Origin of the sequence: Pseudomonas sp. NPDC087804, from assembly GCF_044742965.1 — a bacterium.
Taxonomy (GTDB): domain Bacteria; phylum Pseudomonadota; class Gammaproteobacteria; order Pseudomonadales; family Pseudomonadaceae; genus Aquipseudomonas; species Aquipseudomonas rustica.
Genome location: NZ_JBIUVN010000010.1, coordinates 55,976 through 113,646 on the forward strand (window position 1 = coordinate 55,976; position 57,671 = coordinate 113,646).

Annotated in this window: 40 protein-coding genes (1 of these 40 cut by a window edge); 22 read left to right on the plus strand and 18 right to left on the minus strand. The window is 59.6% G+C overall.

All coding sequences use genetic code 11. From position 1 onward, the window contains the following. Positions 1 to 212: 212 nt before the first annotated feature. Positions 213 to 1,976, plus strand: a complete 1,764-nt coding sequence (locus tag ACIOMO_RS15475) for a cation:proton antiporter (protein WP_053125192.1) — start codon at positions 213 to 215, stop codon at positions 1,974 to 1,976. A gap of 21 nt (positions 1,977 to 1,997) precedes the next feature. Here the strand turns inward: ACIOMO_RS15475 and ACIOMO_RS15480 are convergent, their stop codons facing one another. The 3 genes from ACIOMO_RS15480 to uvrD form a co-directional block, all read right to left on the minus strand. Then, positions 1,998 to 2,405 carry an SMI1/KNR4 family protein gene (locus ACIOMO_RS15480; RefSeq protein ID WP_008078852.1) on the minus strand — a complete coding sequence of 136 codons (408 nt, stop codon included), beginning with the start codon at positions 2,403 to 2,405 and terminating at the stop codon, positions 1,998 to 2,000. A 139-nt stretch (positions 2,406 to 2,544) separates the two neighbouring features. After that, positions 2,545 to 3,420 (minus strand): Tim44 domain-containing protein, encoded by an 876-nt coding sequence (locus ACIOMO_RS15485; protein ID WP_401241813.1) that lies wholly within the window; start codon positions 3,418 to 3,420, stop codon positions 2,545 to 2,547. Positions 3,421 to 3,720: 300 nt separating this feature from the next. Next, positions 3,721 to 5,904, minus strand: coding sequence for a DNA helicase II (gene uvrD / locus ACIOMO_RS15490; RefSeq protein WP_401241816.1), 2,184 nt, complete (start codon positions 5,902 to 5,904; stop codon positions 3,721 to 3,723). A 257-nt stretch (positions 5,905 to 6,161) separates the two neighbouring features. Between uvrD and ACIOMO_RS15495 the strand changes: the two genes are divergently transcribed. The 3 genes from ACIOMO_RS15495 to ACIOMO_RS15505 all read left to right on the plus strand — a co-directional run bounded on the left by ACIOMO_RS15495 (position 6,162) and on the right by ACIOMO_RS15505 (position 10,383). After that, on the plus strand, positions 6,162 to 9,032 hold the full coding sequence (locus tag ACIOMO_RS15495; protein ID WP_401241819.1) for a putative bifunctional diguanylate cyclase/phosphodiesterase: 2,871 nt from the start codon (positions 6,162 to 6,164) through the stop codon (positions 9,030 to 9,032). 127 nt (positions 9,033 to 9,159) lie between these two features. Next, complete coding sequence (gene hexR / locus ACIOMO_RS15500; RefSeq protein WP_053125183.1) at positions 9,160 to 10,026, plus strand: transcriptional regulator HexR; 867 nt, start codon at positions 9,160 to 9,162, stop codon at positions 10,024 to 10,026. Between the two features lie 153 nt (positions 10,027 to 10,179). Beyond that, positions 10,180 to 10,383: a PA3496 family putative envelope integrity protein gene (locus tag ACIOMO_RS15505; RefSeq protein ID WP_077575111.1), complete on the plus strand. Its 204-nt coding sequence runs from the start codon at positions 10,180 to 10,182 to the stop codon at positions 10,381 to 10,383. Here ACIOMO_RS15505 and ACIOMO_RS15510 read toward each other — a convergent pair. Beyond that, positions 10,325 to 11,287, minus strand: coding sequence for a LysR family transcriptional regulator (locus tag ACIOMO_RS15510; protein ID WP_159813193.1), 963 nt, complete (start codon positions 11,285 to 11,287; stop codon positions 10,325 to 10,327). The genes ACIOMO_RS15505 and ACIOMO_RS15510 overlap by 59 nt on opposite strands. A 190-nt stretch (positions 11,288 to 11,477) precedes the next feature. Here ACIOMO_RS15510 and ACIOMO_RS15515 point away from each other — a divergent pair, with 190 nt between their 5' ends. Together ACIOMO_RS15515 and oadA are read left to right on the plus strand one after the other, a co-directional pair. Beyond that, entirely contained in the window at positions 11,478 to 12,893 is a 1,416-nt protein-coding gene (locus ACIOMO_RS15515; protein WP_053125176.1) for an acetyl-CoA carboxylase biotin carboxylase subunit, read from the plus strand. Between the two features lie 101 nt (positions 12,894 to 12,994). After that, positions 12,995 to 14,803: a sodium-extruding oxaloacetate decarboxylase subunit alpha gene (oadA, locus tag ACIOMO_RS15520; RefSeq protein ID WP_159813191.1), complete on the plus strand. Its 1,809-nt coding sequence runs from the start codon at positions 12,995 to 12,997 to the stop codon at positions 14,801 to 14,803. Between the two features lie 430 nt (positions 14,804 to 15,233). Here oadA and ACIOMO_RS15525 read toward each other — a convergent pair whose 3' ends face one another. Next, entirely contained in the window at positions 15,234 to 17,690 is a 2,457-nt protein-coding gene (locus ACIOMO_RS15525; protein WP_401241824.1) for an autotransporter domain-containing protein, read from the minus strand. A gap of 198 nt (positions 17,691 to 17,888) precedes the next feature. Then, positions 17,889 to 20,846 (minus strand): autotransporter domain-containing protein, encoded by a 2,958-nt coding sequence (locus ACIOMO_RS15530; protein WP_401241827.1) that lies wholly within the window; start codon positions 20,844 to 20,846, stop codon positions 17,889 to 17,891. Positions 20,847 to 21,101: 255 nt separating this feature from the next. Here ACIOMO_RS15530 and ACIOMO_RS15535 point away from each other — a divergent pair, with 255 nt between their 5' ends. Continuing rightward, positions 21,102 to 21,380, plus strand: coding sequence for a helix-turn-helix domain-containing protein (locus tag ACIOMO_RS15535; protein WP_401241830.1), 279 nt, complete (start codon positions 21,102 to 21,104; stop codon positions 21,378 to 21,380). A 97-nt stretch (positions 21,381 to 21,477) separates the two neighbouring features. Here the strand turns inward: ACIOMO_RS15535 and ACIOMO_RS15540 are convergent, their stop codons facing one another. Genes ACIOMO_RS15540 through ACIOMO_RS15550 form a run of 3 tightly spaced genes read right to left on the minus strand, consistent with a single transcriptional unit; the run spans position 21,478 to position 23,242 of the window. After that, positions 21,478 to 22,149 (minus strand): GNAT family N-acetyltransferase, encoded by a 672-nt coding sequence (locus tag ACIOMO_RS15540; RefSeq protein ID WP_053125167.1) that lies wholly within the window; start codon positions 22,147 to 22,149, stop codon positions 21,478 to 21,480. Between the two features lie 12 nt (positions 22,150 to 22,161). After that, the gene (locus ACIOMO_RS15545) at positions 22,162 to 22,608 is read right to left on the minus strand and encodes a GNAT family N-acetyltransferase (protein WP_401241834.1); all 447 of its coding nucleotides are present in this window, start codon (positions 22,606 to 22,608) and stop codon (positions 22,162 to 22,164) included. A 10-nt stretch (positions 22,609 to 22,618) separates the two neighbouring features. Beyond that, positions 22,619 to 23,242, minus strand: coding sequence for an FMN-binding negative transcriptional regulator (locus ACIOMO_RS15550; RefSeq protein WP_212550321.1), 624 nt, complete (start codon positions 23,240 to 23,242; stop codon positions 22,619 to 22,621). Between the two features lie 92 nt (positions 23,243 to 23,334). Here ACIOMO_RS15550 and ACIOMO_RS15555 point away from each other — a divergent pair, with 92 nt between their 5' ends. Next, positions 23,335 to 24,888, plus strand: coding sequence for a PLP-dependent aminotransferase family protein (locus tag ACIOMO_RS15555; protein ID WP_401241837.1), 1,554 nt, complete (start codon positions 23,335 to 23,337; stop codon positions 24,886 to 24,888). Between the two features lie 2 nt (positions 24,889 to 24,890). On the opposite strand, the gene ACIOMO_RS15560 is transcribed toward ACIOMO_RS15555, so the two are convergent. The 7 genes from ACIOMO_RS15560 to ACIOMO_RS15590 all read right to left on the minus strand — a co-directional run bounded on the left by ACIOMO_RS15560 (position 24,891) and on the right by ACIOMO_RS15590 (position 41,265). After that, positions 24,891 to 29,450, minus strand: a complete 4,560-nt coding sequence (locus ACIOMO_RS15560; RefSeq protein ID WP_401241840.1) for a dermonecrotic toxin domain-containing protein — start codon at positions 29,448 to 29,450, stop codon at positions 24,891 to 24,893. Positions 29,451 to 29,616: 166 nt separating this feature from the next. Further along, entirely contained in the window at positions 29,617 to 34,203 is a 4,587-nt protein-coding gene (locus tag ACIOMO_RS15565; RefSeq protein ID WP_401241843.1) for a hypothetical protein, read from the minus strand. A gap of 141 nt (positions 34,204 to 34,344) precedes the next feature. Next, entirely contained in the window at positions 34,345 to 35,370 is a 1,026-nt protein-coding gene (locus tag ACIOMO_RS15570) for a histone deacetylase family protein (RefSeq protein WP_400648138.1), read from the minus strand. Between the two features lie 205 nt (positions 35,371 to 35,575). Then, the gene (locus tag ACIOMO_RS15575; protein WP_401241846.1) at positions 35,576 to 36,568 is read right to left on the minus strand and encodes an AraC family transcriptional regulator; all 993 of its coding nucleotides are present in this window, start codon (positions 36,566 to 36,568) and stop codon (positions 35,576 to 35,578) included. Positions 36,569 to 36,731: 163 nt separating this feature from the next. Further along, positions 36,732 to 37,736, minus strand: a complete 1,005-nt coding sequence (locus ACIOMO_RS15580; RefSeq protein WP_401241849.1) for an asparaginase — start codon at positions 37,734 to 37,736, stop codon at positions 36,732 to 36,734. 170 nt (positions 37,737 to 37,906) lie between these two features. After that, a complete protein-coding gene (locus tag ACIOMO_RS15585; protein WP_053125151.1) occupies positions 37,907 to 39,355 on the minus strand; it encodes a sodium:alanine symporter family protein in 1,449 nt (482 codons plus the stop codon). A 485-nt stretch (positions 39,356 to 39,840) separates the two neighbouring features. Further along, complete coding sequence (locus ACIOMO_RS15590) at positions 39,841 to 41,265, minus strand: aspartate ammonia-lyase (protein WP_159814480.1); 1,425 nt, start codon at positions 41,263 to 41,265, stop codon at positions 39,841 to 39,843. Positions 41,266 to 41,445: 180 nt separating this feature from the next. On the opposite strand from ACIOMO_RS15590, the gene ACIOMO_RS15595 reads away from it, so the two are divergent. The 6 genes from ACIOMO_RS15595 to ACIOMO_RS15620 all read left to right on the plus strand — a co-directional run bounded on the left by ACIOMO_RS15595 (position 41,446) and on the right by ACIOMO_RS15620 (position 45,214). Further along, positions 41,446 to 42,354: a LysR substrate-binding domain-containing protein gene (locus tag ACIOMO_RS15595; RefSeq protein ID WP_400755812.1), complete on the plus strand. Its 909-nt coding sequence runs from the start codon at positions 41,446 to 41,448 to the stop codon at positions 42,352 to 42,354. Further along, positions 42,326 to 42,607 carry a hypothetical protein gene (locus ACIOMO_RS15600; RefSeq protein WP_401241853.1) on the plus strand — a complete coding sequence of 94 codons (282 nt, stop codon included), beginning with the start codon at positions 42,326 to 42,328 and terminating at the stop codon, positions 42,605 to 42,607. Before ACIOMO_RS15595 ends, ACIOMO_RS15600 begins: the two co-directional genes overlap by 29 nt. Positions 42,608 to 42,644: 37 nt before the next feature. Continuing rightward, entirely contained in the window at positions 42,645 to 43,136 is a 492-nt protein-coding gene (gene purE / locus ACIOMO_RS15605; RefSeq protein ID WP_007920220.1) for a 5-(carboxyamino)imidazole ribonucleotide mutase, read from the plus strand. 49 nt (positions 43,137 to 43,185) lie between these two features. Then, complete coding sequence (locus ACIOMO_RS15610; RefSeq protein WP_401241856.1) at positions 43,186 to 44,229, plus strand: 5-(carboxyamino)imidazole ribonucleotide synthase; 1,044 nt, start codon at positions 43,186 to 43,188, stop codon at positions 44,227 to 44,229. Positions 44,230 to 44,338: 109 nt separating this feature from the next. Then, positions 44,339 to 44,584, plus strand: a complete 246-nt coding sequence (locus tag ACIOMO_RS15615; RefSeq protein ID WP_016772475.1) for a GlsB/YeaQ/YmgE family stress response membrane protein — start codon at positions 44,339 to 44,341, stop codon at positions 44,582 to 44,584. A gap of 93 nt (positions 44,585 to 44,677) precedes the next feature. Continuing rightward, complete coding sequence (locus ACIOMO_RS15620; RefSeq protein WP_007920225.1) at positions 44,678 to 45,214, plus strand: DUF3299 domain-containing protein; 537 nt, start codon at positions 44,678 to 44,680, stop codon at positions 45,212 to 45,214. An 83-nt stretch (positions 45,215 to 45,297) separates the two neighbouring features. Here ACIOMO_RS15620 and ACIOMO_RS15625 read toward each other — a convergent pair whose 3' ends face one another. Together ACIOMO_RS15625 and ACIOMO_RS15630 are read right to left on the minus strand one after the other, a co-directional pair. Next, entirely contained in the window at positions 45,298 to 46,197 is a 900-nt protein-coding gene (locus tag ACIOMO_RS15625) for a D-hexose-6-phosphate mutarotase (protein ID WP_401241859.1), read from the minus strand. A gap of 57 nt (positions 46,198 to 46,254) precedes the next feature. Further along, positions 46,255 to 46,659, minus strand: coding sequence for an acyl-CoA thioesterase (locus ACIOMO_RS15630; protein WP_003229628.1), 405 nt, complete (start codon positions 46,657 to 46,659; stop codon positions 46,255 to 46,257). A 376-nt stretch (positions 46,660 to 47,035) separates the two neighbouring features. Between ACIOMO_RS15630 and ACIOMO_RS15635 the strand changes: the two genes are divergently transcribed. The 8 genes from ACIOMO_RS15635 to ACIOMO_RS15670 form a co-directional block, all read left to right on the plus strand. Further along, the gene (locus tag ACIOMO_RS15635) at positions 47,036 to 48,334 is read left to right on the plus strand and encodes an MFS transporter (RefSeq protein WP_053125141.1); all 1,299 of its coding nucleotides are present in this window, start codon (positions 47,036 to 47,038) and stop codon (positions 48,332 to 48,334) included. A gap of 240 nt (positions 48,335 to 48,574) precedes the next feature. Beyond that, positions 48,575 to 49,576, plus strand: a complete 1,002-nt coding sequence (locus ACIOMO_RS15640; protein ID WP_008078772.1) for a phosphate ABC transporter substrate-binding protein PstS — start codon at positions 48,575 to 48,577, stop codon at positions 49,574 to 49,576. Positions 49,577 to 50,128: 552 nt separating this feature from the next. Continuing rightward, positions 50,129 to 52,162 carry an ABC transporter permease subunit gene (locus tag ACIOMO_RS15645; protein WP_401241917.1) on the plus strand — a complete coding sequence of 678 codons (2,034 nt, stop codon included), beginning with the start codon at positions 50,129 to 50,131 and terminating at the stop codon, positions 52,160 to 52,162. Between the two features lie 16 nt (positions 52,163 to 52,178). Further along, a complete protein-coding gene (gene pstA, locus ACIOMO_RS15650; protein ID WP_401241862.1) occupies positions 52,179 to 53,849 on the plus strand; it encodes a phosphate ABC transporter permease PstA in 1,671 nt (556 codons plus the stop codon). Between the two features lie 160 nt (positions 53,850 to 54,009). Continuing rightward, positions 54,010 to 54,843: a phosphate ABC transporter ATP-binding protein PstB gene (pstB, locus tag ACIOMO_RS15655; RefSeq protein WP_008078766.1), complete on the plus strand. Its 834-nt coding sequence runs from the start codon at positions 54,010 to 54,012 to the stop codon at positions 54,841 to 54,843. 121 nt (positions 54,844 to 54,964) lie between these two features. After that, positions 54,965 to 55,726, plus strand: coding sequence for a phosphate signaling complex protein PhoU (phoU, locus tag ACIOMO_RS15660; protein WP_053125136.1), 762 nt, complete (start codon positions 54,965 to 54,967; stop codon positions 55,724 to 55,726). 164 nt (positions 55,727 to 55,890) lie between these two features. Further along, positions 55,891 to 56,796, plus strand: a complete 906-nt coding sequence (locus tag ACIOMO_RS15665; protein WP_212545374.1) for a response regulator — start codon at positions 55,891 to 55,893, stop codon at positions 56,794 to 56,796. Positions 56,797 to 56,980: 184 nt separating this feature from the next. Beyond that, on the plus strand, positions 56,981 to 57,671 hold the 5' portion of the coding sequence (locus tag ACIOMO_RS15670; RefSeq protein WP_401241866.1) for a peptidoglycan DD-metalloendopeptidase family protein. The gene runs 206 nt beyond the window's last position; the window shows 691 of its 897 coding nt (coding positions 1-691); it begins with the start codon at positions 56,981 to 56,983; its stop codon lies beyond the right edge, outside the window.

Consider the following 57,671-nt stretch of genomic DNA (forward strand, 5'->3'; position numbering starts at 1 on the left):
CACCGTTATCGGGACGCCGGGCGACGGGCCGCCGTCACGCCGGGATCGATCTGTTTCCATATATTGCACCGCCTTCCAGCCGCAAGTCGCGGTGTTAACCTGCAAAAGCCCCTCTCAAGGGCAATTCCCACACGAAAAGCGGATTTTTACTTCGCTCGCTCAGACTTTTCTGACGTCTGACTGCGAGCCTCGTCCTTCAAGGAGCCCACGCCATGCATGCCATCAGTTTTATTCAAGATCTGGCAGTGATCATGTTGGTCGCGGGTGTGGTGACCGTGTTGTTCCACCGCTTCAAGCAACCGGTGGTGCTCGGCTACATCGTCGCCGGTTTCATCATTGGCCCGCACACGCCGCCGTTCGGCCTGATCCACGACGAAGAAACCATCAAGACTCTCGCCGAGCTTGGGGTGATTTTCCTGATGTTCTGCCTCGGGCTGGAGTTCAGCCTGCGCAAGTTGTTCAAGGTCGGCGCGACGGCGTTTATTGCGGCGTTCCTCGAAATCGTCCTGATGATCTGGATCGGCTACGAAATCGGCCGCTGGTTCGACTGGAACACCATGGATTCGCTATTCCTCGGCGCGATTCTGGCGATCTCCTCGACCACCATCATCGTCAAGGCGCTCAACGATCTGAAGATGAAGAACGAGCGCTTTGCGCAGCTGATCTTCGGCGTGCTGATCGTCGAAGACATCCTCGGCATTGGCATCATTGCGCTGCTATCCAGTATCGCCGTCAGCGGCACGGTCAGCTCCGGCGAAGTGTTCTCCACGGTCGGCAAGCTCTCGCTGTTCATGATCGTCGCGCTGGTCATCGGCATTCTGTTGGTGCCGCGCCTGCTGGCTTATGTGGCCAAATTCGAAAGCAACGAAATGCTGCTTATCACCGTGCTAGGCCTGTGTTTCGGCTTCTGCCTGCTGGTGGTCAAACTTGAATACAGCATGGTGCTCGGCGCATTCCTGATCGGCGCGATCATGGCTGAATCGCGGCAATTGCTGAAGATCGAGCGGCTGATCGAGCCGGTTCGCGACCTGTTCAGCGCAATCTTCTTCGTCGCCATCGGCCTGATGCTCGATCCGATGATCCTGCTGCAATACGCGTGGCCGATTGCGGTCATTACCGTCGCCGTGGTGCTCGGCAAGATGTTGTCCTGCGGCCTTGGCGCTTTTATCGCTGGCAATGACGGACGCACCTCACTGCGTGTGGGCATGGGACTGTCACAGATTGGCGAATTTTCCTTCATCATCGCCGCGCTGGGCATGACCTTGCAGGTCACCAGCAACTTCCTCTATCCAGTGGCCGTGGCCGTTTCGGTGATCACCACGTTGCTGACCCCGTACCTGATTCGCGCGGCGGATCCGCTGTCGATCAAGCTGTCGAGCGCGATGCCCAAGCGTCTTGGGCGCGTACTGGGGATGTATGGCGAATGGCTGCGCAGCATTCAGCCGCAAGGCGAGGGCGCGATGCTGGCGTCGATTATTCGCAAGATCCTGCTGCAAGTCGGGGTCAATCTGGCTCTGGTGATCGCGATCTTCTTTACCGGCGCATTCTTTGCTGAACGTCTTTCGACCTGGCTGCAGGACTGGATCGCCGATCCTAGCTGGCAGAAGGCGTTGATCTGGGGCGGGGCATTGCTGGTGTCGTTGCCGTTCTTGATCGCCGCGTATCGCAAGCTCAAGGCGCTGTCGATGCTGCTGGCGGAGATGGGCGTGAAACCCGAGATGGCCGGGCGTCACACGCAGCGAGTGCGCCGGGTGATCGCCGAAGTGATCCCGATTCTCTCGCTGCTGGTGATTTTCCTGCTGTTGTCAGCCTTGTCGGCCAGTATTTTGCCGACCAACAAGTTGCTGATGCTCATCGCCGTGGTCGCGGCCGCCGTGGCGGCGCTGCTCTGGCGCTGGTTCATCCGCGTGCACACGCGGATGCAGGTGGCGCTGCTGGAAACCCTCGACAACCACAAAGAGTCGTCGGGGCATTGACCGGCCGGGGCGGCTGGCCGATCAGCTTTCCAGCCAGACGTCCCGCGCCCAGTGCCATACCGACTCCCAGGACTCTTCGGTGATCAACTCTTCTTCGCCCGACCACAGCACCACAGTGCCGTCTTCTTCGACGCAGTAGTAGTTCTCACCGTCCTGGCAGATCGGGATGAGGTCACGCGGTACGCCGATGTCCCACGCATTGGCCGCGACATCCGGCAAATAGGTGTGCGACTGCGGGTCGGTGACGGTTACCGGTTCCAGGCTGCCGTAGACCACATCGCTGACGGTCAGCAAAAATTCTTTGAAAACAAACGGGATGTTGATGAAGAGTTCTTCTTCGACTTCCACCAGTTGGTCTTCGTCAGGCAACTCCAATGGAACCGGTACGGGTTCGTTGGCTTCGCGCAGTTGTTCGATAATTTCTTCCACGTCCGGGATCCTCTTGCTTGAATGGCGCGGTTTATATGGGCCGGTTTATACAGTAGCTCGCTATAGATGCAACCGCGAAATAGAAAACCCCAGCCGAGGCTGGGGTTTTTTATTACAGCAAGTGAACCGCGCGAGGGGATCAGCCGTTCTGGCGGATACCGGCGACCAGCCAAGGCTGGTTCTCGCCCTGCGGACGTTCCATGTTCCAGCTTTCGCTGAACACTTCGCCCTGATCGAAGCGCGAGGACTTCGACACACCGTTGAAGGTCAGGGTGGCGATGGTCTTGTCGGCACGGTCATCCACGCCATCCAGTTGAACCTGGAGGTTGTCGATGTAGGTCGACTGGAACGCGTCGCCCAGATCCGCACGCTCACGCTTGAGGAACTCAAGCATTTGCGGGGTTACGAACTCGGCGATCTTGTCCATTTCGTTGGCGTCCCAGTGCTGCTGCAGCGACTGGAAGTGGCTGCGTGCAGCTTCAAGGAAGTTCTGCTCGTTGAACCAGGCTGGCGCGTTGATCACCGGACGGACGGCAGCAGGTGCAGCCGAACCACCGAAGATCGAACCCATGCCGGCAGGCTTCTGCTCGAACACTTCACGCTGCATTGGCGCGCCGGCCGGAGCCAAGTGCTCCTGCTGCTTGCGTCGACGTGCGGCGATGAAGCGGAAGATCACGAACGCGATCACGGCCATGATCAGGATGTCGAAGATCTGCATGCCCTGGAAGCCGCCGCCCATGAACATGGAAGCGAGCAGGCCACCGGCAGCGATACCGGCCAGTGGGCCGAGCCATTTCGAAGCACCGCCGGCCTTGGCCGCAGCGCCTGCGGCACCGGCAGCACCAGCGGTCGCCGCAGCGCCGCCCATGCCTGGAGAAGAAGGAGCCATCTGGCTGGTCTGGTGCGACGGCGCAGCGCCGGCGCTTTTGCCACCACCAAAGCGCTTGGCGTTGGCGTCGAGGCTCATCGTCAGGCCGATGCACAACGCCATGGCGATGCTAAGAAAACGTTTCATAAAAGGGATTTCCCGTTTGTGGAGACACGCGCGCCATGTTGCACAGCTGAAGTGTTACTGGCTAGCGAGAGAGTGTTTCGGGCTTTTGCCTGACAGGTTGCGTTCAGCTTCGCGAGGCAATCAGCGGATGTACTTTTGGCTGTAGGAAAAGGGGATTGGTTCAGAGTGATTTGTAGCGCAGAGCCACGAACCCTGTAGGAGTGAGCCTGCTCGCGATGACGGAGTGTCAGTCAACAAATCTATTGAATGACCAACCGATATCGCGAGCAGGCTCACTCCTACAAAAAAGCGAAATGGGGCTTAGATCGCTTCCAGCTTGGCGTAACCCAGCATCAGCCACTTGCTGCCTTCGCTGAAGTTCACCTGCACCCGTGCCTGCGCACCCGCGCCTTCGAAGTTAAGGATCACGCCCTCACCAAAGATCGAATGGCGTACCGCCTGGCCCAGACTCAACCCGGTTTCCGGAATTTCACTGCCGGCGAACAGGTTGCTACCACTCATCGACTGATTGCCGCCGAACGGTCGGCTGACGCTGTTCGACAAACGGACTTCCTGAATCAGACCCTTCGGCACTTCGCGTACGAAACGCGAGACCTTGTTGTAGGTTTCGCTGCCGTACAGGCGTCGGGTTTCCGCGTAGGTCATCACCAGATTCTGCATCGCCCGGGTGATGCCGACGTAAGCCAGACGGCGTTCTTCCTCAAGACGCCCTGGTTCTTCCAGGCTCATCTTGTGCGGGAACAGGCCTTCTTCCATGCCCACGAGGAACACGTAAGGAAATTCCAGGCCTTTGGCGCTGTGCAGTGTCATCAGCTGAATGCTGTCTTCGTGCTCGTCGGCCTGGGTGTCGCCGGCCTCCAGCGAAGCGTGGCCGAGGAATGCCGCCAGTGGCGTCAGCTCTTCGTCTTCTTCGTTGTTTTCGAAGTTGCGCGCGGCGCTGACCAATTCCTCAAGGTTTTCTACCCGAGCCTGGCCTTTCTCGCCTTTTTCCGCTTCGTGATAAGCGATCAGGCCGGATTGCTCGATGACGGTTTGCGTCATCAAGTGCAGCGGCATCTCGGCGCACTTGGCGGCGAGGTTCTCGATCAGCTCGATAAACGCGCCCAAAGCTCCCGCCGCACGACCGGTCAGGCCTTTATTAGCGACCAGCAGGCGCATGGCTTCCCACATCGACACATCGCTGTGGCGCGCGTGCTCGCGGATGGCTTCGACGGTTTTCTCGCCGATGCCACGGGCCGGAACGTTGATCACCCGTTCCAGCGCCGCGTCGTTACCGCGACCTTCGAGCAAACGCAGGTACGCCATGGCGTTCTTGATTTCCGCACGCTCGAAGAAGCGCTGACCGCCATAGATGCGATACGGAATACGCTCGCGCAGCAAGGCTTCTTCCAAAACGCGCGATTGGGCGTTGGAGCGATAGAGAATCGCGATATCGCTGCGGGCCAAGCCGGTTTTCAGCGCGCTTTCGATGGTTTCGACAACATAGCGTGCTTCGTCGTGTTCGTTGAACGCGGCGTACAGATTGATCGCCTCGCCATCGCCGCCGTCCGTCCACAGCTCTTTGCCGAGGCGCCCGGTGTTGTTGGCAATCAAGGCGTTGGCAGCCTTGAGGATGCCGGCGGTGGAGCGGTAGTTTTGCTCAAGACGAATGGTCACCGAATCGGCGAAGTCGGACGAGTACTGATGAATGTTCTCGATCTTCGCGCCGCGCCAGCCGTAAATCGACTGGTCGTCGTCGCCGACCACCATCAGGCTGTCGCCGCCCTTGCCGAGCAGGCGCAACCAGGCGTACTGCACGGCGTTGGTGTCCTGGAACTCGTCCACCAGAATATGGCGGAAGCGCTTTTGGTAGTGCGCCAACAGGCCCGGGTGATCGCGCCACAAATCGAGGGCGCGCAGCAGCAGTTCGGAGAAATCGATAACACCCGCGCGCAGGCACGCCGCCTCGTAGGCTTCGTAAATGCTGCGCATGGTCGCCAGGTACAAATCGCCGCTGGCCTGAATATGTTGCGGCCGCAGACCTTCGTCTTTCTGGCCGTTGATGAACCACTGCGCCTGACGGGCCGGCCAGCGTTGCTCGTCGAGACCCAGCTCGCGGATCACCCGCTTGACCAGCCGTTGCTGGTCGTCGCTGTCGAGAATCTGAAACGTCTGGCTCAAGCCCGCTTCCTGCCAGTGCGCCCGCAACAAGCGGTGCGCGAGGCCGTGGAAGGTGCCGACCCACATGCCGGCCGGGTTGATCCCCAGCAACTGCTCGATGCGGTGACGCATCTCGGCAGCGGCCTTGTTGGTGAAGGTCACCGACAGGATGGAGTGGGGCGAGGCGTTTTCGACCTGGATCAACCAGGCGATACGGTGCACCAGCACTCGGGTTTTACCGGAGCCAGCACCGGCCAGGACCAACTGACGGCCAACGGGGGCTGCTACGGCCTGGCGTTGGGCATCGTTGAGGGAGTTCAGCAGAAGGGAGAGATCATCGCGCATCGGGGCATTCTAGGGTGCGCCGCAGGCCCGGGCAAACCGAGCTTTGCATTAGCCGATGAAAGTGCTGCCAATGACGACCGGTCGGTCACCGGCGACAGCCGTTGGCCCGCTTGGCTCTGCGGGTTTCAACGGTGCCTGAGGGGGGAAAAGTTTTGCGCAAATTATGATCTGGCGTGGTTTGGCAAGTTGATCGGCTTGTGTATGCTCCGTCCACGTTTCGGGCGCACGCCCTCCTTATAAGAACAAGAACGTTGCCCATGACCCTCAGCTCCGAACTGTCGGGCCCCTCTGTGGAACCCCGGGTTATCCGCAAGCACTACGCCACCGAGATGGCGGTCGAGCGCACGCGCCTGCTGTATCAGGGTTCTTTATTGCCCACGCTGTTCATGTTGATCAATGGTCTGGTCTGCGCCGGTTTGCTCTGGAGCCCGCAGCGCTACTTCGTGGTCAGTATTTGGCTGGTGTGGTTGCTGTCGCTGGTCGCGCTGCGGGTGATTCAAGTGGCCGCGTTCGATTCCGCCATTCCCAATCGACAGGCGCAGCCGATCTGGCGGCGAATGTTCCTGCTCGGCTCAACGATGACCGGCCTGACACTGGCCGGCGCCGGCATCGCTCTGGTGCCCGCCGATAACTTCATGCAGCAAGCCTGGGTGTTCGGCCTGATTGGCGCCGCGACGTTGTCGGCCAGTGTTGCGTATGCGGTGAGTCTGCCCGCATTTTTGTCCTTCACCTTGCCGTGTCTGTTGCCAGCGATCGGCTATCTGTTTTGGGGCGGCGACGAGCAGGCGCGCGGTTGGGGCTGGCTCGGGTTGATCTTGCTCGGCTCGCTGAGTGTGGTGGCGTGGCAGGTCAATCGGCTGATCGATCGCGGCTTGCTGCGGCGCTTTCAGAATCAGCACCTCATTGAACACCTGCAACAGACCCAATCCCGTAGCGAGCAACTCAATCAGGAACTGGCCAAGGAGATCGACCACCGGCGTTGTGCCGAGGGCAAGTTGCGCGAAGCCCAGGTTGCCCTTGAAGATCGTGTTGCCCAACGCAGCCGCGAACTGGACGCCGCCAATCAGGCCCTCAGCAAAAGCGAAGCGCGGCTGGCGCTGGCGTTGAAAGCCAGTGAGCTGGGATTGTGGGACTGGAACCTGCAAACCGACGAAGTCCATCACACGCAGATTCAGGAACTGTTCGGCCTCGCCCCGGAATACGTCACGGCTTTGCTGCGCGATCTCAAACCGCGATTGCACCCCGAAGACGTGCCCAACCTCAAACTCGCGCTGACCGAGCATTTAAAGGGCCGCACCGAGGATTATCAGATTGAGTACCGCGTGCGTCATGGCGACGGTCATTGGGTGTGGATCGAAGACCGTGGCCGCGCGGTGGAGCGCAGTGACAGCGGACGCGTAATCCGCATGGTCGGCACCCGCCGCGACATCAGCGTCAGCAAAAGCCTCGAAGAACAGCAACGCCTGGCGGCGACGGTTTTTGAAGCGGCCAGCGAAGGCATCGTCATTCTCGATCCGAACTACGCGCTGATCGCGATCAATCAGGCGTTCAGTCGCGTCACCGGTTACGACATCGACGACATGCTCGGGCGCAACGTCGTCGAGCTGCCGTGCAGCCGCGATGCGCGCCGTCATTACGTGGCGATCCGTCATGCACTGGAGCAGCACGGCAGTTGGCAGGGTGAGTTGGTCGAAACGCGCAAGAACGGCGAGCTGTATCCGCAGTGGCTGCAATTGAATTCTGTGCGCGACAGTCGCGGTAATGTCAGCCATATCGTCGGCTTCTTCGCCGATCTCTCTGCGCGACGCGAATCCGAAGAGCGCATGCGTTACCTGACCCATTACGACGAACTCACCGGGCTCGCCAATCGCTCGCTGTTCCGTGAACGTCTGCACGAAGCGCATCAGCGTTCACGTCAGGGTCGACGCAGTCTGGCGTTGCTGCACATCAATCTGGATCGCTTCAAATTGCTCAACGACAGTCTCGGCCATGAAGTCGCTGACCAGTTGTTGCAGAAGATGGCGCGGCGGCTGGTCAACGCGTTGCCGGAGGCCGACACCATTGCGCGTTTGTCCGGCGATGAATTTGCGGTGCTGTTCGATGCTTACGGCAACCTGTCGAGTCTGGCGCGGGTCGCTACGCGATTGTCGGCCAAGCTGCGTTTGCCGCTGACGGTTGAAGGGCATGAACTGGTGGTCAGCGCCTCGATGGGCATCAGTATGTTGCCGGACAATGCGCGGGAAATTTCCGCGCTGGTCAGTCAATCGAATATGGCCATGCAACACGCCAAACACCTCGGCGGCAACAACTTCCAGTTCTACACCGAGAGCCTGCAAGCCAGCACCCTCGAGCGTTTGCAGCTGGAAAACCAGCTGCGCAAAGCCATCGAGGACAAGCAGCTCAAAGTGTTTTACCAGCCGAAGCTGTGCCTCGAATCGGGGCGCTTGAACGCGGCGGAAGCACTGGTGCGCTGGGATCACCCGACCATGGGCCGGGTGCCGCCGGGGGATTTTATAGGGCTGGCCGAGGAAACCGGATTGATCGGCCCGATCGGCGAATTCGTCCTGCGTCAGGCTTGCTGGCAGGCGTGCGAATGGCAGCGACAAGGGCTGGAGCCGATCCGCGTTTCGGTGAACCTCTCGGTGCATCAATTGCGTCAGGGCAAACTGGTCAGTCTGGTGCGTCAGGTGCTGGAGGAAACCGGTCTGGCGCCGCACTACCTCGAACTGGAACTGACCGAAAGCCAGTTGCTCGACAGCGTCGAACACATCATCGCGACCTTCCAGCAACTGCGCGATCTGGGCGTGAAACTGGCGATCGACGACTTCGGCACCGGCTATTCGTCACTGAGTTATCTCAAGCGTATTCCGGTGGATTACGTGAAGATCGATCAGGCGTTCATACGCGGATTGGGCGAGGGCAGTGAGGATGCGGCGATTACCCGCGCGATCATCGCCATGGCTCACGGGCTGTCGCTTAAAGTGGTCGCGGAGGGCGTTGAACGGCAGGATCAGCTGGAATTTTTACGCGCCGAACGTTGCGATGAGGTGCAGGGCTATCTGATCAGTCGTCCGGTGGAGGCTGCCGGTCTGGCCGGGCTTTTGCGCAATCAGGAAAAACCGCTTTAAGGGCTACATGCACCCCATCGCGCCTGATATGGGGACATGGAGTTACGCATTGAGCAGGCAAAAAGCCAATTCATGTAGTATAACTACAAGCGTGCTACATCCTTGCCCATAAGAAGAGTCCAGCCCCTTGAATCTGCTGCAACACATCGCCCAGTCACGTCACCTGTTACGCAAGTCGGAGCTCAAGGTCGCCGACCACGTGCTGCTTGACCCTGCGGCCGTGATGCACAGTTCCATGGCCGACCTGGCCCACAACGTCGGCATCAGTGAACCGACCATCGTGCGCTTCTGTCGCGCCATTGGCTGCTCCGGTTTTCAGGATCTCAAACTGAAGTTAGCGCAGAGCCTTGCGGCCGGTGCCAGCTTCGGTCAGTTCGCGATCCATGAAGACGACTCGGTCGCCGATTACAGCCTGAAGATTTTCGACACCACGTTGCACACGTTGATGGAGGTTCGCGAGAAGCTCGATCCGATTGAGTTGCAGCGCGCGGTGACGCTGATGTCGCAGGCGCAGCGCGTCGAGTTCTATGGTTTTGGCGCGTCGGGCGCGGTCGCGGCGGATGCGCAGCACAAGTTCTTCCGTTTATTGCTGACCGCAGCGGCGTACTCCGATCCGCACATGCAGGCGATGTCGGCGGTGACGTTGAAGCCGACCGATGTGGCGATCTGTATTTCCCAGTCCGGGCGCTCCAAGGATTTGCTGATCACCGCTAATCTGGTGCGTGAGAGCGGCGCTTCGTTGATTACCTTGTGCCCGAGCCAGACGCCGTTGGCCGAGTTGTCGACGGTGAATCTGGCGATCGATGTGCATGAAGACACTGAGATCTATACGCCGCTGACCTCGCGTATCGCGCACCTGGTGGTGATTGATGTGTTGGCGATGGGCGTGGCCATGGCGCGTGGGCCGAGCCTGGTTAACCACCTCAAGAGCGTGAAGCGCAGTCTGCGTAGTTTGCGCCTCTCTCCGAAAGCCGCCAAAGCTCTGGATGATTAAGATCAAAAGATCGCAGCCTTCGGCAGCCCCTACACGGTCAATGTAGGAGCTGCCGAAGGCTGCGATCTTTTGCTTTGTAGTCGGCAACTTTCATCAAACCGTCATCCCCGCCGCCTATCGTGAAACTCCCGTCATCGCCTTGGGAGACTCGAAATGGCTCAGCCCTACGAAGAACGCAACAGCGCCGCGAAAACCCGTCGTCAGCAGGAAGACCAGCGCCGCATGGAATTTCGCCGCGCTATCGAGGATCGCTTCGAACTCCGTCAGCTTCAAGCCGAAATCGGCGACTTTCCCGATATCACTCACTGGCAGGCGGCACCCGCAGCTTCCCGTCGAAGCGCTCAACCAGCGCGCTGATCTGCACGCGTTCGCTGCGGATAAACGCCAGGAAGGCGTGCGCCACCGGTGACAAGCGTTTGGCTTTCGCTTGCACCAGGCACCAGCTACGGAACAGCGGCAATTCCTCGACCGGCAGCTCGACGAGCCCGCCGGTCGCCAGCTCCAGGTTCAGGGCATGGCGCGTCAACAGCGCCAGGCCCAGACCCGCTTGCACACATTCACGCTGTGCTTCGGCCGACGCCACTTCCTGAGTCTGAGTGAAGTGCACGCGTTTCTCTTTGAAATACTCTTCGCACGCCAGTCGCGTACCCGAGCCGGGCTCGCGGATCAGCAGCGTGTAGGGTTCCAGATCCTGTAACCGCAACGGGCCCATGTGCGCCAACGGGTGATCCGGGCGCGCCACGGCAACAATCGGGTTGTTGAGGAATGGCAAAAATTCCAGGCCCATGTCCTGCGGCACCATCGACATGATCACCAGATCGTCACGGTTGTCCGACAGCCTGCGAATGACCTGGCCACGGTTGACCACGGTCAGTTGCAGATTCACTTCCGGGTGCTGGCGTTTGAACGCGGCAAACAGGTGCGGGACGAAATATTTGGCGCTGGATTCCACCGCCAGTTTCAGCTGACCCTGCAGCGAACCCTGCATGTCCGACAGCTGCATATCGAGGTTTTCCAGACGCCCGAAAATATCCCGGCTGGCGCGCTGAAGGGCTTCAGCGGCTTCGGTCATGTAGAGTTTTTTGCCGACATAATCGAATAATGGCTGGCCGATCAGCTCTTCCAGCTGCTTTATTTGCAGGCTGACCGCCGGTTGGGTGAGCGACATTTCATCCGCGGCGCGGCTGTAAGAGCGTAAATCACACACCTCGTTGAAGATCTGCAGCTGACGCAATGTCATACGCATCAAGGACTTACGCATTTTATTCGGGCTCGGCGCGCGGGTAGATGTTTTAACTATAAGTCTTTACTTATGGCTAACCCAATTATTATTCATTTTTGTTAATCCCTTATGAGCGCTAGTGTGGATCTGCGACTAAATTGAAACATTTGGTCACGCGTCGACCTGGGTCTAGCAGGTCGTGGTGCCACCGGCTCAAGGGAACCTCCAAGTGATAACAAAGATCCTGATCGCCAACCGTGGTGAGATTGCCGTACGAATCGTGCGAGCCTGCGCCGAAATGGGCATTCGCTCGGTAGCGATTTTTTCCGACGCCGACCGCCATGCGCTGCATGTGAAGCGTGCGGACGAGGCCCACAGCATCGGTGCCGAGCCACTGGCCGGTTACCTGAACCCGCGCAAACTGGTGAACCTCGCCGTGGAAACTGGTTGCGATGCCCTGCATCCCGGCTACGGTTTCCTTTCGGAAAACGCCGAACTGGCTGATATCTGCGCCGAACGCGGGATCAAGTTCATTGGCCCGTCGGCAGAGGTCATTCGCCGCATGGGCGACAAGACCGAAGCGCGCCGCAGCATGATCAAGGCCGGCGTACCGGTGACGCCGGGCACTGAAGGCAACGTCGCCGACATCGAAGAAGCTTTGGTCGAAGGTGACCGCATCGGTTACCCGGTGATGCTCAAGGCCACCTCCGGTGGTGGCGGCCGTGGTATCCGCCGCTGCAACAGCCGCGAAGAACTCGAACAGAATTTCCCTCGGGTGATTTCTGAAGCGACCAAGGCGTTCGGTTCTGCCGAAGTGTTCCTGGAAAAATGCATCGTCAATCCCAAGCACATCGAAGCGCAGATCCTCGGCGACAGCTTCGGCAACGTCGTGCACCTGTTCGAGCGTGACTGCTCGATCCAGCGTCGCAACCAGAAGCTCATCGAAATCGCCCCGAGCCCGCAACTGACCCCGGAACAGCGCGCCTACATCGGCGACCTGTCGGTGCGTGCGGCCAAGGCAGTGGGTTACGAGAACGCCGGCACCGTAGAGTTCCTGCTCGCCGAGGGCGAGGTGTACTTCATGGAGATGAACACCCGGGTGCAGGTGGAACACACCATCACCGAAGAAATCACCGGGATCGACATCGTCCGCGAACAGATTCGCATCGCTTCCGGCCTGCCGCTGTCGGTGAAGCAGGAAGACATTCAGCACCGTGGTTTCGCGTTGCAGTTCCGTATCAACGCCGAAGACCCGAAGAACAACTTTCTGCCGAGCTTCGGCAAGATCACCCGTTACTACGCCCCCGGTGGCCCGGGCGTGCGCACCGACACAGCGATCTACACCGGCTACACCATTCCGCCGTTCTACGACTCGATGTGCCTGAAACTGGTGGTCTGGGCACTGACCTGGGAAGAGGCGATGGATCGTGGCCTGCGTGCGCTGGACGACATGCGTCTGCAAGGCGTGAAGACCACCGCCGCGTACTACCAGGAAATCCTGCGCAACCCGGAATTCCGTAGCGGCCAGTTCAATACCAGCTTCGTTGAAAGCCACCCTGAACTGACCAACTACTCGATCAAGCGCAAACCCGAAGAGCTGGCCCTGGCCATCGCCGCCGCCATCGCCGCCCACGCAGGCCTATGAATGAAACAGCTGCGAGCTTTTAGCTGCAAGCGGCAAGTAAAAGCAGATTGGCTTTTTCTTGCAGCTTTTAGCTTGAAGCTTGCCGCTATGAGGAGATACCAATGACTAAGAAGATCTTCGTTACCGACACCATCCTGCGCGACGCTCACCAATCGCTGCTCGCCACCCGCATGCGCACCGAAGACATGCTGCCGATCTGCGACAAGCTCGACAAAGTCGGCTACTGGTCGCTGGAGTGCTGGGGCGGCGCGACGTTCGACGCCTGCGTACGTTTTCTGAAAGAAGACCCGTGGGAGCGTCTGCGCCAACTGCGCGCGGCGCTGCCTAACACGCGTCTGCAAATGCTCCTGCGTGGCCAGAACCTGCTGGGCTACCGTCACTACAGCGACGACGTGGTCAAAGCCTTCGTCGCCAAAGCTGCCGTCAATGGCATCGACGTGTTCCGCATCTTCGACGCGATGAACGACGTGCGTAACCTGCGCGTGGCCATCGAAGCGGTGAAAGCGGCCGGCAAACATGCCCAAGGCACCATCGCTTACACCACCAGCCCGGTGCACACCATCGACGCGTTCGTCACCCAGGCCAAGCAAATGGAAGCCATGGGTTGCGACTCGGTGGCGATCAAGGACATGGCCGGTCTGCTGACACCGTACGCCACTGGCGAACTGGTTCGCGCACTGAAAGCCGAGCAGTCGCTGCCGGTGTTCATCCACTCGCACGACACGGCCGGTCTGGCGACCATGTGCCAGCTCAAGGCAATCGAAAACGGCGCCGACCACATCGACACCGCGATCTCCAGCTTCGCTTCGGGCACCAGCCACCCGGGCACCGAGTCGATGGTCGCTGCGCTCAAGGGCACCGAATTCGATACCGGTCTGAACCTCGAACTGCTGCAAGAGATCGGTCTGTACTTCTACGCCGTGCGCAAGAAGTACCACCAGTTTGAAAGCGAATTCACCGCCGTCGACACCCGCGTGCAAGTCAACCAGGTGCCGGGCGGGATGATCTCCAACCTCGCCAACCAGTTGAAAGAGCAGGGCGCTCTCAACCGCATGGGCGAAGTGCTCGCGGAAATCCCGCGCGTGCGTGAAGACCTCGGTTTCCCGCCGCTGGTGACGCCGACTTCGCAGATCGTCGGCACCCAAGCGTTCTTCAACGTGCTGGCCGGCGAGCGCTACAAGACCATCACCAACGAAGTGAAGCTCTACTTGCAAGGCGGCTACGGCAAGGCGCCGGGCGTGGTCAACGAGAAGCTGCGTCGTCAGGCGATCGGTAGTGAAGAAGTCATCGACGTGCGTCCGGCCGATCTGCTCAAGCCGGAAATGACCAAGCTGCGTGCCGACATCGGCGCACTGGCCAAGTCGGAAGAAGACGTGCTGACCTTCGCCATGTTCCCGGACATCGGCCGCAAGTTCCTCGAAGAGCGTGCCGCCGGCACCCTCACGCCAGAAGTGCTGCTGCCGATTCCTGAAGCGGGCGGTGTGACCAAGGCGGGCGGCGAAGGCGTACCGACCGAGTTCGTCATCGACGTCCACGGCGAAACCTACCGCGTCGACATCACCGGTGTCGGTGTGAAGGCCGAAGGCAAACGTCACTTCTACCTGTCCATCGACGGCATGCCGGAAGAAGTGGTGTTCGAACCGCTCAACGAATTCGTCGGCGGTGGCAGCAGCAAGCGCAAGCAAGCTTCGGCACCGGGCCACGTCAGCACGACCATGCCGGGCAACATCGTCGATGTGCTGGTCAAGGAAGGCGACACCGTCAAGGCCGGCCAGGCTGTGCTGATCACCGAAGCGATGAAGATGGAAACCGAGGTCCAGGCAGCGATTGCCGGCAAGGTCACCGCGATTCATGTGGCCAAGGGTGATCGGGTCAATCCGGGCGAAATCCTGATCGAGATCGAAGGCTGAGATAACCGCCGCGATCCAACGCTTTAAACCTCGGGGGGGCATGTGCTCCCCTTTTTTTTGCTTTTTTTCTCTGTAGGAGCTGCCGCAGGCTGCGATCTTTTGATGTTGTTGTTTAAGGGCAAGATCAAAAGATCGCAGCCTGCGGCAGCTCCTACAGGGGATTTGCGGGTGGCGCAGAACCGTGTGGGAGCGGGCTTGCTCGCGAAAGCGGTGTGTCAGTCGAAGCAAATACTGGCTGACGTTCCCTTTTCGCGAGCAAGCCAAGATCAAAAGATCGCAGCCTGCGGCAGCTCCTACAGGGGATTTGCGGGTGGCGCAGAACCCTGTGGGAGCGGGCTTGCTCGCGAAAGCGGTGTGTCATTCGAAGCAAATATCGACTGAGACTCCCTCTTCGCGAGCAAGCCCGCTCCCACAACAGCCCATCAGATCGTTAGAACGCCATGCGCCATTGGCCCATCACGCCAGTGTTGCGGCTGTCGGAGGCGATGTCGCCGGTGACGCCCATGCCCAGCGTATGACTGGCGGACAGCGCCAGATCGAGGCCAGCATCCAGCGATAGACTGTTGCGATCCAGTTGCGCCCCAGCGATTTCGAAACCGATGCCACCGTTAAGCAACTCCTGGCGCGTGTGCATGTCGAGTTCGCCGTAGGTATGTTTCCAACCCGCACTCAGACGTGGCGTCAGTTGCATGCCGTTGTCGAGGTTGTTGGTTTTTGCCACGCGAAGGCCAAAGGTGCTGCTCAGGTTTTTCTGCGACTGACCGTGAACCTTCAACGCCGCGTCGCCACCTTTTTCGCTGTAACTGTCACGCTGGTAGCGCTGGTAACCGAGATTGGCGAAGGGCTCGAGTGTGAAATCGCCTTGGCCGAGGTCGTAACCTATTTCGGCAAAGGCTTGCTGGGTGCTCGCGTCGTAGCTGCCTTTGAGGCGATCGCTAAAACCGTTGAACGCCACCCGACGTTTGCTGCTGCCGTCATGACTGGCATAAGTGGCGCCGAGGCGCAGCGCCAGCGGGCCGTCCTGACGCACCGCGTAGGCACCGACATGCCAGCTGTCGAGATCGCCATCGGCATGGCGCGCATCGAGTTTGGTCTGCGAGTTACCACCGATGATCCCGACATGCCATTGCTCATCGAGACGCCAGTCAGCACCTGCAACGAGACCTTGGGTCGAGTGTTTCAGGGTGCTGTCGGCGTCGCGATCGATTTTGCCGCCATTGCCCAAAGCCTGAACCCAGACTCGACCATTGCCGTCACCTGCTTTAGCCGATCTTGCATCTGTGTCGAGCTGACGCATGGCCGACAGCATGCTGTCGCTGACCGGTGACACGGCGCTCAGTGTGGCTTTGGCAAGGTTGGCGTTGCTGCCGGCGGCGAGTTGATCGAGCGCCAAAGCAGCGGTGTTTCTGTTACTGCCGAGCAGGGCGACGAGGGCTTGGTTCGCAGGTGCGATCGGTGCAGAAACACTGGCCGGGACGACGCTTGCAGTTGGTGCAGTCGTTGCAGGCGCCGCAGGAACAGCTTGAGTCGCGGCCGACGCGGACGCCAGGACAGGGGCTGCATTTTCAGCTGGCTCGGTAACCGCAACGGCAACAGGTGTTTCAGCTGTCGGGGAAGTATCAACGGGTTCAGCCGTTACCGCCGAAGTAACTACCTCGGCGGAGACGGCAGTTCCGATTGAAGCGGCAGCCTCAACAGGAACAACCGAAACAGCAGTGTCCGCTGGCTCCGTACTCATTTCGGAAACTGCCGCCACCACCGGAGCAGAAGACTCCGAAGTCGCGATGTCGATCACCGGCGTTTCCACCTGCGCTCCCGTCGTCTCAGCCACCACCGGCACTACTTCTGGCGGCGCGACCGGAGTGGTGGAAGCATCAAGCATCTGATCGATTTGTTTACCAATTTCGCCAGCATTTTCCGATGAGGCGGCGTTTTCAACCTTCTCTGCATTTCGGCTAAACGTCAGCCCGACCTGTTTCTCGTCGTATTTCAGCGTTGGTGTCATGAACGCCAGATCGTTTTCAATACGGCCAAATTCCCCAACGACTTTTCCCGCTGTCAGAACCGTGTGCTGACTGCTTTTCGGGTAGTCGCCCGCCGTTGTGAGTTGCAACGTCGAATTACCCAGATCGGCCGTCCCAGCGACATCGATGGTCTTGCTGTTGCCTTTCGCTTTGACCTCGTAAGCCAGCGTTGCGCTGGAATTCAGGTTCAAATCACCATTCACGGAAGGTGCGCCGAGCGCCTGATTAACCTTCAGCATTCCATGAACATTCAATGTGCCAGTTGCACCTCCACCAGCGAATTGGCCCTTTTCATCAACGTGGACTGCACCGCCAATAATTCCCCGGTTGTTGAGGTTGCCGCCAGCGGAGACAAAAGCGCCTTCCTCGATCCCGCCTTTATTGATCAGCGTGCCTTCGACCACGGCATGTCCAGCAATCGCACCTTCATTGGTGAAGGTAGCTTCAGGACGCACCACAACCCCTGCGGTGAAGTCCGAGGGCGTATTTTTGACTCGAGTCCAGACACCTTGCTTGACCTCAAGGCCATGGAAGTTCCGCGTATCACCCAGCGAGCCCTTGGCCGCATCAAGTTGCAGGACATTCACACCGCCGGCGCCATCCACCGGGCCTGCAAAGCTGCCTTTACCGGTGACGATGAGCAGATCATCGCGCTCACTAAAAGGCTCGGCATAACCCTTCTTGTCGATCGGTGTTTTAAGGGTGTCGGGATCGTTGATGAAGGTGTCGAGTAGCGCCGTCAGCGCGCCAGGGGTTGGCACGTTGGCAGGCACTTCTTCGGCCTGTGTGAATTGAGCGCAGCTCACCGCGAGGGTGATGGCCAGCGCCAGTTTTTTCGGTTGGTAAAAGTGTTGAACGGGCATCAAGTAAGGCCTCTTTTGACTGGAGACCAAACTCTAAGTTGAAGGCCTGTGGGGCCGATGTCAGCTGCTTCCCACAGGCTTGCGGCTTCCTTCAGTTTTCTCTGTGGAAAATCGCCGAGGCTGAGGAAACGGCCGGTTTTACCCAGCCATACCGGCGTGTTTTCCTACAATGTTTACGGATGTAACCCGCTGGCACTCTCAGAAACTCATCTGCCATTGCCCGATCAGCCCGTGATTGCGGCTGTTGCTGCCGATCTCGCCGCTGTAACCGACACCCAGCGTATGCCGCGCCGAGAGGCCGACATCCAGACCCGCTTCCAGCACCAGGCTGTCACGATCCAGCGAGCTGCCATCGACACTGAACGCGGTGCCACCGGTGACGAAGGCCTGACGCGTCGAATTGCTCACATCGCCATAGGTATGTTTCCAACCAGCCGTCATGCGCGGCGTCAGGCTCATACCGTTATCCAACGTATTCAGGTGGGCCAGACGCAAGCCGAAGGTGCTGCTGAAGTTGTCCTGGGTTTCGCTGTCGACTTGCAGCGCGGCGGCACCACCCTTTTCCTGATAGCTATCGCGGTGGTAGCGCTGGTAGCCGAGGCTGGCGAAGGGTTCGGCGCTGAGACGGCCGCTGCCCATCGCATAGCCGAGTTCGGCGAAGGCTTGCTGACTGTCGGCGTCGTAATCGCCTTTCGGGCGATCGCTGAAACCGTTGAAGGCGACGGTGCGTTTGCTGTCCCCCTGATGGCCGCTGTACGCCGCGCCGAGACGCACTGAAATCGGGCCATTCTGATGCAGCGCATAAACGCCGGCGTGCCAGCTCTCGACGTTGCCGTCGACACCGCTGGCGTCGAGATCGGTTTTCGAATAACCGCCGAGCACACCCACGCGCCACGCCGGGGTCATCGACCAGTCGGCGCCGAGCACGCTGCCCTTGGTGCGTTGTTCCAGACCGCTGCTGCCATGTTCGCCGTCGAGCTTGCCGTAGCCGCCGATGCCTTGCAGCCACAGACGGCCACGGGCGTTCGGGTCATTCAGATTGCGCGCCTCGGAAGGCACGCCGTTCGCCGCCAGCACCGGTGTATCGCGCTGATCGAGGCCGACAGCCAGGCCCGGGCTGCCGCCGATTTGTTGCATCGCCGAGAGCATGCTGTTGCCGACCTGATTGCTGGCGGCGAGGGTGGCGCTGGTCAGGTTGGCGTTGCTTGAACCGGCGAGTTGTTCGATTGCGGCGCCCGCCGTGCTTTGCGAGGTGTTGAGCAGCGCGTTGTACAACGCGTTGTTGCTGCCCATCGAAGCGATGCTGTTGGCGGCGTTGCGGCCATTGCCAGTGGTAGCGAACTCGTTGAACGCCACGTCGTTGCGGTTGTAACTCAGATCAACCTGCGTCGGCGTGTAGGCGAGGGTCGGCGTGAGGAACGCGTAGTCGCTGGTGACGCTGCCGAAGGTGCCGTTGATTTTCCCGGCCTGCAACACGGTGTATTGGCTCTGCCAAGGATACGTGCCGGGGCCAGGATTGACCGCCAGCGTCGCGCCGTTAAGGTTGGCGGTGCCGCCGACTTGCACCGCGGCGCTGCTGCCGTCGGCGTTAACGCCGTAGGCGAGGGTCGAGCCGCTGCCCATATTCAAATCATGCACGACGGTTGCACGACCGAGGCTGGTGTCGGTGCGCAAGGTCCCGTTGACGTCGAGACTGCCCACCGAACCGCCGCCGGCATACACGCCGCCCGCATCGACGGTGAGGTCGCCAGCGATGCTGCCCTGGTTGATCAACGTCGCGCCATTGCGCACCGCGCCACCGTCGCTGAAATCGCCGTTGCCGGTCAGCGTCCACGCGCCTTGTTTCACTTCCAGCCATTCGAAGTTGCGACTGTCGCCGAAGCTGCCGCCCGCGGCGTCGTCCATCACCACTTGGTCGTAGCCGCTGCCGCCATCGACCACGCCGACAAAGCGGCTGCCGTTGCGCAAGGTCAGGCTGTCGTTGCCTCCACCGAGATCCAGCGCCAGGCCATTGCTGCCGCTGATGGTGCCGCCGTTGACCACGTTGTCATCGAACTCGCCGACGAACTTCACGCCGAAACCGTTGAGGCCCTGAATGGTGCCGAAGTTCTCCAGCGTGGTCGCTGCCAGCCCCGAATTGCCGCTGCCGTCGTCGACCAGAATCGCGCTGTCGGCGCCGCTGATCAGTGCGTTTTTTGCGTTGAGAATATAGCCGCCGCCCAGCGCGATCCCTTCGCTGCCATTGGCGAAACCACCCTTGTCCACGCCGCCCGCGCCGACGCCTTGAATGGTGCCGTAGTTTTCGATGTGGGCGATGTTGTCGATGTCCACGCCGTCGCCGTCACCGTTCGCTTGCAACCCGGAGTAAGCGCCAGTGATGGTGCCGTGGTTGATCACCGTGCCGTCACCGTCGGAACCGAACCCGGAGCCGTTGCGCCCGGTGATCTGTCCATAGTTAACCAACGTCGCGCCGAGATCGGTGGTGATGCCGTGACGACCACCGGAAATCACCCCGTAGTTGGTCACGCTGACGCCGCCAGCCGAGTCGATATCGATGCCGTCGAACTTCTCGTCGGCGTTGTGCGAGTCGCCGGTAGAAATCTCGCCGTAGTTAGTGATCGTGGCGTTGGCGCCGGTCTTCATGCCGTCGCTGGCGTCGCCACGAATCAGCCCGCCCGCGCGATTGATGATGGTGGTTTTCACCCCGTCGCTGCGCAGCGCATCGAGATCCAGACCTTGGCCGGTGCTGGAGCGAATCACGCCACTGTTGTCGATCAACAGGCTGCCGCTGACGAAGTTGCTGTCGATGCGCACAGCATCGTTGGCACCGAGAATCTGCCCGCCGCTGCGGTTATAGATCGCGTAGTCGCGCGCCTTGCTTTCGTCGCCGCTGCTATCAATCGCGCGGCCACCGGTGGAGATGATTTTGCCGGCGTTATCGATCACCACACCGGTGCCGCTGGTCTTGTCTTTCAGGCTGACGGTCTTGCCGCTATTGGTGATGCTGCCCGGCGCTGAGATCGTCATCGTGTCATTCCCGCCCAAGGTTTGCGCGGCGGTGGTGGCGGTGTCGATCTGAATGGTTTTGCCGTGGGCCGCCGTGGCGGAAATCAGCAGGGTGATGGCGAAAGAGAGACGCTGCGGCGGGAAGGACATGGGCGGAAGGCCTTTTTGTTATAAGCGGGCCGTCCTGTATAGCGAAGGGTTTTTACAGAATGATGTCGGTGGTTGATCTGCATTGTTTTGCAGCTTTACGGAAATAGCTGGGTAATATCTGCATTTTGTTGCAGTTTTCTTAGCGCCTTTGCTCTTTGAATCGCAATACATTGCAGATTGAGCGCTGATTAGTTCATCAGACTCACTCCAATATGGCTATGAAGCCTACTGCGTTAAAAAGGCGGAGGTAATGATGTGGGAATGACAGTTGCTGAGCGGATGGTGCTAATGGAAAGCATCCAAGAGGCAATCGCTGAGGGGACACTGGAAATCGGTGAAGCCGTTCGGCGTTTACGCGTGGAAGTGACTGGGTTGCATCAAAACCAGTTCGCAAGGATGTGCAAAATCTCGGTTCGTACGTTGGTGCATATCGAGCACGGTGAAGGTAATCAGACGATGAAGTCTCTGAATGCCGTGTTCCGTTGTTTCGGGATGAAAATGAGCGTGGTGCGCATCCGTAGGGACGTGGTTTAAAGATCAAAAGATCGCAGCCTGCGGCAGCTCCTACACGGATCAATGTAGGAGCTGCCGCAGGCTCGGGCCGCGTTCGGACGATCTTTTGCTTTGTGCCTTAACTACGGCACTCAACCAAGCCTTTCAGCTGTCCATCCGGCGTCTGGTTTTCATCGCTCAACCAACGCTCGAACCCTGCGCCAATCGCCGGCCATTCCGAATCCACAATCGAGTACCACGCGGTGTCGCGGTTCTGGCCTTTGACCACCATGTGCTGGCGGAACACGCCCTCGAAGCTGAAGCCCAGGCGTTCGGCGGCGTATTTGGAGCGGGCGTTGCCGTTGTTGCATTTCCATTCGAGGCGGCGGTAGCCGAGGTCGAAGGAATGTTTGGCCAGCAGGTATACCGCCTCGGTGCTTTTCGGCGAGCGCTGCATTGGCGCGCCGAAGGTGACGTGGCCGATCTCGATGCGGCCCTGCGCCGGGACGATCGACATCAGGCTGAGGATGCCTTGCACCTGGTTGTTCGCACGGTCGATGACCGCGAAGAAATACGGGTCGCTGGCGGCGGCATGGTTGTTCAGCCAGGCGTCGAAAACGCTGCGTTCCGGGAACGGGCCGTAGGGCAAATAATCCCAGAGCTTCGGGTCGGCGCCGGGGCCTTCGAGGGCGGCGAACAGTTGTTCGCCATGGCGCGCCGGGTCGAGTCGTTCGAGGCGAATAAAACGCCCTTCAAGCAATGTGGCGGTAGGGGCGGGGACGCCTTTCCAGTCAGCCGGTGAAATGATCATGGGTGCCTCTCCTTAAATGGCTTTGCGAAACTGGATGAAACCCGGGCGTTCGGCGATGCGCTCGTAGAGCTGGATCGCGGTGGCGTTGGATTCGTGGGTCAGCCAGTGCACTTTGCAGCAACCGTCAGCCTTGGCGGTGGCGTAAACGTGTTCGATCAGCAGGCGGCCGACGCCGGTGCCGCGTGTTTCCTCGGTCACCAGCAAATCCTGCAGGTAGCAGGAATTTTCGATGCTCCAGTTCGAGCGATGATAGATGTAATGCACCATGCCCACCGCTTTGCCATCGGCCCAGGCCAACGCTGCGTGGGTCGGTTCGCTCGGATCGAGGAAACGCTGCCATGTGCTGTCGGTGACGGCGTCCGGCAGTTCGGTGTTGTAGAAGCGCAGGTAGGCCTGCCACGACGGCAGCCACGCGGCGCGGTCGGCGGCGCTGACCTGGCGAATGTCGATCTGACTCATGGTGATTTCCTTAGCGCATCAATTGGGCGAGGGTTTGATCGTTGACTTCGGGGCTGGCGGCCAGACCTTCACGCACGCCGGCAATGTCTTCGGCGCTGCGGTTCTGACTGAGTTTGCGCTTGCCCTCGAGACGGTCGATGGGAATGGCAAAACCGACAATCGCCTTGAGCATGCCGTCGATGTAATCGGCGGGCGCATCGGCGACTGACCACGGCTGGGCGCGACCGGCTTCATGACGGTCGGTGAGGGTGCTGACGATGTCGAGCAGACGCCCGCCGTCGCTGAAGGTTTCGGCGTGGCCGTAGGCGTGCACGGCGATGTAATTCCAGGTTGGTACGACTTTGCCGTGCTCGGCCTTGCTCGGGTAAAAGCCCGGGCTGACGTAGGCGTCGGGGCCGGCAAAAATCAGCATGGCTTCCGCGCCGTCGCGCAGGTCTTTCCATTGTGGATTGGCGCGGGCCAGGTGCCCGTACAGCGTGCCGTACTCGCCTTGTTCGCAATGCAGCAGCACCGGCACATGGCTGGCTTGCAGACCGTTTTCGCCGTGGGTCACCAGAATGGCGAGGCGGGTGGCGAGGATCAGTTCGTGCAGTTGGGACAGTTCTTCGATGGCAAAGGCGCGCGGCGTGTACATGGACAGATTTTCCTTGGCGAATGCCTGCATCCTAGGCAGGCTATTGGTCTGTTGTAAGAGCCATTGATGAGCAATTTCATAGGTCCATTGCCATGCCTGAATCGACGACACTGTCCATGCCCTTCAATCCCGCCGGTATCGAGCTTGATCGCCGGCAGGGCCTGAGCCGCCAGCTCTATCAGGCATTGCGTCTGCGCGTACTCGATGGGCGCTTGGCCAGTGGCACGCGGCTGCCGGCCAGTCGCGATCTGGCGGCGGCGTTGGCGATTTCGCGTAACAGCGTGGTGCGTGCCTACGATCAGTTGTATGCCGAAGGGTTTATCGAAGGGCGGGTCGGCGACGGAACTTACGTCGCACAATTGTCGGCACCACCGCCCTCAGCGAAAAAACTATCCACAAAAGTATCCACAGGGTTTTCAACAGGCTTACCCACAGCCTTATCCACAAACTGGCTGGATTTACCTGTGGTTCCATCCAGTAAAGTTATCCACAGCGATACTTTTTCACGCATCGAAAACAACCATTTGGCCAAGCCGCCGAGTGGTCCGCCGCGTGCTTTTCGTGTCGGTGTGCCGGCCTTCGATCTGTTCCCTTTTGAGGTCTGGGCCAAGCTGAACGCGGCTTTCTGGCGCAAGCCGGATTTGCAGCAGCTGTGTTACGGCGACCCGGCCGGTGATGCGCGTTTGCGCGCGATGATCGCCGCCTATCTGCGCAGTTCGCGCGGCATGCAGTGCAGCGCTGAGCAAATTGTGATCACCAGTGGCGCGCAGCAGGGCATTAGCCTTTGTGCACAGTTGCTGGTGGAGCCGGGCGATGGCGTCGGAATCGAAAATCCGGGGTATCGCGCCGCTGGTCACGCGTTCGCCGTTGCGGGTGCGCGATTGCGTGGGATTGCGGTGGACGAGGAGGGCATTGATTGCGCGGCATTGGCGGCGGCGGCGGATTGCCGAGTGGCGTATGTGACGCCGTCTCATCAATACCCGACCGGCGTGGTGATGAGTCTGGCGCGACGTCTGGAATTGCTGGCGTGGGCCGAGCGCACGCAAGGCTGGATCGTCGAGGACGATTACGACGGCGAGTACCGTTACACCGGCGCACCGCTGGCGCCATTGGCGGCGCTCGATCGGCAGGGCCGCGTGTTGTACGTCGGCACCTTCGGCAAAGTCGCATTCCCGGCGTTGCGTTTGGGTTATCTGGTGTTGCCGCCAGCGCTGGTGGACGCTTTTTCCCAGCGCCGCGCGGTGGACGTGCGCCACTCGGAAGTGAGCACCCAGGCCGTGATGGCCGAGTTCATGGCGGCCGGGCATTTTCAGCGACACATCCGGCGGATGCGCCGTGCCGCATTGAGCCGGCGCAATACCTTGTTGGCCGGTTGGCCGAGCGATATTCCCGGCGTCGGCAGCCTGCCGAGTGTGGCGGCCGGTCTGCATTTGACCATTCCCGTGGACACACTGGCCCGCGAGCAACAGTTGATCGGTCTGGCCGCCAGCGCCGATGTCGAGATCAACGGTTTAAGCAGTTATTGGCTGCCGGATTCAACCTTGCCGGCGGATCAACGCGCCGGCCTGGTACTGGGTTTCGCTGCCGTACCCGAGGCCGCGATCAGCGCTGCGCTCGGGCGATTGAAGAAAGCCTGGCGTGACTGAAATCAGTTTTTCCCGGAAGCACCGGCCACTGGTTTCTCCGGTATGGGCAGATCAAGAAACAATTTGCGCAGGTCTGGATCGCTCAACTTGCGCAACACGCCATTGATCGGCTCGAAAGCGTTCAAGGTTTTTTGCTGATCCGGTGTAAGGGTCGCCAGGTAACTGTCGGCGACTTTCAGGTGGGCGGTGGTCGGTTGATCCGCCGGGGTTTTCAGGGCTTTGTAGTGAAAGTGCGCGACCCACAGGGGTTGGTCGTTGTTTGCCTTGTCGAGAATCCGGAACTCCTGAAAATAATCGCCGAACTGTTTCGTCGGGATACGTCCACGCTCGTCGCGAGCGAGGCTGAGTTGAGCATTCTCGTGCATCCATTTGAAGTTGGTTTGAGTCGGTTTGCGCAGTTTGTACATGCTCGCGCGGATGTCCACGCCTTCGCGCCTGACCCGCGTGGCCGCTTCACGCATTTCGGTACTCAGACTGGCAATAGGGGGAAAGCTTTTTTTTGCCGCACGCAAGTTGCTCAAGGCTTGTTCGACGTCTGTTGCGCTTTGCTCCAGTTTCCGCGCGTACTGTTCGTGGATCTCTTGCATATCGGCGGGGATCCGTGAAGGACGTTGAGCGTCTTTGCGGGAATTTTTGAGGAAGTTGGAGCAATCGAGATTGAGTTCCAGTGCGTCGCTGATGATATCGATATCGCTGCGAGCCGGGCTCAATGCCGGGCGTGAGTCGGGCACGATCTTGTTAATCGGATCTGCAGTGCTTTTCTCTGGCTTGTCGGGCGCTGATTCGCGCGGGCGGGTTTTGTAAACTTTCACCATTGCGCGTGAAGGGCCGGGTTGTTCAGACGTGGCCGCTTCCTGTTGCCTCAGCGTGGGATCATTCAGCAACAGGGAATCGATCCTGGCCTGGGCCAGTTGGCGAAACTCTTCGATCAGTGTCCGCAGGTGCATCACTCGGGGGCGTTTGACGTGTTGCGGGTAATTTTCGACTACCTCCTGCAAACGCTGGTCGGCATTGTTGAAGGTATCGACGAATCGGCTTATTTGTTCCAGCGTGTCCGCCGTTTCGAGCGTCGCTGTTTTCGTCTTGATCAGCGCTGTCAGATCATGAGCGGCATCAGCCGCGTCAGTAATAATGCGGCCCACTTGGTAACGCGCCTGATTCATTGAGGGCTCGTTGGTTTCTACCATGCAGGGCTCATGAGACATGCCAATCTCGTTGGCTTTGAAATTCAGAACGGTGGACTGAGGCAGCATGGCTCGCAGTTTCGCCGCATTGGTAACGCCTGCTTTGCCGAGGGGTTTCAGGTGCTCCAGCGAAGTCTCGGCAAGGCTCAGTTTATCCCCCAACTGCTGCCCGAGTTCGATGGCCTGAGTGATGGTCGCAACATAATCCCGGTGCAGTGTCGGAGGATCCTGGGGGCGGCCGTTTCGCAGCGGCTCAGTGATCCTGATGTAGGCGTGCACCTTCATGAGGTACCACTGATCAATATTTTTATGCAGTTCGGTGGTCAGGCGTACCGTGTCGTAGACGTAACCGACCGAGCCTCCTTTGGTACGCCAATCGCGAATATGTTCCAAAGCTTTCTGGTATTCACCAATCGCTTCTTCGAGTTTTAACGCGTATGCATAAGAAGTGGCTTCGCGAGTTTTCTCGGTGGCCTTGAACTTCTCATCGAATGCAGTCATCAGTTCGGTCTTGAGGGTTTTTTCGCGCTCCTTGAACGCTCGCAATTCGCTTTCCAGTTCCTGTTTGCGAAGTTCGTTGGCATGCCTGAACTGCTGAATCCGGCTTTTGCGTCCGCCACCACGCAAGCGCAGGCGCGTGTCGATGTACCACAGACCTTTCAGACCCGTTAGCAGCGGGCCGCTACGGGTTGAGTCGTGAGGGTCGCAGATCGTGACTTGTCCGTTGATATCCAGGCGAACCTCGAACCAGCGTTCGCGAACTTGCGCGTAACTCTTGTCCGCCAGTTGATAGAGGTAGGGAGGGTGTTCATTGAGGCGGGTCAAGTCCTCATGGCTCAGGTCGGGCGCCTTGACCTTGAGCCCGTCCAGATAACGCCCCAACTCCGGCGGATTTCGTCGAGGAACCGATCCGCCAATCTCGACCGAGGAACAATGCTGGCTTGGTAGTTCATCGAGTAAGGGCTGCTTCTCAAAGCGCGAGCCAACCGGAACGATTTCGGTTTTAGGCAGATATTCAGCCATGTGCTTTTGAGGCTTCAACTCCCCCGCAACCCGTTGGCGGTGCCGAGTAGCGTGATGGGTAAGGATTATCCCCAGCGTCAGCAAAATATCGCCCAGTGAACTCCACTCACCGAGCCGATCCCCGCGCTCATGGGCGTCGAGTGCTTGCTGAATTTCCTCGATGCTTTGCCACACCCATACGGCGGCGCCGAGTGCGCCACTGAGGAAGTTCGAAGCGACATTGAACAGTGTCCAGCTGCATTCCCGCAGCAGTAACCAGCGCTGTTCAGCGTTGGACATGGATTGACGATCCGCCAGTTCCACGAGGGCTTGGGCGTTGCTCTCGAACAGTGTCTGGAAGAGGTCGCCTTTGATCTCATCAATGCCAAAATCGACATGGCCAAGCCCGTTCATGTGCAGGGTCGGGTCGGACAATTGCTGAATAACCAGCCAAGGCGAAGGTAAACCCACCGGGAACACGTATTGAGCATATTCGAAACTCAAATTGCGATCCGCCAGCCATGCCAGCACGGAATCCCTGAGCTCCCCCGGTTGATGCAGGGCATACAGCAGATTCTGCCGGGAAGGGAACTGCAGCAAAGCAGGCTCGAACAGCGGTCGATACAGGATGCAAGGCCCGCTATCGGGATCACGTGCTCCGATGATGAACATATTGGTGACTGTGTCCGTACTGCTGAGCAGACGATGCTGCGGGATCAGCGTGAGCGGACAGATCGAAATCCGGTGCGAAGAGGCAAAGCGTTCGCCCGCGACTTGGCGAATGTAGCCGTAACCGGTTTCATCGAGGCCGTTCTGCGACCGGACTTTGCTTTCGAGTGCCGCCAATGGCAGCAACAAACGTAATTGTTGACGATACAGCGTGGCGTGGCGCTTCGATTCCTGCGAATCGTCAAGCAGTCTGCGCTTGATCAGTTGCGGATAAACGCTACCGATATCGACTTTTTGGGCCAGGCTTGTCAGTAGCTCCACCGTCAACCAGGCCGGGACGATTTCACCGGTTTTGAATCGCAGGCTGGCCCTGTAGGGTGGCGTGTTTTCCAAAGCATATTCGCCCAGGGTTCGCGTATAGGTATCAAGCAAATCAGGCAGTGTCAGATCGCCGGCGGTAAAGCTGTTGGTGATGGTAATTTCCAACTCATCCAGCGGCAGGATTGCAGCACCTTCGGCGTGTTTGTCATGGATGAGCGCTTCGCACATCAGCCGTTGGGCAAAGCGATCGATGGGCTCAATCAAATCCTTGCTTTGCTTGAACGTCGGGTCGCGGTAGAGCTTGCCCAGCTCGGTGATGTATTTGCTGTAGGCGGCCAAGTCGTCGGCCGAGGCGTTGTGCAGCCAGTCAGGGAGCGACGATTCAAGTTTGTCGAGCTGCACCTGCTCCTCCGCAGGCACCACCGGCGCGCTTAAAGTGGCCGGTGCTGACTGGTTCGAGCTGTCTCCAATCGCGGCAATGGAGTCGAGTTGCGAGGCAATCAGCGCCCAGGCCATGTGGTCAAAAATATTCCCTTCAGGCTCGAATAGCCGCCACTGCATCGGGCGCCCATCCAGTTGTTCCGAAATACGTGAAGGCAGCGAGGCTCCGAGTTCGTCCATCGACGCGAAAGATTCGTAGCCACTCTCAATGGTGTACATCAACACCAGTTCGCGTTGCTCAAGCTGCGCACATATGACCAAAGCACCACCGAGCAGCAAGTGAGTCTCTTTGGTGTTTTCCAGCGTATCGATATCGATCAGGCCGGCCTGAATCCTGCTGAACCCGGCTTGTTGCATTGGCCGGGCATTCTTGTCCGCAGAGGTGAAGATCAGTCTGGCCAAGGCACACTCTTGAACGCTCCAGCCCTGTACTTCGTTGACATCCAGGGCTTTGCGCAAGGTATCCGCGAGCTCTTGCCAGCGCGGCAGACTGCGGTTCTCGCTGTTCCAGAAATTCAATTGGCGTTCCTGATACTCGACGAACAATAACGGTGAGTAGTCGTTGAGCAGGCGGCCAATCTCCTCAATGTCGACAGCCAGATGCCGCGGAGTGAGGGCATCCGGTTCCAGGGTGAGGAAATGTTCAGCGGTAATGAAGTTGGCCGAGGCGTTGTATAGATTCAGGCGAACCAGCGTGTGGCTCAGTGATTCGAATCGAGTGACGCCAGCGACAACCAGATCGTTTTCCTCGTGCCATTGCGGCGTGCCGATCATGCATGCATCCGGATCGAGAGCCAGATCGGGGTATAGCGAGCGCAATGCTTCACTGAGCATTTGCGCGGCGACATCGCCCAGCGTGGGGCCGTGACTGGTCAGGTTCACCAGTCTGCTTTTGTCGAGCAGAGGGGTAGAGTTTTCGAAGGACAGCGTGACCGGGGGGCTCATGTTCAATACTCCAAGAGTCGAGGAAGCTGTGTTGCCTCCTGCGTAAACCCCGAAAGTAGTGAATAGCCGCCGGGTGTTGGCGGTATATAAATATTGTTCGGTAAAAAAACTGTGGCGAGCGAGCAAACTCGCCTGCCACAGTCACAGCATCAAAAACCTTTGACGTTCAGGTCACCGACGCCGTGGGTGGCTTGATCGGAAAAAACAGCGTTTTCGCCAGTGGCACGCCGATTTCACTGCGGTAAATCGCGATGACTTCCTGTGTGCTTGACGCGTTTTCCAGGGAGTAGCCGCTGCCGAGTAATCTTTGCTCTTTGGTTTTCAAGTGGGCGGCGCTGAACAATTCATCGACGGTGTCGGCTCGCAAATAATGAAAGTGTGCGTACCACAACACCGCTTTGGTTTTGCGGTCACGAATTTCGTATTCCTGCAGGAAGTCTTTCTTCGATCCCTTGAGTTGGCGGCGACCGGGGATCCTGTCGATCATCAATTCTTGCTGAGCGAACAGCCACGCCACGCGCGGCGCGGTGGGCAGTTGGCGCTTGGTCATGTTGACCCGTAACGTATGGCCAACGTTCTTGAGCTGAATGACGGCGGTTTCGATGTTCTGTTTGAGCAGCGCTGCTGCAGTCGCTTGCGCATGGGACGAGGGGCCAGACGTCAGCGCCTGGTCAATGGCATTGGCAGCGTCGTTCAGTTGCGTGGCATGCCGGGTCAGAGCCTCTTCGATTTCTACGGGCAGTCGATTCGGTTCGCGAGCATTGTTCTTCTGCTGCTGAATGAGACCTTGCACAGCATCGAGCAGTGTCTGCCCCGAACTTATCGTTTTGCTCAAACTTTTGGCTGGCAGGGTTTGCGCCGGTTTGCTGCGCACACGCTGTAACCATAGATCGGGTTCCTTCTCGTGAAAGGTCGCCAATACATTGCCGGTCAGGCTGGCTTTGACATCCGCCAGCGGCGTATGACCCTGGGCCTCTTTGCGCGGCTCTACCAGTTGCATGCCTTTGAAGCGCGTTTTGATGACTCGCTTTGCCGGTGCTCGCGATGGGCCGGGCTGCGGAAGCCGGGGGCCGCGTTCAAGCGACATTTGCGACAGTTGCCGGCTGCTTTGCTGACCAAACGCATCAATATTCAGCTGCAGTTGTGCGAGTTGATCCGTCAGCATCTGTTCGGCAAACTGCTGAGGCAAATCCTGCAGGCGGGAGTTGATACTGGCGTATTGTTCGACCAGGGTGTTGAGCGCCTCGATGCGTTGCGGGTCGCTGAACTCATGGCCTTCGCGCTGCAGGTCGAGCGAATTCTGGATCGCCAGATTGGCCTCGTTGACCAGACGTATGACCTGCTCCCGAGCGTCCTCCCATGCGGCGCCATTGCCTTCCCTGACGCAAAAAGCGCGCGCCAGAGAAATCCGGAATGCTTTCAAATCCTGCACGTCATATACCGGGAGCTTCTCTCTGAAATGGCTGGCCATTTGCGCAGCTTCTTTTCCGAGAACGCCGAGTTCGGAAAAACTCGCCTGAGCCATTTCGATGCGCTGAACCATCAGCGTGGCCAGCCTGTGCATCTCTTGGTAGGGCGCGTTATCGGCAGGCCTGACTCCGCCGTCTTCTTCCGCCAGCAGAGTGTTAGTCAGGTCCATTGACGATTTGAACGCGGGTTTGATCTGGTCGATCCACGACTGGTTGAAAAAAAGCAGGGAGCTGAGCATTTCGATCATCGAAGCCCGATACCCCGGCATCGCTTCAATCCGATTCAATTCCTTGAGGTGGCCAACGGTCGCTTCGTAGGTGCGGATTTGCGCTTCGAGCTTTTCCAGGAATACCGATTCGTGCGCTTTGTACGTCTCAGCCGTTGCCGATAGCAGTGCTTTGCGTGCGCCGACCAATGCAGTTTTGCTGGCGCCGAGATTATCGTTGAAGTCCCTGAGGTGCTGGTGCAGTTCGTCGATTCGTTGTGCGTTTTTGCGTAGCAGTTCGGCCTTTCGGCTTTTGAGGCCTCCGCCGCGCAAACGCAGGCGCGTGTCGATGAACCAACGACCCTGACGGTTATGAATCAGCAATGGCCCGGAGCGTGGCGGTTGTTGACGGGAGTCGATGATTTGCACGTCTTGTTGTTCATTGAGATGCACTTCGAACCAGCGCGCACCTACTTTGGCATAGCGCTTTCCAGCTATGGCGTAAAGGTGCTGTTGTGCGCCCTCACCGATAGGCTGGCCGAGCCCTGTCGGTGGGTCGATAGCGAATCGCTCAAGCGTCTGGCCAAGGCTTGTCGCTTGGCGATTGAGCGCGCCGAGGCTGTGGATGGCCGACTGATGGTTGCCTGGCAGTTCGGTGAGCGTGATGTCCGCAAGCTGTTTCAACTGGACAGGATCGGGTCGCGTCGGGTTTTCGATGAATTGGGTCTTGGTCGTTGCGGGTAATTCATTTGAACGTCGTGCCGGTTTGCCGCGGGTCGCCGCGCGGTGGGCAAGCACCATGGCCACTGACAGAAGCAAATCGGTGAGCGCGCTGGTGGCCAGCTCGCTGTTGCCATCGTGTGTCGCTTCGAGGGTTTGTTGCAGGTCATTGAAAAGCTGCCAGATCCACACCGCCGCGCCTACGGTCGGATCGAGAAACGGCAGGACGGCGTTGAACAGTTTCCACGCGCCTTCCTTGAGCGTCGCCCAATGGCTTTCGGCATTCGATACCGATTCACGGTCGGCGAGCTCGATCAGCGCAGTAGTATTGGCGGCGAACAAACTGCGCAGGTAATCACCTTCGAGCACTTTGCTGCCCAGCCGCACGGGGGTGTTGAGGTTAATGTTCAGCAGGGGATTGGTCAGCAATTCGGCGAGTACTGCGAGGTCGGGCAAGTCTCCGTGGAAAATGAAGTTCGAATAGTTGGCGCGAACGCTGTCCGGTAGCCAGGCGAGCACTGATTCACGGATCTTTTTCGAGTGTTTGATCGCGTAGATCAGGCTCGACGGTGTCGGGTACTGAGTCAGCGGGTTTTCCAGCAGCGGACGGTATAGCAAGCACGGCCCTTTGCTTTGATCACGCGGGCCGATCACGAACATGTTGGTGACGATGTCGGCGCTGTCGTCGGTCTGTTGATCGAGCACAAACGATAACGGACGGATGACGATTTCCTGATCATCGACCCGCCGCGCTTCACCCGCCGCACTCATCACGGCCACGATGTAGCGGTAGCCCTGCTCATCGATAGCACCTTCTTTGCGGATCTTGCATTGCAGGGCCAGCAACGGCAGCTGTACCTGCAAGTGCGCGCGGTACAGCCTCGACAACTCTAGAGATTTGATCGGGTCATCAACCAGTCGCTCCTTGATCAGTGCCGGGTAGGTTTTGCCGATATTGACCCTGGTTACCAACCCTTCGACGTAAGTCGGGGTCAGCCATTCCGGCACCGCTTCGCCGGTGGTGAACCAGAGCACTTTATCGCCCAGCGGAACCGCAATCAGGTTTTCCAGGGCCAGCTCTGCCAGGCTCAGCGTGAGGGTTTCGCTGGTGCCCGTGGCCTGAGTGCCCCAGACCACCGGACGGGTGATGCTGATGCGCAGGTTCTTCAGTTTCAGCTGTCTGGCCTGTGGGTGTTTCTTTTCCATCTGCAGCCTGAGGCTGTTCAGAGCAAAGCGCTCGATGGGCGGGATTGCGTCTTCGAAAGACGTGGCGCTGCTCTGCCGCACGGCGGCCAGATCCATCAGATGTCGGCCGAAAGCACTGAGGTCATTGGGGTGCGCGCGGGTCAGCCAGTCTGGCAGCAGCGGATCGATGCGATTGAAGCGCGCATCGTTCTTGTGAACGTGGTGGGCGTTGGCTTGGGTGACAGTTGCAGGCGTCGGGTTACTGAAGTCGAGCTCGCCCAGCGCCTGCGCTTGCAGAGCAATCAGCGTGCAGGCCTGGGTATCGAAAAAATCGCCCTCGGGTTCAACCAGCCGCCACTCAAGCTGGCTGTCGGCGGATAAGCTCCCGGTGAATGTTCGAAGGTATTGACCAAGTGCTTCGAACGAAGGATGAGCGCGGAAACCCATGATGATCGAGTGCGTGAGTATCAAGGTGCGCTCACCCAGTACGCCAGTAATTACGGCGATATCAAGCATGTTCAGGTGCGTGGGCGTTTCGCCGCCGCTGTCCAGATCGATCAGGCAGGCGCGTGTCTGATAGGGGTCGTGAGGTTTGCGCGTGGCACGGTCAGGGTAATTGAATACCAGATGCGCGAGGGCAAGCTGATCAGCATCCCAGTGTTTGGCCTGCTTGAGGTTCCAGCGCACGCGCAAGGCCAGAGACAGCTCCTGCCAGCGAGGCGCATTAAGGGTCACCGGTTGATTCCAGTAGTCGAGTTGCTGTTCCTGATAGGCAGTAAACAGCATTGACGCGAGGAGGTTGAGCAGGCGCCCGACCGCGTCGATGTTGACCGGCAACTGGATGGAAGGGCTGGCGCTCGGCTGCCCGGTCAGGAAGTGTTCACCGTCGATAAACATGACCGGTTGGCGCGCGATTGCATGACGCAACAGCGAGTCGGTCAAGGATTCGAATCGAGTGTCGCCGGCAACGATCTGTCCATCCCGTTTGATCCAGGAAGGCGTGCCGACCATGACCAGATCGGGGTTGAGTTCGAGTGCCGGATACAGCGCGTTCAGTTCTGCGCGCAGCACCGTGGTGGCGACTTCTCGCAGCGACGGGCCGGTGACCAGTTGCGTCAGCAGATCGGTGGCCGGAACAGACAAGATTGGCGAGTCGGGTTCTAAGGGGGGCATGTGCAGATCCTTCTGACGTTGAGTCGGGAAAGCACATGACGGTAGCGAGGCATTTGCGGGACGTGGTGGTATCTATATATCGCATGTAAAAAATGACCCGCACAGTGGCGGGTCAGAATGGAGTTTTCATGGTGACTCGGTTTACTGCTCGAAACCTTCCAGTACGTTCACTGCGTTGATGCCGATTTCTTCGACCGCGTAACCGCCCTCCATGACGAACAGCGTCGGCTTGCCGAGGGCGGCGATACGCTTGCCCATCGCCAGGTAATCCGGGCTGTCGAGTTTGAATTGCGAGATCGGATCATCCTTGAACGTATCGACACCGAGCGACACGACAATGACGTCGGCGCCGTAGCGGTCGATCTCGTCGCAGCACTGCTCCAGCGCCGCGCTCCAAACGTCGTAGCCGGAACCGGCCGGCAATGGATAGTTGAAGTTGAAGCCTTCACCGGCGCCTTCACCGCGCTCGTCGTCATAGCCAAGGAAGAACGGAAATTCCGCTTCCGGGTGGCCGTGGATCGAAGTGAACAGCACGTCGCTGCGCTCGTAGAAAATCGACTGCGTGCCGTTGCCGTGGTGGTAGTCGACGTCGAGGATCGCGACTTTCTTGTGGCCTGCATCGAGGAAGGCTTGCGCGGCGATGGCGGCGTTGTTGAGGTAGCAATAACCGCCCATCAAATCGCTGGCAGCGTGGTGTCCCGGTGGGCGGCACAGAGCGAAAGCAGCGCGTGCGCCACGCTGGATTTCTGCTTGTGCGGTGAGGGCAACCTGCGCCGCGCTGTAGGCCGCTTGCCAGGTACCGGCGGTGATCGGGGCACCGCCGTCGAAGCTGTAATAACCGAGTTGGCCGTGCAGGCTGGTCGGTTTTATCGCACGCAGGGTGCGCGCCGGCCAGGTATAGGGCAGCAAGTCGCCGTCGGTGTTGAATTCAGTCCAGCGATCCCAGGCGCCTTTGAAGAAATCGAGGTAGTCGCGGCTGTGGATGCGGGCGATCGGGTCGAGGCCGAAATCCTTCGGTGCTTCGACCGCGCCAAGGTTCTGATTTTGTACGCGTTGCAACACATGGTCGGCGCGCGAGGGCATCTCGAAACACGGTTTTAGCTGGCCATCGATGAGTTCGCAGCGGCCATGGTGCAGGTGGTGATCGTCTGAGTAGATCGTCAGCATTTGTTGTTCTCCGCAAGGCTGGTTCGGTTGCCCCCAGTGTTGCGGCGCGAGAGGAATCGGAGAACGGCAGGAAAGGCCAAAAGGGGATTGATCTGGCCAAAACCTCTGACCGCAATTCGCCCCCTGAGGATCAAAAGATCGCAGCCTGCGGCAGCTCCTACACCGATCCCTGTAGGAGCTGCCGAAGGCTGCGATCTTTAGATTTTCAAGCCCTGAATTGGCTGGGGGCAACGCCGCTCCAGCGCACGAACGCGTGGCGGAAGCTGGCGGTCTCGCTGAAGCCGAGGGTTTCGGCAATGCGGTAGATCGGCAACTGATCCTCGCACAACATCTGCTTGGCCCGCTCGAAACGCAGTTCATCGAGCAGTTCCTGATAGCTGCTGCCCATGTCCTTCAGATGGCGGCGCAAGGTGCGTGGCGAGCACTTCATCTGCTGCGCCAATCCCTCCAGCCCCGGCGCGGCATTCAACTGCGCACTGAGCAACTGGCGGATCCGCCCCAGCCACGCCTGACGCCCGGTGAATTCCAGATTCTGCTTGCGGCAACGCTCGGCCATGGCTTGGTGGGTAATGGCATCCGCCAACGGCAACGGCTGATCGAGCCAGTGCCGGTCGAAGGCGAAGGCGTTGTCCTTGGCGGCGAAGTGCAGCGGCGAGTTGAAGTGTTCGGCATAGCTGTCGCGGTAATCCGGCGCGGCGTGTTCGAACCGCGTGGCGAGCAAGGGCAGAGGATGCCCGAGCAGGTCATCGCAAATCACCTTCAGCGAGACCAGGCAGAATTCGGCATTAAACACGGCCATCGCCGGACTTTCGCGATAGTCCGCCGCAACGAACCAGACGCGCTCGCCATCATCTTCCAGGCTCAGTTCGAAAAGTGTTCCCAACAGCGCCGGATAACGGATCGCCAAACGCAAAGCGTCACCGAAGGTGGCACAGGTCAGCAGCGCGTAACCGAGGATGCCGTAGCAGGAAACGTGCATGCGCCGGCCCAGTTCCAGACCGATATCGTGCTTGAGCGCGACCGCGTTGGCGCAGACCTGCATCTCTTGGTTGGTGGTGATGCGTGTGTCGGCACGGTTTAAATCCGCCGCACTGATGCCGCTGCCGTTGAGCAGCGCCTCGCTCGACAGGCCTTCGGCTTTGAAGGTGTTGAGGATTAGCGAGACCGCGTTGAGGGTAGTGAGGTGGGAGTGCAGCATGGGATCTTCCAGCCTTGAGATGGCTGGAATGCAGCAAGTTGCATGCCGTACGCGATCCTTGTAGGAGCAAGGCTTGCCCGCGAAGAACGATGACACGGTGTATCTGTGTCATCGAGGTGGGCCATTCGCGGGCAAGCCTTGCTCCTACAAGGGCGGGGTGGTGTCAGAGGAGTTCGCCGCAGAGGTCGAGTTCGATCAGCCGGCGCACTTCTTCAGTTTCAAGCCCAGCACCGAGCAACCCGTGCAACTTGCCAAACGCCGCCTCACGGGTCATGCCGCCACCGGACAACACGCCAACCCCGCGCAAGCGGCTGCCGGCCTCATACACATCCAGCTCAACCCCACCTTCATGGCATTGCGTAACCGCCACCACCACCACGCCGTTGTCCCGCGCGCGGCCGAGGCTCGCCAGAAACTCCGGGTTGTCGCTCGGCCCGGTGCCGCTGCCGTAGCATTCCAGCACCAGACCCTGAATGCCGCTGTCGAGCAGGCCATCAAGAACTCCAGCGCTAATGCCGGGGAACAATGGCAGCACGGCAACTTTGGCCAGTCGCTTCGGATGGCTATAGCTCAACGACGCCGGAATCGATGGGGCTTTCACACCGCCACCCTGACGCTCCAGACGCTTGAACGGATGACGGCCAAAGCTGCGCACTTTCGCGCAACGGGTCGGCGCCAGCAGTTCGCCGTGGAAGTACAAATGCACGCCCGGCGCCAGGCCTTGGCCGAGGGCAACCAGTGCGCCACCGAGGTTTTCCCAGGCATCGCTGTCGGTCACGCCCGCCGGCAGCATCGAACCGGTGAAGCACACGCGCGCATGCAGGCCGAGCAACTGGAAGCTCATCGCCGCCGCGCTGTACGCCAGCGTGTCGGTGCCGTGCAGGATCAGCACGCTGTCGCAGCCTTGCACGTCCACGGCATCGACCACCGCTTCACGCAGTTGCTGCCAATAGGTCGGGGTCATGTTGGCGCTGTCGATCAGCGGCGACATCTCGCGAAAGCGCCACTGCGGCACGACGAGTTCAGGCTGGCTGTGCAGGTAATCGCGCATCCGCGCTTCAAAACCGGACGCCGGGGCCAAGCCATTAGCGCTGGCCTGCATGCCGATGGTGCCACCGGTGTAGAGCACCATGACGTGTTGGGCGGCGGGATAAGTCGAAGGGTTCATAGGATTCTCCGAAACGATGAGTTCCTGTAGGAGTGAGCCTGCTCGCGATAGCGGTCTTTCAGCCAACATAAAGGTTGAATGATGAACCGCTATCGCGAGCAGGCTCACTCCTACAAGTTATTGCATCACAATAACTGACGGGCGCAGGGGATGCGCCCGTCATTCACCTGTCAGCGTTGCGCTGCAGGTACGCCTTGCGGCTCGGCTTCGGTCTTGCCCGCTGTTGCCGGCGGGTTGGTTGGCCAGGCTTTCAGGTCCAGATCCAGGTCAGTGAATTTGCTGGAATCGAACACCGGCTGTTTGACGCCGGCGCGGCGCTGCTCGTCGTAGTCGCGCATTACGCGCATGCCGACCTTGAACAGCATGGCCAAAGCCACCAGGTTGACGAAGGCCAGGCAGGTCATGGTGATGTCGGCGAAAGCGAACACGGTCGACAGATCCTGCATCGAACCCCAGACCACCAGCGCCAGCACCAGGCCACGGAAAATCATCAGCGCAGCGCGGTTGCGGGTGAGGAACTGCAAGCTGTTCTCGCCCAGGTAGTAGTTGTAGAGGATGCAGGTGAAGACGAACAGCGACAGCGCAACGCTGACGAACATGCGGCCCCAGTCACCGACTACGGCGGCCAGCGAGTTCTGGGTCAGGACGATGCCGTCACCTTCGAAGCCCGGGGTGTAGAAGCCCGACAGCAGGATCAGCAGCGCGGTGCAGGTGCAGATCACGAAGGTGTCGAGGAACACGCTGAAAGCCTGAACCACACCTTGCGCGCCCGGGTGTTTCACCGCAGCCACGGCGGCGACGTTCGGCGCACTGCCCAGGCCCGCTTCGTTGGCGAACACGCCACGCTTCACGCCCATGACGATGGCGCTGCCGAGCAGACCACCAAAGGCCGGGTCGAGACCGAAGGCGCTCTTGATGATGGTTTCCAGCATGGCGGGCACGTGTTCGATCTGGGTGCCGATCACGTACAGGGTCACGCCGATATAGGCCAGGGTCTTGATCGGTACCAACAGGTCGGACACCGAAGCGATGCGCTTGATGCCGCCGAGGAAGGTGATGGCCAGCAGCACCGCCAGGACGATACCGGTGTGGCGCGGGTCGAATTCAAAGGCGTTCTGCAGCGAGTGGGTCACGGTGTAGGACTGCAGGCCGATGAAGGCGAAGCCGTAGGTGACCAGCAGCAGAACGGAGAACACCACTGCCATGCCTTTGAGCTTCAGGCCGTGCTGAATGTAGTAGGCCGGGCCGCCACGGTAAAGACCGTCACCATCGGCGCGTTTGTAGACTTGGGCCAGAGTACATTCGAAGAAGCTGCTGGACATGCCGACCAGTGCGGTCACCCACATCCAGAACACCGCACCCGGACCGCCGAGGGTTACGGCGATGCCGACACCGGCGATGTTGCCTGCACCGACACGGCCGGCGAGGCTGAGCATCAGGGCCTGGAACGAGCTGAGTTGGCCGGCGCTGCCTTTGAGGCTGTCGCGGAACACCGCGAACATGTGGAAGAAGTGCCGCAGTTGAACGAAACGCGAGCGAATCGTGAAGTAGCTACCGAGCCCGACAATGAGCACGATCAGTACTTTGCCTGAGAGGAAGTCGTTGATGACTTCGAGCATGGATTTTTCCTCGCTGTTTTTTGTGTAAGCAAATGCTGGATCGGAGAAACATCGTGTTACACCGGTTTGCGCGCGGCACAACAGGTGAGGCGAAGGTTTCGTCCCGGTTCCAAATCGCGGGTTTGTTATTAGTTCGGGTTTCACATGGGTGATGGCCTCGTTACCGACGACCGCTCATGCGAAGAGGGGCGGCACTATACCGATCAGTGCGGCGCCCGTCTGCACAGTCGTGGTGCAAGCGACGAAACGAGGATGCTGCAAGATCAAAAGATCGCAGCCTTCGGCAGCTCCTACAGGTGTACATCCATCATGTAGGAGCTGCCGAAGGCTGCGATCTTGGCGGTATCAAATACATAAAACATTTAACGTCCTGCCCGCAAAGAAGTTAAAAAAAAGGGCCTGGGGACTAAATCCCCAAGCCCTCAAAAGGTGAGAGGTGTCTAGTCCCTCGACCTGGTGAGCGGTGCTACAAGTAACGCGTCGATTCAGCCTTTCAGCGGAACCAGACGCGGAGCAATCATGTTTTCCGGGCGCAGGATGTCGGCGAGCATGGCTTCGTCGAGCAGACCTTCTTCGCGCACCAGTTCCAGCACGCCGCGGCCGCTTTCAAGGGCGAGGCCGGCGATGCGGGTGGCGTTTTTGTAGCCGATGTACGGGTTCAGTGCGGTAACCAGACCGATCGAGTGCTCGACCAGTTCACGGCAGCGCGCTTCGTTGGCGGTGATGCCGACGATGCAGTGCTCGCGCAGCATGTCCATGGCGCGTTGCAGCAGGCGGATCGAGTCGAAGATCTTGAACGCGATCAGCGGCTCCATCACGTTCAGCTGCAGTTGGCCGCCTTCGGCTGCCATGGTCAGCGCCAGGTCGTTACCGATCACTTGGAACGCGACTTGGTTAACGGCTTCCGGGATTACCGGGTTGACCTTGCCAGGCATGATCGAGCTGCCTGGCTGACGCGCTGGCAGGTTGATTTCGTTGATGCCGGTGCGTGGGCCGCTGGACAGCAGACGCAAGTCGTTGCAGATTTTCGACAGCTTGACCGCGGTGCGCTTGAGCATGCCGGAGAACAGTACGAAAGCGCCCATGTCGGAAGTCGCTTCGATCAGGTCGGCCGCCGGAACCAGCGGTTGACCGCTGATCAGGGCCAGACGCTGAACCGCCAGCGCTTGGTAACGCGGGTCGGCGTTGATGCCGGTACCGATCGCGGTGCCGCCCAGGTTCACTTCAGTCAGCAGTTCCGGGGCCAGCGTCTTCAGACGGGCCAGGTCTTCGCCCATGGTGGTGGCGAAAGCACGGAATTCCTGGCCGAGGGTCATCGGCACGGCGTCTTGCAATTGAGTACGGCCCATTTTCAGGACGTGATCAAATTCTTTGCCCTTGGCCGCGAACGCCTGAATCAGGCTGTCGAGGCTGGCCAGCAGGGTGTCGTGACCGAGCAGCAGGCCCAGGCGGATCGCCGTTGGGTAAGCGTCGTTGGTCGACTGCGCCATGTTGACGTCGTCGTTCGGGTGCAGGAACTGGTACTCGCCTTTCTGGTGACCCATTGCTTCGAGGGCAATGTTGGCGATCACTTCGTTGGCGTTCATGTTGGTGGAAGTACCGGCGCCACCTTGAATCATGTCGACCACGAACTCTTCGTGGAAATCACCGCGGATCAATCGGGCACAGGCTTCGCTGATGGCAGCGTGCTTGGCTTCGCTCAGATGACCCAACTCGCGGTTGGCGTCAGCAGCGGCCTGTTTGACCATTGCCAGACCGACAACGAGTTTTGGGTAATGCGAAATCGGAACGCCGGAGAGACGGAAGTTATTCACCGCTCGCAGGGTCTGGATGCCGTAATACGCTTGAGCCGGTACTTCGAGGGCGCCAAGCAGGTCGTTTTCAGTGCGGAAAGATGCAGCGGAGGACATGATAGAAATCATCTCGATATGGACCCGGTCTGTGCCGGAACGCTGCGAATGCTAGGCTTGTGGGGAATTTTGGGCCAATGCTGTTAAGCACTGCCCTATGCACATTCGGCATAATGCCCATGTGACGCCGCGTGCGCGGCAGACGTGTGACCTGTTTTGGTGCGTGTCCGGGAGGACGTGATGAATCTGGAAAGCAAATGGCTCGAGGACTTCAGTGCTCTGGCCGCCACCCGCAGCTTCTCGCAAGCGGCCGAACGACGCTTCGTGACCCAGCCGGCGTTCAGTCGGCGGATCCGCAGCCTCGAAGCGGCGCTGGGGTTGACCTTGGTCAATCGCTCGCGCACGCCGATCGAACTGACGGCGGCGGGGCAGTTGTTTCTGGTGACCGCGCGCACGGTGGTCGAACAACTCGGTGAAGTGCTGCGCCATCTGCATCATCTGGAGGGCGGGCAGGGCGAAGTGATGCAAGTCGCTGCCGCTCACTCGCTGGCACTGGGTTTCTTTCCGCGCTGGATCGCGCAACTGCGCAATGAAGGTTTGAACATTGCCACGCGACTGGTCGCGACCAACGTCGGCGACGCGGTGCATGCGCTGCGTGAGGGTGGCTGCGATCTGATGCTGGCGTTCTACGACCCGGACGCGGCGATGCAGATGGACCCGGAAATTTTCCCCTCGCTGCATTTGGGCCAGACCGAGATGCTGCCGGTGTGCGCGGCGGATGCCGAGGGCAAGCCGCTGTTCGATCTGGAAGGGGAAGCGAGTGTGCCGTTGCTTGCTTACAGCGCCGGTGCTTTTCTCGGGCGCTCGGTGAATGGCTTGCTGCGTCAGCGTCAAGTGCGCTTTACCACTATTTATGAAACCGCGATGGCGGACAGTTTGAAGAGCATGGCGCTGGAAGGGTTGGGCATTGCCTGGGTGCCGCAACTCAGCGTGCGTGCGGAATTGGCCCGTGGCGAACTGGTGGTCTGCGGCGGCCCGCAATGGCATGTGCCGCTGGAGATTCGTCTCTACCGCTGCGCCTTGGTGCGCAAAGCCAACGTGCGCCTGCTGTGGCGCAAGCTTGAAGGCGGCGCTGCCCAAGCTTCCTGAAAAGATCGCAGCCTTCGGCAGCTCCTACATTGCAATGCATGTCCCTGTAGGAGCCGCCGAAGGCTGCGATCTTTTGATCTTTTTGGCTGACCTTCAAGTCAATAAAACCGGGCATTTGCGGCAGATGACAGATGGTCGCGCAGGGGGCTGTTTATTGCTTTCTTTGCGGTATACTGCGCGGCCTTCGGCCGGCACGACCGGCCATTTTTCGTACAATCAAGCCACGCAACCTGCGTGGCTTGTTGTTTTATGACGCGCCTGCGGGCGCTCCAGAGAGAAGAGGCGCGACGATGAGTGCACTGGTTGGCGTGATCATGGGCTCCAAGTCCGATTGGTCCACCCTTAGCCACACCGCCGATATGCTGGAAAAGCTCGGCATCCCGTACGAGGTCAAAGTGGTCTCTGCCCACCGTACCCCGGATCTGCTGTTCCAGTACGCCGAAGAGGCTGAAAGCCGCGGCATCGAGGTGATTATCGCCGGTGCCGGTGGCGCAGCCCACTTGCCAGGCATGTGTGCGGCCAAGACCCACCTGCCGGTGCTCGGTGTGCCGGTGCAGTCGGCCATGCTCTCGGGCGTCGACTCGCTGCTGTCCATCGTGCAGATGCCAGCGGGCATTCCGGTCGCCACTCTGGCTATCGGCAAGGCCGGCGCGATCAACGCCGCGCTGCTCTCGGCGAGCATCCTCGGCGCCAAGCACCCGCAGTTCCACGCGGTACTGAAAACCTTCCGTGCCGAGCAGACAGACAGCGTCCTGGACAATCCAGACCCACGTATTGCCTGAGGTTGTTGAGATGAAGATCGGTGTAATCGGAGGCGGCCAGTAGGGTCGCATGTTGTACCAGGAGGGCACTCCGCTGGGCATGAACTTCGCTTTCCTCGACCCTGCGCCGGACGCTTGCGCCGCTGCGCTGGGCGAACACCTGCGGGCCGATTACGGCGATCAGGATCATCTGCGCCAACTGGCCGATGAAGTCGATCTGGTGACCTTCGAGTTCGAAAGTGTTCCAGCGGAAACCGTGGCGTTCCTGTCGCAATTCGTTCCGGTTTATCCGAGCGCCGACGCCCTGCGCATCGCTCGCGATCGCTGGTTCGAAAAGAGCATGTTCAAGGATCTGGGCATCCCGACCCCGGCCTTCGCCGACATTCAATCGCAAGCCGATCTGGATGCCGCCGTGGCTTCGATCGGTCTGCCGGCCGTGCTGAAAACCCGCACTCTGGGTTATGACGGCAAGGGCCAGAAAGTCCTGCGCAAGCCGGAAGATGTGGTTGGTACGTTCGCCGAACTGGGCAGCGTGTCCTGCCTGCTGGAAGGCTTCGTGCCGTTCACCGGTGAAGTTTCGCTGATCGCCGTGCGTGCTCGCGATGGCGAAACCAAGTTCTATCCGCTGGTACACAACACCCACGACAGCGGCATCCTCAAGCTGTCCGTTGCCAGCACCGATCACCCGTTGCAGGCGTTGGCCGAAGACTACTCGAGCCGTGTGCTCAAGCAACTCGACTACGTTGGCGTGATGGCGTTCGAGTTCTTTGAAGTCGACGGTGGCTTGAAAGCCAACGAAATCGCCCCGCGCGTGCACAACTCCGGGCACTGGACCACCGAAGGCGCCGAGTGCAGCCAGTTCGAAAACCATCTGCGCGCCGTTGCCGGCCTGCCGTTGGGTTCGACGGCCAAGGTCGGCGAGAGCGCAATGCTCAACTTCATCGGCGTTGTGCCGCCGGTTGAGAAGGTCATCGCCATCGAAGATTGTCATCTGCATCACTACGGCAAAGCCTTCAAGGCCGGGCGCAAGGTCGGTCACGCCAACCTGCGCTGCGCCGACATGGCCACGCTGCAGGCGCAGATCGTCAAGGTCGAAGCGCTGATCGCCGAGTAATTCAGTTTCATGTGTCTGCGGCGGAACCATTCAGGGGCCGCCGTTCTCTCATGGCAGGATGCCAAAGTCTGACTAGGCTTCGCATATCTACTACTGAGAGGGAATTGCCATGGGAATTATCGGAACCATCTTTATCGGCTTGATCGTCGGCCTGCTGGCTCGGTTCCTGAAACCGGGCGATGACAGCATGGGCTGGATCATGACCATCCTGCTCGGTATCGGCGGTTCGCTGGCGGCCACTTATGGCGGCCAGGCTCTGGGCATTTATCAGGCGGGCGAGGGCGCAGGCTTCCTCGGCGCACTGGTCGGTGCAGTCGTGTTGCTGGTGATCTACGGCCTGATCAAAAAGAACTGATCCAAAGCGACAAAGTCCTCTCTGCCAACGCGGCAGGGAGGGCTAGAATGCTCGGCGATTCAACGTTCCTTCCTTTCTATACCGAGCACCTTCATGCGCCGTCTTCTGTTGACTCTCCTTTTCTTGGGCAGCGGTTTGGCCCACGCCGGCGAACTGCCGGAAACCGACTGGCTCGAACTGATGCCCAAGTCGGATCAAAAGGCCCTCGAGGCCATGCCTGAAATCGACCACAACTCCCCGGAAGCCACCGGCACCTTCACCGAGAAGGGCGGGATGAAGCAGGCCAAAGGTCTGCCGGCGGTGATGTATTCGACCAAAACCGTGGCGTCGATGAACGACAAACACATCCGCATCGGTGGTTATCCGGTGCCGCTGGAGTCTGACGCCAAGGGTCGCAGCACGTTGTTCTTCCTCGTGCCGTATCCGGGCGCCTGCATCCACGTGCCGCCACCGCCACCGAATCAACTGGTGCTGGTGCGTTATCCGAAGGGCTTGAAGCTGGACGATATCTACACGCCGCTGTGGGTGACCGGCACGCTGAAAGTCGAGAAGGTCAGCAATGACCTGGCTGACGCAGCGTATGCGCTGGAAGCCGATAAGGTGCGGGTGGTGCAGGAATCTGATCTCTAAAGCAAAAGCTCGCAGCCTTCGGCAGCTCCTACAGGGATATGCATTCCAATGTAGGAGCTGCCGAAGGCTGCGATCTTTTGATCTTAAAGCGGTTTGCTGGCGACACTGACGCCCATGGTATGGCTCGCACCCGGCGCGAGCGTGACGATGTCATCCGTCACATTCGCCGTCTCGATGCATAGCATGCGCTGCCAGCCATCGTTATCCATATCCGCCAACGCCGCCGCGCGATCGATCCACGGGTTCCAGATCACTGCCGTGCGCGAGCCGGTGGCGGTCAGGACAATGCGCCGCTCCCAGGCCGCGTCGACGATGCTCAGCTGCGGTGGAGCGTCGAGGTAGATGCGGTCGGTTTCCCCGGCAAACTGCAGGTCACCTTGCTGGCTGTTGGTTTTCCAGTCATCCAGCGTCTCGATGTACTTCAAGCCATCGACGCCATCGACGTGCACATTGCGCACATCACTGACCGCGAAATAGGTGTGCAGCGCCTGGCTCAGACTGACGGTGTCACTGCCACGGTTGTGGCTGGTCAGGCTGAAACTCAGTTGCTCGGACAAATGCAGGGTCAGGGTCAGATCGACCTGATGCGGCCAGTCCGGCAGGCCGCCTTCGGGGTAGGGCAGTTTGAACTCCACCTTCACGCCATCAGCCTCTGATTCGATGCCACTCAGTTCCCAATCCATCGCCCGCACCAGACCGTGCGCGGGTGCCGGTTGCTCACCGGTGTACATGGCCTGCACGCTCTGCGGGTTGCGTTCGAATTTGCCAAACCACGGCCAGCACACCGGCACGCCAGCGCGGATGCTCTTGCCAGTCTTGAACACCGCCTTATCGTTGAGCCAGATGATCGGCGGCTGGCCATCGATCTGATAACTGAGGATGTGCGCGCCTTGCTGGGCCACCAGCACTTCGGCCTGACCGTGGCGGATGCGCCAGCAGTTCAGTTCATCCAGTTTCACGGCTTCAACGTTGGGCGTGTTCATCGGACAGCTCTCAATCAGTAACAAGGACAACTATCGACCGTAAAACGGCCGCGAGGTTTAGCGCGCGCGTGGCGGCACCGAGCGAGTGCGGCCGCTGCCGTCGATGGCGACGAAGACGAAAACCGCTTCGGTCACTTTACGCCACTCGCTGGACAGCGGGTCGTCGCTCCACACTTCGACCATCATCTGGATCGAGCTGCGGCCGATTTCCAGGGTCTGCGTATAGAAGGACAATTGTGCGCCGACAGCGACCGGCACGAGAAACGCCATGCGGTCGATGGCAACGGTAGCGACGCGGCCACCGGCAACACGGCTGGCCATCGCGGTGCCAGCCAAATCCATCTGCGCCACCAGCCAGCCGCCGAAAATATCGCCAAAGCCGTTGGTTTCGCGCGGGAGTGCGGTGATTTGCAGGGCCAGGTCGCCTTGCGGGATCGGATCTTCTTGTTCGAGCTCTATCATGCCGAGGGTGCCTCTGACCCGTGACTCATCGTTGGTATTGCTGGTGGTAGCCGTCTTCGGGAAAAACGATTCAGCACCGAACATACTACGTTCGTCACGTTTTCCATCAGGCGCCTAAGGAGAAACTCTGCGAAACCGGCTAATCCCGAGCAAAGGCCGGGCCAACGACGTTTTCGCACAGCAACCCCCTACAAACCGGAGCAGGTTGCGAGTATATCGGTCGGTAGACTCCACGACGACCATCCGGTTCTCATTTCGACCGTCAAATACGCGCCTCTATGTGCTTTTTCGAACAATTTGCTATGGTGCCGAACCTGCCCAAGCCACCGCCAGCGTTGTTGTGGCGGCAGATCCGACTATAAGAGAAGCCCTTGCCATGACCACAGCGCCTTCGAGCCTCGCGCAGCCCGAGCAACCCGCACGACCGTTGACCCGCAATGACTACAAGACTCTGTCGCTGTCCGCCCTTGGCGGCGCGCTGGAGTTCTACGACTTCATCATCTTCGTTTTCTTCGCCACTGTGGTCGGCAAGCTGTTCTTCCCGGCCGACATGCCCGAGTGGCTGCGTCTGATGCAGACCTTCGGCATCTTCGCCGCCGGCTACCTCGCGCGGCCGTTGGGCGGCATCGTCATGGCGCACTTCGGCGACCTGCTGGGGCGCAAGAAGATGTTCACCCTGAGCATTTTCATGATGGCCGTGCCGACCCTGATCATGGGTCTGCTGCCAACGTATGCGCAGATCGGCATGTGGGCACCGATCCTGCTGCTGGTGATGCGCGTGATTCAGGGCGCGGCGATTGGCGGGGAAGTGCCGGGCGCGTGGGTCTTCGTTTCCGAACACGTCCCGCAAAAACACATGGGTTACGCCTGCGGCACCCTCACCAGCGGCCTGACCGCCGGCATCCTGCTCGGCTCGCTGGTCGCCACCGCGATCAACAGCATTTATACGCCTGCCGAAGTGTCCGATTACGCCTGGCGGATTCCATTCCTGCTCGGCGGTGTGTTTGGCCTGTTCTCGGTGTACCTGCGCCGCTGGCTGCACGAAACCCCGGTGTTCGCCGAGCTGCAACAGCGTAAAGCCTTGGCTGAAGAAGTGCCGCTGCGTGCGGTGCTGCGCGACCATCGCGGCGCGATTGCGATCTCGATGCTGCTGACCTGGTTGCTCTCCGCTGGCATCGTCGTGGTCATTTTGATGACCCCGACCGTGCTGCAAACCGTTTATCACTTCACCCCGACGGAGTCGCTGCAGTCGAACAGTCTGGCGATCGTGTTCCTGAGCATCGGCTGCATCATTTCCGGCGCATTGGCGGATCGCTTTGGTGCCGGCCGGGTGTTTGTGTTCGGTTGCCTGGGCCTGCTGATCAGCTCGTGGACGTTCTATCACAGCCTCGCGGATCACCCGAACTGGCTGTTCCCGCTGTACGCGCTGACCGGTTTCCTGGTCGGCACCATTGGTGCGGTGCCGTATGTGATGGTGAAAGCGTTTCCGCCGGTGGTGCGCTTCAGCGGGTTGTCGTTCTCGTACAACGTGGCTTACGCGATCTTTGGCGGTTTGACGCCGATGGTGGTGAGTTTGCTGCTGAAGGAAAGCGCGATGGGGCCTGCTTATTATGTGGCGGTGCTGTGCGCGATGGGGATGCTGGTGGGGGCGTGGCTCTGGAAGAAGGGGCGCTGATTTTCCCTCCCGCCTGATCGTTCCCACGCTCCGCGTGGGAATGCATCCCGTGACGCTCCGCGTCACCTCTCAAATGCGGACCCACAGCGTCCATGGCGGCGTTCCCACGCAGAGCGTGGGAACGATCTGTCGCGACATGCTGGCCTTTCATCCAATTGTCATATTTCAGCCATAGAGTGTTCACACGGCCTGCTGATACTTGGCCCCGACTTAACACACCCTATCTGCTAGGAGTAAGGCATGAAACTGAAGCGTTTGATGGCGGCAATGACTTTTGTCGCTGCTGGCGTTGCGACTGCCAACGCGTTCGCCGCTGTTGACCCTGCTATCCCGAGCTACACCAAGACCACTGGTGTGTCGGGCAACCTGTCCAGCGTCGGCTCCGATACCCTGGCCAACCTCATGACCCTCTGGGCTGAGAACTACAAAAAAGAATACCCGAACGTAAACATCCAGATTCAGGCCGCTGGCTCCGCCACTGCGCCACCTGCGCTGACTGAAGGCACCTCCAACCTGGGCCCGATGAGCCGCAAGATGAAGGACACCGAACTGGCTGCTTTCGAGCAGAAGTACGGCTACAAGCCAACCGCTATCCCGGTGGCTGTGGATGCCCTGGCTGTGTTCGTGCACAAGGACAACCCGATCCAGCACCTGACCATGGAACAGGTTGACGCGATCTTCTCGTCGACCCGTCTGTGCGGCGCCAAAGCCGACGTGAAAACCTGGGGCGACCTGGGCGTGACCGGCGACCTGGCCAACAAGCCAGTGCAGCTGTTCGGTCGTAACTCGGTATCCGGCACCTACGGCTACTTCAAAGAAGAAGCCCTGTGCAAAGGCGACTACAAACCAAACGTTAACGAACAGCCAGGTTCGGCGTCGGTTGTGCAGTCGATCAGCTCCTCGCTGAACGGCATCGGTTACTCGGGCATCGGCTACAAAACCGCTAGCGTGAAAACCGTTGCTCTGGCCAAGAAGGGCGGCACTGACTTCATCGAAGACACCGAAGAAAACGCCCTGAACGGCAAGTACCCGCTGTCGCGTTTCCTCTACGTGTACGTCAACAAAGCCCCGAACAAGCCTCTGGCTCCGCTGGAAGCTGAGTTCGTGAAACTGGTGCTGTCGAAACAGGGCCAGGAAGTTGTGGTGAAAGACGGCTACATCCCGCTGCCAGCCAAGGTTGCTGCAAAAGCACTGGCTGACCTCGGTCTGCAAGAAGGCGGCGCTGAAGTCGCAAAGAAGTAACCCCGTAGATCCGGGCTAAACCCGGATCTGCAGGAACCCCTGTAGGAGCTGTCGAGGGAACCGAGGCTGCGATCTTTTGATCTGGCCTCTGACTGCAAGATCAAAAGATCGCAGCCTCGGTTCCCTCGTCAGCTCCTACACAGGTTTCAAACGTTTCCGTTACAGCAGGTTTCAGGCGGGCCCCACAGGACACCGCGAACCTTCGAATTCTTCGATCCTCCTCCAGTACCCGCTGGCGGTGGATTTGGTGCGTCACTGCATTGTCATCTTTCTGTCATACAGGATCGCTAGGGTGTGCGCATGAATGATCTGGCCAATTCCCCAATGACTACGACTTCCCCTCCCAAGCGCATTGATTTCAATACGCCTGAGCTGCAACGCAAGCGCCGCATTCGCGCGCTCAAGGATCGCTTCACCCGCTGGTACGTCCTCGTTGGCGGCCTGGCGGTGCTGGCAGCCATCACCCTGATCTTCTTCTTTCTCGCCTACGTGGTTGCGCCGCTGTTCAAGGGTGCCGACCTGACCGCGAAAGATGCGATCACCCCGGCCTGGATGCAGGACGCCGGCAAGCCGCTGATGATTTCGCTCGAAGAGCAGAATCAGGTGGCCATGCGCGTGTCCGACAAGGGTCAGGCGCTGTTCTTTGATATCGACAGTGGCGCTGAATTGAAGCGCGTCGATCTGCCGGTTCCGGCCGGCACCACCGTGACCTCGCTGGGTGAAGATCAGCCGGGTCATCCGCTGGTGGCCGTGGGCCTGTCCAACGGTCAGGCGCTGGTGTTCCGTCACACCTATAAAGTCAGCTACCCCGATGGCAAGAAAACCATCACCCCGGCCATCGAATATCCGTACGGCGAGACGCCGATCGCGCTGAACGAAAGCGGCGGTGCGCTGGAGCACGTCAGCCTGAACGCCACCGACACCACGCTGATGCTGGTGGGCTCGACCGGTTCGCAACTCAACGTGTTGTCGCTGACCAGCGAAGAAAACATGATGACCGGCGAAGTCACCAACGAGCAGAAGCGTATCGATCTGCCGCAGATGACCGAGTCGGTGAAAAACATCTTCGTCGACCCACGCCAGCAATGGCTGTACGTGGTCAACGGGCGTGCTCAGGCCGACGTGTTCAGCCTGCGCGACAAGAGCCTCAACGGTCGCTACAAACTGCTCGAAGACGGCGACGCTGAAGTCACCGCTTCCACTCAGTTGGTCGGTGGCATCTCGCTGATCATTGGCGACTCCAAGGGCGGTCTGGCCCAGTGGTTCATGGCGCGTGACCCGGATGGCGAACAGCGTCTGAAGCAGATTCGCACCTTCCAGATGGGCACCACGCCGATCGTTGAAATCACCGCTGAAGAGCGTCGCAAAGGCTTCCTCGCGCTGGATGCTAGCGGCAAGCTCGGCGTGTTCCACAGCACCGCGCACCGCACGCTGTTGGTCGATCAAGTCGTAGAAGGTCAGGGCCTGTTCGGTCTGTCGCCACGTGCCAACCGCGTGATCGTCGAAGCCGGCGGCAAGCTGCAACCGCTGCTGCTCGACAACCCGCACCCGGAAGTGTCGTGGAGCGCGCTGTGGAGCAAGGTCTGGTACGAGAACTACGACGAGCCTAAATACGTCTGGCAATCGACCGCGGCCAACACCGATTTCGAACCGAAACTGAGCCTCTCGCCACTGACCTTCGGCACCCTGAAAGCCGCGTTCTACGCGATGCTGCTGGCGGCGCCACTGGCCGTCGCTGCGGCGATCTACACCGCGTACTTCATGGCCCCGGGCATGCGCCGCAAGGTCAAACCGGTCATCGAACTGATGGAAGCGATGCCGACGGTGATCCTCGGTTTCTTCGCCGGTCTGTTTTTGGCGCCGTATGTAGAAGGGCATTTGCCGGGCATTTTCAGCCTGCTGATGTTGTTGCCGATCGGCATTCTGGTCGCCGGTTTCACCTTCAGCCGCCTGCCTGAATCGATCCGCCTGAAAGTCCCGGACGGTTGGGAAAGTGCGCTGCTGATTCCAGTGATTCTATTTGTGGGCTGGCTGTCGCTGTACATGAGTCCGTTCATGGAGAACTGGTTCTTCGGCGGTGACATGCGCATGTGGATCTCCCACGACCTCGGCATCACTTACGACCAGCGCAACGCTTTGGTGGTCGGTCTGGCCATGGGTTTTGCGGTCATCCCGAACATCTACTCGATTGCTGAAGACGCCGTGTTCAGCGTGCCGCGCGGTCTGACCCTTGGCTCGTTGGCCCTCGGTGCCACACCGTGGCAGACCATGACTCGCGTGGTGATCCTGACTGCCAGCCCGGGGATCTTCTCGGCGCTGATGATCGGCATGGGCCGTGCGGTCGGCGAAACCATGATCGTGCTGATGGCCACCGGTAACACCCCGGTCATGGAAATGAACCTGTTCGAAGGCCTGCGTACTCTGGCCGCCAACGTCGCGGTGGAAATGCCCGAGTCGGAAGTCGGCGGCAGCCACTACCGCGTGCTGTTCCTCTCGGCGCTGGTGCTGCTGTTGTTCACCTTCGTCATGAACACCCTGGCAGAACTGATTCGTCAGCGTCTGCGCAAGAAATACTCGTCGCTTTAAGCAAAGGTAGAAGTCTGTGAAACAGAACTCCCTGAAAGGATGGTTCAAGAGCGGCGCCCCGGGCGTCTGGATCAGCGGTGGCGCGGTGTCCATCGCGGTCATCATGACCATTGGCCTGTTGGCAGTGATTGCCGTGCGCGGTCTAGGTCACTTCTGGCCGGCGGATCTGGTGCATGCCAGCTACGACGTGCCGGGTCAGGCCCAGCATCTGGTCGTCGGCGAAGTGGTACAGAAAGAAGAAGTGCCGCGTGCTCGCCTGAAGAGCGCCGGTTTGCCGGTGCCGGATCAAGGCCCGGAATTCATGACCCGCGAGCTGATCAAGGTCGGCAACCGTGACTTGAACGGCAACGACTTCACCTGGATCGTCGGCGACTGGCTGACCAACCAGACCACACCGCCGGAGTTGATGGCGATTGAGCGTCGCGAGTGGGGTAACTTTTACGGCTACCTGGTCAACGTCAAACAGGATGGCAAGGTTATCGCCGAGGGCGAAGCTGCCTGGCCTGAACTGCAGGCGCGGATCAACCGGGTAAACGGTCTGGCGGCGCAACTGAAGTCGCTGGAAAAAACCGACATCGGTGCGATCAACGCCGGGCTGGAACGCATCCGTCTGCATGGTCGCAAACTGGAGCTGGAAGGCAAACTCGACGCCACCGCACAGGCGGACATGGAGTCCGAGCGTGCCGAACTGAACGCGCGTTATCAGGACATCGAAGCGCGTCTGGCCGACCTGCATGCGCAGTTCAATCGCGACGCGTTGACCGCTCGCGACGCCAACGGCAAAGAGATTGAAATCGGTTTGGGCAAAGTGGTTCACGCCTACCAGCCGAACGCGATGAGCACGTTCACCAAGGTCGGTTTCTACTTCAGCAAGATCTGGGAGTTCCTTTCGGATGACCCGCGTGAAGCGAACACCGAAGGCGGGATTTTCCCGGCGATCTTCGGCACCGTGATGATGACGTTGATCATGGCGATGATCGTCACCCCGTTCGGCGTGCTGGCAGCGGTGTACCTGCGTGAATACGCCAAACAGAACACCCTGACGCGGATCATCCGTATCGCGGTGAACAACCTTGCCGGCGTTCCGGCGATCGTTTACGGCGTGTTCGGTCTGGGCTTCTTCGTTTACGTACTCGGTGGCTCGGTCGACCGCTTGTTCTTCCCGGAAGCGCTGCCGGCACCGACTTTCGGTACACCGGGTCTGCTCTGGGCCTCGCTGACGCTTGCGCTGCTGGCGGTGCCGGTGGTTATTGTGGCGACGGAAGAAGGTCTGGCACGTATTCCGCGTACCGTGCGTGAGGGCTCGTTGGCCCTCGGCGCGACCAAGGCTGAAACCTTGTGGAAGATCGTGATCCCGATGGCCAGCCCGGCGATGATGACCGGCATGATCCTCGCCGTGGCCCGCGCCGCCGGTGAAGTGGCGCCGCTGATGCTGGTGGGTGTGGTGAAACTGGCGCCGTCGCTGCCGGTGGACGGCAACTACCCGTATCTGCACCTCGATCAGAAGATCATGCACTTGGGCTTCCACATTTATGACGTCGGCTTCCAGAGCCCGAACGTCGAGGCGGCGCGCCCGCTGGTGTACGCCACGGCGCTGTTGCTGGTGCTGGTGATCGCGACGTTGAACCTGTCGGCGGTGTATATCCGCAACCACCTGCGCGAAAAATACAAAGCACTGGATAGCTGATTAACGCCTCTCTCTGTAGGAGCAAGGCTTGCCCGCGATGGCGTCATCAAAATCGCCTTCGCCAGCAAGCTGTGCTCCTACAGAGAGCGGTATCACCGCTGACCCATGTTGTGAGGTCAGCGGCCAACCGAACCAAATTTGTTAGCACAGGGAGCCTCCCATGCAGCACGAAGCACATACCCACGGCATCAACATGTCCGCCCTGGGCCGCGACAAGCAGAGCCTCAACCTCGAGCAGGAAACCGTGGCCATCGAAGTACCGGGCCTGAGCCTGTACTACGGCGACAAACAAGCGCTGTTCGACGTCAGCATGAACATTCCGAAACAGCGCGTGACTGCCTTCATCGGCCCGTCCGGCTGCGGTAAATCGACGCTGCTGCGCACCTTCAACCGCATGAACGATCTGGTTGACGGCTGCCGCGTAGAAGGCGCGATCAACCTGTACGGCAACAACATCTATCGCAAGGGCGAAGACGTCGCTGAACTGCGTCGTCGCGTCGGCATGGTGTTCCAGAAGCCGAACCCGTTCCCGAAAACCATCTACGAAAACGTCGTGTACGGCCTGCGCATTCAAGGCATCAACAAGAAGCGCATCCTCGACGAAGCGGTCGAGTGGGCGCTGAAAGGCGCGGCGCTGTGGGACGAAGTCAAAGACCGTTTGCATGAATCGGCACTCGGTCTGTCCGGTGGTCAGCAACAACGTCTGGTGATCGCCCGTACCATCGCGGTTGAGCCGGAAGTGCTGCTGCTCGACGAACCGTGCTCGGCCCTCGACCCGATCTCGACCCTGAAAGTCGAAGAGCTGATCTACGAGCTGAAATCCAAGTTCACCATCGTCATCGTCACGCACAACATGCAACAGGCCGCGCGGGTTTCGGATTACACGGCGTTCATGTACATGGGCAAACTGGTGGAATTCGGCGACACCGACACCCTGTTCACCAATCCGGCGAAGAAGCAGACCGAAGACTACATCACGGGGCGGTACGGCTAGCCGTACAGCCGCAAGCTTGAAGCTGCAAGCGGCAAGTCAAAGCGGTTCAGCGTAACGACAAATTTCAGCTTGCAGCTTGTAGCTTGCAGCTCTTGGTTAAAGCTTTTGCGGAGCGAACACAATGATTTCTAAGGAAGGCCTTACCCATCACATCTCTGCGCAGTTCAATGCTGAGCTTGAGGAAGTGCGCAGCCACCTCCTGGCCATGGGCGGGCTGGTCGAGAAGCAGGTCAACGACGCGGTGACCGCGCTGATCGAGGCCGACTCCGGTCTGGCTCAGCAGGTGCGCGAGATCGATGACCAGATCAACCAGATGGAACGCAACATCGACGAAGAATGCCTGCGCATTCTTGCCCGTCGTCAGCCGGCGGCGTCCGACTTGCGTTTGATCATCAGCATCTCCAAGTCGGTTATCGACCTCGAGCGAATCGGCGACGAAGCGACCAAGATCGCTCGCCGCGCGATTCAGTTGTGCGAAGAAGGTGAGGCGCCACGCGGTTACGTCGAGGTTCGCCACATTGGCGACCAGGTGCGCAACATGGTGCGCGATGCGCTGGACGCGTTTGCCCGTTTCGACGCTGACCTGGCGTTGTCGGTGGCGCAGTACGACAAGATCATCGACCGCGAATACAAAACCGCCCTGCGTGAGCTGGCGACTTACATGATGGAAGATCCGCGCTCTATCTCGCGCGTGTTGAGCATCATCTGGGTGCTGCGTTCGCTGGAGCGCATCGGCGACCACGCGCGCAACATCTCCGAGTTGGTGATTTACCTGGTGCGCGGCACCGACGTGCGGCACATGGGCCTCAAGCGCATGAAGGAAGAAGTTCAAGGCACAAGCGGCGAAACCGCTAATGTTCCGGACGTTGCTGACGATAAGTAAGATTGCCTGAGTAAAGCGCCCGGCCCTTTGGCCGGGCGTTTTCGTTTACAGCTTTCGATAAAAAAGCAGCACCCGCGAACGAAAAGTCCCGGCGTGACTGAAGAGTTTTGGCAATGTGCCATCAGCCAGCGTTATGCTTGCCGGGATTTTAATAGGGGTGTTGGATGAGCAAGATCAGTGTGTTGGTCGTGGACGACGCGTCGTTCATTCGTGACCTGGTGAAAAAGTGCCTGCGCAATTACTTCCCGGGGATCCGCACCGAGGACGCCATCAACGGCAAAAAGGCTCAGGCCATGCTGACCAAGGAAGCGTTCGACCTGGTGCTGTGCGACTGGGAAATGCCGGAAATGTCCGGCCTCGAACTGCTGACCTGGTGTCGCGAGCAAGACAACCTGAAAACCATGCCCTTCATCATGGTCACCAGCCGTGGCGATAAAGAGAACGTGGTGCAGGCGATTCAGGCCGGCGTTTCCGGTTACGTCAGCAAACCGTTCACCAACGAGCAACTGCTGACCAAGGTCAAACAGGCCCTGAACAAGATCGGCAAGCTCGACGCCCTGATGAACAGCGCCCCGACCAAGATGAACTCGGCATTCGGCAACGATTCCCTGAGCGCATTGACCGGCGGTAAAGCGCCCGTGGTTGCAGCACCTGCCCCGGCAGCTGCACCGGCTCGCGGTTTGCTCAACAGCCCGCCCGTCAAAGCACCTGCCGCTTCGGCAGCGCCAAGCGGTGGTCGTGGGCATGGCCAGTTGCGGCTGCCGAGCGGCACGCAGCAATGCGTGATCAAAGCGTTAAGCCTCAAGGAAGCGCTGCTGGTGGTGAAGCGCAGCGAGAACCTGCCGCAGATCCTCGACAGCGCGGTGCTCGATCTGGAGCAGGGCGACAATGCCGAGATCGCCCGCCTTAATGGCTATCTGCACGCGGTGGTCGCGCATGAGCAGAAGCCCGACAGCGAATGGCTGCAACTGACCTTCCGCTTTGTCGATCAGGATGCACAGAAGCTCGACTACATCTCCCGCCTGATTGCCCGTGGCACGGCGCAGAAGCACTTCATCCCCGGCGCGTAAGAGGCACGTCTGAAAAGATCGCAGCCTGCGGCAGCTCCTACAGGGGATCGCATTCCAATGTAGGAGCTGCCGAAGGCTGCGATCTTTTGTTTTGCCTTTAGCCAAATTGAAACATCTGTCGACTCCCCCGGTCTGTTTCACCTGCTAGGCTCTTTTCAGGCCTTCCTTCGACAGACTCTTGCCCATGTTCGCGCGCCTGCTGTTTCTCTGTGGTTTTCTCTTGGCCTCTACCTCGGCTGTGGCCGTCACTGTCTACAAATCCACCGATGCTAACGGTGTGGTCTCGTACAGCGATCGCCCGAGCAAAGGCGCGAAGGAGTTCGTGTTTCAGGATCGCATGGTCGAGCACCTGGAGCGTCAGGTGTACCTCGACATCAAGAAGCAGAAGGGCGGCGACGTGGTGTTCGTGCGCAACGACCTGTACGCGCCGGTCGAGATCGCGCTGGCGTTTATCAGCCTGAGCAACGTGCGCGGTGCGCCGGCAAAAGCCATCCGTCGGGTGCTGCCGGCGCGCAGCAAAACCCGGATGGCGCTGTTGACGCCGATTACTGCCGGCCAACCGTTGCAATATTCGCCGCAGTTTCAATATTCCCTCGGCAACCCCGTTGGCGTCACGCAGAGCTATCGCTATCCGCTACCGTGGCGCGGCGGGCCGTTTCGCTTGAGTCAGGGCGCTGAGGGGCAGTACAGCCACTTCGGGCCGAAGAATCGTTACGCGATGGACATCGCCATGCCGGTCGGCACGCCAATCATCGCGGCGCGCGCGGGCGTTGTGGTGAAAGTCGAAAACTCACAGAGCGGTCGCGGCACCGACCCGTCCGGCAACTTCGTGCGCGTGTTGCACAATGACGGGACGATGGGCGTGTACCTGCATC

What these genes read in the sequence shown, in the direction of transcription:
- ACIOMO_RS15475 (WP_053125192.1), top strand. Translation starts at nt 213, where the DNA reads ATGCATGCCATCAGTTTTATTCAAGATCTGGCAGTGATCATGTTGGTC.
- ACIOMO_RS15485 (WP_401241813.1), bottom strand. Translation starts at nt 3,420, where the DNA reads ATGAAACGTTTTCTTAGCATCGCCATGGCGTTGTGCATCGGCCTGACG.
- uvrD (WP_401241816.1), bottom strand. Translation starts at nt 5,904, where the DNA reads ATGCGCGATGATCTCTCCCTTCTGCTGAACTCCCTCAACGATGCCCAA.
- ACIOMO_RS15495 (WP_401241819.1), top strand. Translation starts at nt 6,162, where the DNA reads ATGACCCTCAGCTCCGAACTGTCGGGCCCCTCTGTGGAACCCCGGGTT.
- ACIOMO_RS15505 (WP_077575111.1), top strand. Translation starts at nt 10,180, where the DNA reads ATGGCTCAGCCCTACGAAGAACGCAACAGCGCCGCGAAAACCCGTCGT.
- ACIOMO_RS15510 (WP_159813193.1), bottom strand. Translation starts at nt 11,287, where the DNA reads ATGCGTAAGTCCTTGATGCGTATGACATTGCGTCAGCTGCAGATCTTC.
- oadA (WP_159813191.1), top strand. Translation starts at nt 12,995, where the DNA reads ATGACTAAGAAGATCTTCGTTACCGACACCATCCTGCGCGACGCTCAC.
- ACIOMO_RS15525 (WP_401241824.1), bottom strand. Translation starts at nt 17,690, where the DNA reads ATGCCCGTTCAACACTTTTACCAACCGAAAAAACTGGCGCTGGCCATC.
- ACIOMO_RS15530 (WP_401241827.1), bottom strand. Translation starts at nt 20,846, where the DNA reads ATGTCCTTCCCGCCGCAGCGTCTCTCTTTCGCCATCACCCTGCTGATT.
- ACIOMO_RS15540 (WP_053125167.1), bottom strand. Translation starts at nt 22,149, where the DNA reads ATGATCATTTCACCGGCTGACTGGAAAGGCGTCCCCGCCCCTACCGCC.
- ACIOMO_RS15545 (WP_401241834.1), bottom strand. Translation starts at nt 22,608, where the DNA reads ATGAGTCAGATCGACATTCGCCAGGTCAGCGCCGCCGACCGCGCCGCG.
- ACIOMO_RS15550 (WP_212550321.1), bottom strand. Translation starts at nt 23,242, where the DNA reads ATGTACACGCCGCGCGCCTTTGCCATCGAAGAACTGTCCCAACTGCAC.
- ACIOMO_RS15555 (WP_401241837.1), top strand. Translation starts at nt 23,335, where the DNA reads ATGCCTGAATCGACGACACTGTCCATGCCCTTCAATCCCGCCGGTATC.
- ACIOMO_RS15560 (WP_401241840.1), bottom strand. Translation starts at nt 29,450, where the DNA reads ATGAGCCCCCCGGTCACGCTGTCCTTCGAAAACTCTACCCCTCTGCTC.
- ACIOMO_RS15565 (WP_401241843.1), bottom strand. Translation starts at nt 34,203, where the DNA reads ATGCCCCCCTTAGAACCCGACTCGCCAATCTTGTCTGTTCCGGCCACC.
- ACIOMO_RS15570 (WP_400648138.1), bottom strand. Translation starts at nt 35,370, where the DNA reads ATGCTGACGATCTACTCAGACGATCACCACCTGCACCATGGCCGCTGC.
- ACIOMO_RS15575 (WP_401241846.1), bottom strand. Translation starts at nt 36,568, where the DNA reads ATGCTGCACTCCCACCTCACTACCCTCAACGCGGTCTCGCTAATCCTC.
- ACIOMO_RS15580 (WP_401241849.1), bottom strand. Translation starts at nt 37,736, where the DNA reads ATGAACCCTTCGACTTATCCCGCCGCCCAACACGTCATGGTGCTCTAC.
- ACIOMO_RS15585 (WP_053125151.1), bottom strand. Translation starts at nt 39,355, where the DNA reads ATGCTCGAAGTCATCAACGACTTCCTCTCAGGCAAAGTACTGATCGTG.
- ACIOMO_RS15590 (WP_159814480.1), bottom strand. Translation starts at nt 41,265, where the DNA reads ATGTCCTCCGCTGCATCTTTCCGCACTGAAAACGACCTGCTTGGCGCC.
- ACIOMO_RS15595 (WP_400755812.1), top strand. Translation starts at nt 41,446, where the DNA reads ATGAATCTGGAAAGCAAATGGCTCGAGGACTTCAGTGCTCTGGCCGCC.
- purE (WP_007920220.1), top strand. Translation starts at nt 42,645, where the DNA reads ATGAGTGCACTGGTTGGCGTGATCATGGGCTCCAAGTCCGATTGGTCC.
- ACIOMO_RS15610 (WP_401241856.1), top strand. Translation starts at nt 43,186, where the DNA reads ATGTTGTACCAGGAGGGCACTCCGCTGGGCATGAACTTCGCTTTCCTC.
- ACIOMO_RS15615 (WP_016772475.1), top strand. Translation starts at nt 44,339, where the DNA reads ATGGGAATTATCGGAACCATCTTTATCGGCTTGATCGTCGGCCTGCTG.
- ACIOMO_RS15620 (WP_007920225.1), top strand. Translation starts at nt 44,678, where the DNA reads ATGCGCCGTCTTCTGTTGACTCTCCTTTTCTTGGGCAGCGGTTTGGCC.
- ACIOMO_RS15625 (WP_401241859.1), bottom strand. Translation starts at nt 46,197, where the DNA reads ATGAACACGCCCAACGTTGAAGCCGTGAAACTGGATGAACTGAACTGC.
- ACIOMO_RS15630 (WP_003229628.1), bottom strand. Translation starts at nt 46,659, where the DNA reads ATGATAGAGCTCGAACAAGAAGATCCGATCCCGCAAGGCGACCTGGCC.
- ACIOMO_RS15635 (WP_053125141.1), top strand. Translation starts at nt 47,036, where the DNA reads ATGACCACAGCGCCTTCGAGCCTCGCGCAGCCCGAGCAACCCGCACGA.
- ACIOMO_RS15640 (WP_008078772.1), top strand. Translation starts at nt 48,575, where the DNA reads ATGAAACTGAAGCGTTTGATGGCGGCAATGACTTTTGTCGCTGCTGGC.
- ACIOMO_RS15645 (WP_401241917.1), top strand. Translation starts at nt 50,129, where the DNA reads ATGCAGGACGCCGGCAAGCCGCTGATGATTTCGCTCGAAGAGCAGAAT.
- pstB (WP_008078766.1), top strand. Translation starts at nt 54,010, where the DNA reads ATGCAGCACGAAGCACATACCCACGGCATCAACATGTCCGCCCTGGGC.
- phoU (WP_053125136.1), top strand. Translation starts at nt 54,965, where the DNA reads ATGATTTCTAAGGAAGGCCTTACCCATCACATCTCTGCGCAGTTCAAT.
- ACIOMO_RS15665 (WP_212545374.1), top strand. Translation starts at nt 55,891, where the DNA reads ATGAGCAAGATCAGTGTGTTGGTCGTGGACGACGCGTCGTTCATTCGT.